This is a genomic window from Roseibium algae (genome assembly GCF_037783265.1).
GTDB classification, from domain to species: domain Bacteria; phylum Pseudomonadota; class Alphaproteobacteria; order Rhizobiales; family Stappiaceae; genus Roseibium; species Roseibium algae.
Window position 1 is genome coordinate 515497 of the sequence record NZ_JBAKIA010000004.1, and the last position, 43497, is coordinate 558993.

At 54.0% G+C, this 43497-nt stretch carries 42 protein-coding genes (1 of these 42 only partly in view); 27 read left to right on the forward strand and 15 right to left on the reverse strand.

What is annotated here, in order from left to right:
- Window positions 1-1683, reverse strand: the 5' portion of a protein-coding gene (locus V6575_RS08750; RefSeq protein WP_340273886.1) for a RelA/SpoT family protein. Its footprint begins 564 nt before the window's first position; the window shows 1683 of its 2247 coding nt (coding positions 1-1683); its start codon is at window positions 1681-1683; its stop codon lies off the left edge, out of view.
- 105 nt (window positions 1684-1788) lie between these two features.
- Window positions 1789-2187, reverse strand: a complete 399-nt coding sequence (gene rpoZ / locus V6575_RS08755) for a DNA-directed RNA polymerase subunit omega (protein ID WP_340273887.1) — start codon at window positions 2185-2187, stop codon at window positions 1789-1791.
- A gap of 378 nt (window positions 2188-2565) precedes the next feature.
- On the opposite strand from rpoZ, the gene V6575_RS08760 reads away from it, so the two are divergent.
- Complete coding sequence (locus V6575_RS08760; RefSeq protein ID WP_340273889.1) at window positions 2566-3156, forward strand: LabA-like NYN domain-containing protein; 591 nt, start codon at window positions 2566-2568, stop codon at window positions 3154-3156.
- Window positions 3157-3165: 9 nt separating this feature from the next.
- Entirely contained in the window at window positions 3166-3819 is a 654-nt protein-coding gene (locus V6575_RS08765) for a uracil-DNA glycosylase (RefSeq protein WP_340273890.1), read from the forward strand.
- Window positions 3820-3871: 52 nt separating this feature from the next.
- Here V6575_RS08765 and V6575_RS08770 read toward each other — a convergent pair whose 3' ends face one another.
- The 6 genes from V6575_RS08770 to V6575_RS08795 all read right to left on the reverse strand — a co-directional run bounded on the left by V6575_RS08770 (window position 3872) and on the right by V6575_RS08795 (window position 11869).
- Window positions 3872-4618 carry an arginyltransferase gene (locus V6575_RS08770; RefSeq protein ID WP_340273891.1) on the reverse strand — a complete coding sequence of 249 codons (747 nt, stop codon included), beginning with the start codon at window positions 4616-4618 and terminating at the stop codon, window positions 3872-3874.
- A 23-nt stretch (window positions 4619-4641) separates the two neighbouring features.
- A complete protein-coding gene (locus tag V6575_RS08775) occupies window positions 4642-6474 on the reverse strand; it encodes a sodium:proton antiporter (protein ID WP_340273892.1) in 1833 nt (610 codons plus the stop codon).
- Between the two features lie 125 nt (window positions 6475-6599).
- The gene (locus V6575_RS08780; protein WP_340273893.1) at window positions 6600-7088 is read right to left on the reverse strand and encodes an RDD family protein; all 489 of its coding nucleotides are present in this window, start codon (window positions 7086-7088) and stop codon (window positions 6600-6602) included.
- A 76-nt stretch (window positions 7089-7164) separates the two neighbouring features.
- A complete protein-coding gene (locus V6575_RS08785; protein WP_340273894.1) occupies window positions 7165-8418 on the reverse strand; it encodes a threonine ammonia-lyase in 1254 nt (417 codons plus the stop codon).
- The gene (gene hemB, locus V6575_RS08790) at window positions 8418-9410 is read right to left on the reverse strand and encodes a porphobilinogen synthase (protein WP_340273957.1); all 993 of its coding nucleotides are present in this window, start codon (window positions 9408-9410) and stop codon (window positions 8418-8420) included. The genes V6575_RS08785 and hemB overlap by 1 nt, the downstream gene beginning before the upstream one ends.
- A gap of 257 nt (window positions 9411-9667) precedes the next feature.
- Window positions 9668-11869: an EAL domain-containing protein gene (locus tag V6575_RS08795; RefSeq protein ID WP_340273895.1), complete on the reverse strand. Its 2202-nt coding sequence runs from the start codon at window positions 11867-11869 to the stop codon at window positions 9668-9670.
- A 378-nt stretch (window positions 11870-12247) separates the two neighbouring features.
- On the opposite strand from V6575_RS08795, the gene V6575_RS08800 reads away from it, so the two are divergent.
- The 16 genes from V6575_RS08800 (at window position 12248) to V6575_RS08875 (ending at window position 28799) form a co-directional block, all read left to right on the forward strand.
- Window positions 12248-13387 (forward strand): acyl-CoA dehydrogenase family protein, encoded by a 1140-nt coding sequence (locus V6575_RS08800; RefSeq protein ID WP_340273897.1) that lies wholly within the window; start codon window positions 12248-12250, stop codon window positions 13385-13387.
- A gap of 76 nt (window positions 13388-13463) precedes the next feature.
- Window positions 13464-14498 carry an enoyl-CoA hydratase/isomerase family protein gene (locus tag V6575_RS08805; protein ID WP_340273898.1) on the forward strand — a complete coding sequence of 345 codons (1035 nt, stop codon included), beginning with the start codon at window positions 13464-13466 and terminating at the stop codon, window positions 14496-14498.
- A 12-nt stretch (window positions 14499-14510) separates the two neighbouring features.
- A complete protein-coding gene (locus tag V6575_RS08810; protein ID WP_340273899.1) occupies window positions 14511-14924 on the forward strand; it encodes a DUF6163 family protein in 414 nt (137 codons plus the stop codon).
- A gap of 68 nt (window positions 14925-14992) precedes the next feature.
- Window positions 14993-15901: a 3-hydroxyisobutyrate dehydrogenase gene (mmsB, locus tag V6575_RS08815; RefSeq protein WP_340273958.1), complete on the forward strand. Its 909-nt coding sequence runs from the start codon at window positions 14993-14995 to the stop codon at window positions 15899-15901.
- Window positions 15902-16057: 156 nt separating this feature from the next.
- Window positions 16058-16570 (forward strand): transcriptional regulator LdtR, encoded by a 513-nt coding sequence (ldtR, locus tag V6575_RS08820; RefSeq protein ID WP_340273900.1) that lies wholly within the window; start codon window positions 16058-16060, stop codon window positions 16568-16570.
- A 311-nt stretch (window positions 16571-16881) separates the two neighbouring features.
- Window positions 16882-18201 carry a L,D-transpeptidase family protein gene (locus tag V6575_RS08825; RefSeq protein ID WP_422785548.1) on the forward strand — a complete coding sequence of 440 codons (1320 nt, stop codon included), beginning with the start codon at window positions 16882-16884 and terminating at the stop codon, window positions 18199-18201.
- Window positions 18202-18360: 159 nt separating this feature from the next.
- Entirely contained in the window at window positions 18361-18591 is a 231-nt protein-coding gene (locus V6575_RS08830) for a DUF6898 family protein (RefSeq protein ID WP_340273902.1), read from the forward strand.
- Between the two features lie 171 nt (window positions 18592-18762).
- Complete coding sequence (glyA, locus tag V6575_RS08835) at window positions 18763-20076, forward strand: serine hydroxymethyltransferase (RefSeq protein WP_340273904.1); 1314 nt, start codon at window positions 18763-18765, stop codon at window positions 20074-20076.
- 25 nt (window positions 20077-20101) lie between these two features.
- Window positions 20102-20578: a transcriptional regulator NrdR gene (gene nrdR, locus V6575_RS08840; protein ID WP_340273905.1), complete on the forward strand. Its 477-nt coding sequence runs from the start codon at window positions 20102-20104 to the stop codon at window positions 20576-20578.
- A gap of 64 nt (window positions 20579-20642) precedes the next feature.
- A complete protein-coding gene (gene ribD / locus V6575_RS08845; RefSeq protein ID WP_340273906.1) occupies window positions 20643-21782 on the forward strand; it encodes a bifunctional diaminohydroxyphosphoribosylaminopyrimidine deaminase/5-amino-6-(5-phosphoribosylamino)uracil reductase RibD in 1140 nt (379 codons plus the stop codon).
- Window positions 21783-21826: 44 nt separating this feature from the next.
- Window positions 21827-22441 (forward strand): riboflavin synthase, encoded by a 615-nt coding sequence (locus tag V6575_RS08850; RefSeq protein ID WP_340273907.1) that lies wholly within the window; start codon window positions 21827-21829, stop codon window positions 22439-22441.
- 157 nt (window positions 22442-22598) lie between these two features.
- Window positions 22599-23048 (forward strand): 6,7-dimethyl-8-ribityllumazine synthase, encoded by a 450-nt coding sequence (gene ribH, locus V6575_RS08855; protein WP_340273908.1) that lies wholly within the window; start codon window positions 22599-22601, stop codon window positions 23046-23048.
- Window positions 23049-23052: 4 nt separating this feature from the next.
- Complete coding sequence (gene nusB / locus V6575_RS08860) at window positions 23053-23631, forward strand: transcription antitermination factor NusB (protein ID WP_340273909.1); 579 nt, start codon at window positions 23053-23055, stop codon at window positions 23629-23631.
- A gap of 2 nt (window positions 23632-23633) precedes the next feature.
- Complete coding sequence (gene thiL, locus V6575_RS08865; RefSeq protein ID WP_340273910.1) at window positions 23634-24686, forward strand: thiamine-phosphate kinase; 1053 nt, start codon at window positions 23634-23636, stop codon at window positions 24684-24686.
- A gap of 502 nt (window positions 24687-25188) precedes the next feature.
- On the forward strand, window positions 25189-26409 hold the full coding sequence (locus tag V6575_RS08870; RefSeq protein ID WP_340273912.1) for an MFS transporter: 1221 nt from the start codon (window positions 25189-25191) through the stop codon (window positions 26407-26409).
- 245 nt (window positions 26410-26654) lie between these two features.
- A complete protein-coding gene (locus tag V6575_RS08875) occupies window positions 26655-28799 on the forward strand; it encodes a sodium-translocating pyrophosphatase (protein WP_340273914.1) in 2145 nt (714 codons plus the stop codon).
- A gap of 84 nt (window positions 28800-28883) precedes the next feature.
- Here V6575_RS08875 and V6575_RS08880 read toward each other — a convergent pair whose 3' ends face one another.
- Complete coding sequence (locus V6575_RS08880; protein WP_340273915.1) at window positions 28884-29321, reverse strand: outer membrane protein assembly factor BamE; 438 nt, start codon at window positions 29319-29321, stop codon at window positions 28884-28886.
- 117 nt (window positions 29322-29438) lie between these two features.
- Between V6575_RS08880 and V6575_RS08885 the strand changes: the two genes are divergently transcribed.
- The 6 genes from V6575_RS08885 to V6575_RS08910 all read left to right on the forward strand — a co-directional run bounded on the left by V6575_RS08885 (window position 29439) and on the right by V6575_RS08910 (window position 33942).
- Window positions 29439-29999 carry a ubiquinol-cytochrome C chaperone family protein gene (locus tag V6575_RS08885; protein ID WP_340273916.1) on the forward strand — a complete coding sequence of 187 codons (561 nt, stop codon included), beginning with the start codon at window positions 29439-29441 and terminating at the stop codon, window positions 29997-29999.
- Window positions 29989-30552, forward strand: coding sequence for a YceD family protein (locus tag V6575_RS08890; RefSeq protein WP_340273917.1), 564 nt, complete (start codon window positions 29989-29991; stop codon window positions 30550-30552). The genes V6575_RS08885 and V6575_RS08890 overlap by 11 nt, the downstream gene beginning before the upstream one ends.
- Window positions 30553-30708: 156 nt before the next feature.
- A complete protein-coding gene (gene plsX, locus V6575_RS08895; protein ID WP_340273918.1) occupies window positions 30709-31773 on the forward strand; it encodes a phosphate acyltransferase PlsX in 1065 nt (354 codons plus the stop codon).
- Window positions 31770-32747 (forward strand): beta-ketoacyl-ACP synthase III, encoded by a 978-nt coding sequence (locus tag V6575_RS08900; RefSeq protein WP_340273919.1) that lies wholly within the window; start codon window positions 31770-31772, stop codon window positions 32745-32747. The genes plsX and V6575_RS08900 overlap by 4 nt, the downstream gene beginning before the upstream one ends.
- A 152-nt stretch (window positions 32748-32899) precedes the next feature.
- Window positions 32900-33211 (forward strand): integration host factor subunit alpha, encoded by a 312-nt coding sequence (locus V6575_RS08905; protein ID WP_340273920.1) that lies wholly within the window; start codon window positions 32900-32902, stop codon window positions 33209-33211.
- 113 nt (window positions 33212-33324) lie between these two features.
- Window positions 33325-33942, forward strand: coding sequence for a MerR family transcriptional regulator (locus V6575_RS08910; RefSeq protein ID WP_340273921.1), 618 nt, complete (start codon window positions 33325-33327; stop codon window positions 33940-33942).
- 78 nt (window positions 33943-34020) lie between these two features.
- Here the strand turns inward: V6575_RS08910 and V6575_RS08915 are convergent, their stop codons facing one another.
- The 4 genes from V6575_RS08915 to V6575_RS08930 all read right to left on the reverse strand — a co-directional run bounded on the left by V6575_RS08915 (window position 34021) and on the right by V6575_RS08930 (window position 37777).
- On the reverse strand, window positions 34021-35253 hold the full coding sequence (locus V6575_RS08915; RefSeq protein WP_340273922.1) for a glycerophosphodiester phosphodiesterase family protein: 1233 nt from the start codon (window positions 35251-35253) through the stop codon (window positions 34021-34023).
- A 67-nt stretch (window positions 35254-35320) separates the two neighbouring features.
- On the reverse strand, window positions 35321-36556 hold the full coding sequence (locus V6575_RS08920; protein WP_340273923.1) for a cytochrome P450: 1236 nt from the start codon (window positions 36554-36556) through the stop codon (window positions 35321-35323).
- 79 nt (window positions 36557-36635) lie between these two features.
- Window positions 36636-37019, reverse strand: a complete 384-nt coding sequence (locus tag V6575_RS08925) for a carboxymuconolactone decarboxylase family protein (protein ID WP_340273924.1) — start codon at window positions 37017-37019, stop codon at window positions 36636-36638.
- On the reverse strand, window positions 37016-37777 hold the full coding sequence (locus V6575_RS08930; protein WP_340273925.1) for an SDR family NAD(P)-dependent oxidoreductase: 762 nt from the start codon (window positions 37775-37777) through the stop codon (window positions 37016-37018). The genes V6575_RS08925 and V6575_RS08930 overlap by 4 nt, the downstream gene beginning before the upstream one ends.
- 98 nt (window positions 37778-37875) lie before the next feature.
- On the opposite strand from V6575_RS08930, the gene V6575_RS08935 reads away from it, so the two are divergent.
- Window positions 37876-38754, forward strand: a complete 879-nt coding sequence (locus V6575_RS08935; protein WP_340273926.1) for a LysR family transcriptional regulator — start codon at window positions 37876-37878, stop codon at window positions 38752-38754.
- A 110-nt stretch (window positions 38755-38864) separates the two neighbouring features.
- Here V6575_RS08935 and V6575_RS08940 read toward each other — a convergent pair whose 3' ends face one another.
- Window positions 38865-39773 carry a LysR family transcriptional regulator gene (locus V6575_RS08940; protein ID WP_340273927.1) on the reverse strand — a complete coding sequence of 303 codons (909 nt, stop codon included), beginning with the start codon at window positions 39771-39773 and terminating at the stop codon, window positions 38865-38867.
- Between the two features lie 131 nt (window positions 39774-39904).
- Between V6575_RS08940 and V6575_RS08945 the strand changes: the two genes are divergently transcribed.
- Complete coding sequence (locus V6575_RS08945) at window positions 39905-40336, forward strand: DoxX family protein (RefSeq protein ID WP_340273928.1); 432 nt, start codon at window positions 39905-39907, stop codon at window positions 40334-40336.
- Window positions 40337-40397: 61 nt separating this feature from the next.
- Window positions 40398-41297, forward strand: coding sequence for a VOC family protein (locus tag V6575_RS08950; protein ID WP_340273929.1), 900 nt, complete (start codon window positions 40398-40400; stop codon window positions 41295-41297).
- Between the two features lie 49 nt (window positions 41298-41346).
- Here V6575_RS08950 and V6575_RS08955 read toward each other — a convergent pair whose 3' ends face one another.
- On the reverse strand, window positions 41347-42978 hold the full coding sequence (locus V6575_RS08955; protein ID WP_340273930.1) for a sensor domain-containing diguanylate cyclase: 1632 nt from the start codon (window positions 42976-42978) through the stop codon (window positions 41347-41349).
- Between the last annotated feature and the right edge of the window lie 519 nt (window positions 42979-43497).

The window sequence follows — 43497 nt, forward strand, 5'->3', positions numbered from 1 at the left end:
TTCAGGAAGTGGGCTGGTTTGAACAACACGGGTATCCTGATAATCGGGGTGGGCCGAAGTCAAGACAACCTGCGCGCCTATATCGCCGCGTCCGACGGCCGCCAAAAGGTCTTCCACACTGTCCTGATTGTGGTCGGCTAGAGTGGTCTGCAACAATTCCTCTGAATAGATCTTGTCAGCGCGGTTAAAGGCGCGTTTGAGGATGTGTTCGCCCAGAGCCCCATATTGAGTGCGAACAGACTCGCGCGTTGCCCGTCGAATGGCAGCCCTGGCCTTGCCTGTCACGGCAATTGCCTCCCAGGCTGGGGGCGGTGTTTGCGCCTTGGAACGAATGATGTCGACTTCATCGCCGTTGCGCAGTTCAGTGACCAGCGGCATGATCTTGCCATTCAGCTTGCAGCCAACACAGGTGTTGCCGATGCCGGTATGAACAGCATAGGCAAAGTCAATGGGCGTTGCTCCGCGTGGCAATGCGATCAGGCGGCCTTTCGGTGTGAAACAGAATACCTGATCGTGGAATAGTTCCAGCTTGGTGTTTTCGAGAAACTCTTCCGGATTGTCGCCCTCGGCAAGCAGATCGATTGTCCGGCGGAGCCATTCATATGCATGGCAATCTTCAGTGTGACGGGCAATGTTACGGCCACCTGTCTCACCGTCTTTATAGAGCGCATGGGCAGCAATACCGAGTTCAGCCACACGATCCATGTTGATCGTTCTGATCTGCAGCTCCACACGTTGGCGGGACGGGCCAACGACAGTCGTGTGAATAGAACGATAGTCGTTTTGCTTCGGCGTTGAAATATAGTCCTTGAACCGGCCCGGAACTGTGGGCCAAGTCGTGTGAATCACCCCGAGTACCCGATAGCATGCCTCAAGCGTACCCACTGTTACGCGGAAGCCATAAATATCGGACAGTTGCTCAAAGCCGAGGGATTTCTGTTGCATCTTGCGAAAGATGGAGTAAGGGCGCTTTTCCCGGCCCTTGACAACGGCAGCCATACCGCGTTCGGCAAGGCGTTCTGTTAGGGTCTTTTCGATCTGTGTCGTCAGGCCTTCATTGTTGGCACGTTGATTTGCCAACCGCTCTGCAATCGTTTCATAGGCATCCGGATTGAGGGTTTTGAAGGCAATGTCTTCAAGTTCCTCGCGGATGTCATGCATACCCATACGCCCGGCGAGCGGCGCATAAATGTCCATTGTTTCTTCTGCAATACGGCTGCGCTTATGCTCCGGCATGTGATGCAGCGTACGCATGTTGTGCAAGCGGTCTGCGAGCTTCACCAGAAGTACGCGCACATCATCCGCGATTGCCAGAAGAAGCTTGCGGAAATTTTCGGCTTGTTTGGCTTTTCGAGATACAAGATCCAGACGGCTGATTTTTGTCAGCCCGTCGACCAGTTTGCCTATCTCCTCGCCGAAAATCGTGTCGATTTCGGCACGGGTCGCGTCGGTATCCTCGATGGTATCATGCAACAGCGCGACTGCAATTGTCGCGTCATCCAGATGCATACCCGTCAGGATCGCAGCGACTTCGAGAGGATGGGAAAAATAAGGGTCGCCAGACGCGCGGATCTGAGCCCCGTGCTTCTGCATTGCGTAAACATAGGCCTTGTTCAACAGGCCTTCGTCCGCATCCGGGTTATATCGCGTTACCCGTTCGACCAGTTCGTATTGCCGCATCATGGCCGTAACCGACTCACATGATAGCCGGGAAAGATAGAGGACTGCTGCCCTCGATGAAAACAGGCGACCCGATGGGGTCGCCTGTGATACCGCAAAATGTTGCGATTAGACGTCGTCTGTGCGCTCTGGTGGAACAAGGCCTTCGAGGCCGCGCAACAGATCTTCTTCTGTAATGTGATCAAACTCGACAGCACTGTCGTCAACACTGTTGACCTGTGGCGCCTGGGATGCATTTGAAGGAACAAGCGGAACTGTTTCAGCCTCAGGCTCGTCAACTTCGACGAACTTCTGAAGGGAATGAATCAGATCTTCCTTCATGTCTTCAGGGCTAACGGTCTGCTCAGCGATCTCACGAAGGGCAACAACCGGGTTTTTGTCGTTGTCGCGGTCCAGTGTTAGCGGCGAACCGCTTGAGATCATGCGAGCGCGATGAGCAGCAAGAAGTACCAGCTCAAAGCGATTCTCGACCTTGTCGATGCAATCCTCGACGGTCACGCGCGCCATACGACGTCTCCATAAATTAGGGAACCTAGGTGTTCAGCGTATAATGTTCAGCCAACGCGAAAGCAACCCCTGAGGTAGCTGCAATGTAGTTATTGCAAGATTTGGTCACAAAAAGGCTGTAGAATAGTCTTGGTGAGCTAGTTTTGCATTGCTTGCTCAGGTTAAATTGGTGTAGGGCCACCGTGTCGGTCGCTAAAAACAAATAAATTTGGGCCGTGCGGGTTTGGAAATAAAGCGAAGGGCCACTTTAAAAAGGCTCCGCCAATCGAAAGTCCAGCGTGATTCCGGTCACATGGCATGCATTCTTATATAGTTTGCTTGTGCCATCGTGATCGTTCTCCGGGAGGCTTTAGAAAAATAAGAAAGGTTCCCTTGAGAATGTTTGATGCACGCGAGAAAGTTGCTTTATTTATTGATGGTGCGAATCTTTATTCGACTGCAAAAGCCATCGGCTTTGACATCGATTATAAAAGATTGCTGAAAGAATTTCAGGGGCAGGCATATCTACTGCGTGCCTACTACTACACAGCATTGATTGAAGATCAGGAGTACTCCTCCATTAGGCCTTTGATCGATTGGCTTGACTACAACGGCTATAAAGTCGTGACTAAGCCAGTGAAAGAATTCGTTGACTCCTCCGGTCGCCGTAAGGTCAAGGGCAACATGGACATCGAACTGGCAGTCGATGCCATGCAGATCGTCGAGACAGTCGACCATATCGTTCTATTCTCCGGTGACGGAGATTTCCGCTCGCTGGTCGAAGCTCTGCAGCGTAAAGGCCGTAAAGTGAGCGTTGTGTCGACACTCAAGACACAGCCGCCAATGATCGCTGACGATCTTCGTCGCCAGGCTGATCACTTCATTGATCTGTCAACGCTTGCGAATAAAATTGGTCGCGACCCGTCCGAACGTCCTGTCCGCCCAGCTATGCCTGTGCATGACGATGTCGATGAAGACGACGACTACTAAGAGACCTTTATGATCGGCAATATTCCAACCGATCCGCCATCCGATTGCGATGTTTGCCCTCGGCTCGTTGACTTTCGCAACGAGCTGAACGGGCAGCATCCCGATTGGTTTAACGCGCCGGTGCCTTCTTTTACGGCGCCTGACCCTCGGCTTTTGATTGTCGGTCTTGCTCCGGGGATGAAGGGGGCAAACCGAACTGGTCGCCCCTTTACCGGCGATTATGCTGGTGATCTGCTCTACGAAACCATGATTCATTTCGGCTTTGCCACTGGCCGCTATGAAGCGCGCCCGGACGACAGTCTTGAGTTGCGCGATGCCATCATCACAAATGCGGTTCGCTGCCTGCCACCGCAGAACAAGCCAACCGGACCTGAAATCAAGTCTTGCAGACCGTTTTTGCTGTCCACTCTGGATAAGACACCGAGCGTCAAGGTCGTTCTAGCTCTTGGCCGGATCGCACATGAGACTTTCCTGTCAGCTCTGGGGCTGCGGCGCGCCCAATTCGCGTTCAAGCATTGTGCGCGTCATGAGTTGGGAGTCGGCAAACTTGTGATGTTCGACAGCTATCATTGCTCTCGCTACAACACCAATACTGGTGTTTTGACGACCGAGATGTTCAGGTCTGTTTTTGAGGCTATTCGCTGCGATATTCCAGACACTTGAGCGCTTCGCTTTAAGCAATGCCTGATGGTTTGTTACAAAAGCCCAAGTTTCCTCAATCGACTTTTGCCCAACCATCAGGGCCGAGATGTTCCTGAGGTTTGAAGCGTACCTTGTAGGTCATCTTAGGCGACCCATCGACCCAATATCCCAGATAGACATAAGGTAGTCCGAGTTTTTGCGCGCGCACGATGTGGTCCAGGATCATGTAGGTGCCAAGGCCAATTCCGTCGAAATCCGGATCATAGAAAGAATAGACCATAGACAGTCCATCGCAGAGTTGGTCTGTCAGGGCGACGCCAAGCAGCGGACCTTGCCCTATGCCGGTTATGAAGCTGTCGGGACCCTTGGAGCGATATTCGAGAACCATAGTGTCCACATGGGTGTCTTCTATCATCATGGCATAGTCGAGAACACTCATGTCTGTCATACCGCCGTTTTCGTGGCGCGTGGCAAGGTAACTCTTGAACAGATCATATTGTTCTGACGATGGAGACGTTGGCAGTCTTGCACCCAGGATGTCTTGCCCTAGCTTCCACTGGCGTTTCAAAGACTTCGTCCATTTGAACTCAGCGACGCAAACCCGAACGGAAACGCAGGCGCGGCAATCCTCGCAGGCTGGGCGATAGGCGATATTCTGGCTACGGCGGAATCCGCCATGGGTCAGCACGTCATTAAGGGTGGGCGCGTGTTTGCCGATGAGGTGTGTGAAAACCTTTCGTTCCTGCTTGCCTTCCAGATAGGGACAGGCAGCCGGCGCCGTGAGGTAGAATTGAGGATGTTCGGTCGGATGACGTGTCACGTGCGCTTATTTAGCTCCCGCTGTTACAGTCCATAATACCATGGCGCGACAAACGAGAAGGTCAACCATAAAATAATTGCAAGCGGTGTACCTGCTTTCAGAAAATCTGAAAACTTGTAATGTCCGGGGCCCATGACGATCAGGTTCGTCTGATAGCCAATAGGGGTTGCGAAGGAACAATTGGCAGCAAAAATCAGGCCGACGATGAAGGCTTCAGGAGGTTGTCCGATCTGGTTGGCAATATCGATGACGATGGGGGTGAACAAAACAGCGGCGGCGTTGTTGGACAGGAAGTTGGTCAGGACCATTACGATCAAAAACAGCGCTGATAGCATGATCGCTGGAGAGCTGCCGTCCAGGAGCGACACAAGGCTCGTTGCGATAAAGCTGGCGCCTCCAGTCGCCTCAAGCGCAACAGCACCAGCCAATGAAGCGCCAACCAGCATGAAAATTCTACTGTCGATGGCCCGCATGGCCTGGCGAATGTTGAGGCAGCCGGAAGCGATCATGGCGAAGGTGCCCGCGGTGGCTGCGGCTACGATCGGAACAATTCCAAAAGCTGCCAATCCGACGACAGCTGCAAAAATCGCAAGTGCCCTCGGAGCATAACGCCGCCGGGGCACTTCGGCTGTTGACCAGTCGAGCAAGAGAACGTCACGGTTACCGCGCAGGCGAGCGATCTGTTCGGCACTTGCGGCGACCAGAAGTACATCTCCGGCTTCCAGTCGCATGTCGTTCATGGCCATGCGTGGCATGCGGCTGCGCCGCTGGATGCCCATGACCACACAATCCGTTTCTGCATGGAAGCCGGACTGCAGCAAGGTTCTGCCCATCATACGGGAGGCCGGTGCAATCACCACTTCTGCCAGTGTCATGGTGCCCGGCGGGGTGGATGCGGTTTCTACGTTGTCCGTCTGGCCGGTTGTTTCTGTGTCCAGAAGCGGTTGTCTGCTGGCCAGTGCGTTGGCGAGGGCTGTTCGGGTGGCCGCAACAATCACCGTGTCTCCGGCAGACAGGGTCAGATTTTCAAACGGTGGCAGAATTGGCTTCTCGCCCCTTTGCACCAGCCTGACAGTCATGTCTTTGAGAGCCGGGAACATGCCGGAGACGGACTCTACACCGATCAAGGGGTGCCCGTATGTGATGTTGATCTGGGCGATGAATTGTTTGCCGGAAGATCCTTTCAACTCGTCCGCCATTGTTTTGCGGGCCTTGAGGAGCCGGGGCATGATGAACAACACATAGATTGAGCCAACGCCTGCCATCAACAATCCGATTGGGGTGAAGCTGAAGAATGTCAGCCTGATCTCGGAGGTTTGCGCAGCGAAATTCGCCACCAAAAGGTTCGTTGACGAGCCGATCAAGGTCGTCATACCGCCGAGAATGGCAATGAACGACAGGGGCATCAAGACGCGGGAAGGCGAACGGCCCATGGTTGCAGCAACAGCACTCAGGATCGGTAGAAACATGACAACGACGGGGGTGTTGTTCAAAAACGCACTAAGAATTGCGACGGCAAACAGGACCGGGATTGTTGCCCATTGAGAGCGGCCCCGGCTCCAGCGGACGATTACTTGCGCGGGTTTTTCAAGTGCATCGGTCTGAAATAGCCCCTGTCCGATGATCAGCAGGCAAATGACTGTGATCAGAGCCGAGTTTGAAAAGCCTGTCAGGAAGTTGGCGGCGGTAATGAGTTCCCCGTCGACGTATGTCGGGAAAATCATGAAAATTGCCATAAAGGCGACAACTGATCCGAGGGCTATAATCTCGATTGAATAGCGCTCGGTCGCGTAAAGGACGACCGTTGACGCCAGAACCAGAAAGGTCAGCGCCATTGGGAAATCTGTTAATAGCATTCACCAGCCTCTTGCCACTTAGCCGAAGCCAACAGCGCACACCATAGAACAACCGCCGCACCAAGGGAAAGAATCAAGTCCGGCGTTACAAGAGAATGTGGAAATAGTTTGCTTTGTCTTCGTTGTTAATCGCGCAATGGTTCCGCATTCATGACGATGGTGCCCAGAACAATATCATGCAGCAGGCGTTTGCGATCCGAGAACAAAGATAAAAGCAGCACAAGCGGTGTCAGCAGGCTGATCGAGAACCAGAACAGCAGCACATGCACGGCTGCCAACAGCGGATAGGGCTTGGCGCCATACCAAAGCCGCATCTCAAGCCCCATGGCGCGCATGCCGGGTGTTGCTGCAGTTGGACCGCCAAGGGTGAGTGCGGTATAGACCAGGGGCACTGCAGGCCCCAAAATGGCAAAGAACAACCAACCAAGACCCAATGTGAATATACCGACAAAAAACACTAACACCGCTGCTGCCGCGGTCAGAAGTCCGACAGCAATCACATCAATCAGAAACGCAAAAATTCTGCGCGTCCGGATGCTCTCGAACAGCTCCGGACGATCCAGTGCATCGAAAGCATCGCGGCGATCTTGGGGGGGGACAACGTCAGCGGACATATATGCAATCTCCAATTGGTGCCCACCTCATGTGGGGACGGAGGGGCGATTTGGCAAATATTGGTTGGAGAGTACATCAGTCCATGCGTTCACCAATTTCCAGATGGCGGACTGTGAAGCCCTTGTTCCTGAGGGCGGCGACAATTTCTGCACCATGGGGACGATCGAAGGCCTCGAATGACACATCCAGCGTTGCGCCCTTGGCCGGAACATTCAAAAACAGCCGGTGATGGGCCACATCGACCACATTTCCTTGCATATCACCAATCACGGTGGCGATTTCGCCCAGGATCCCGGGGCGGTCCGGAGTGTCAATGCGCATGGAAACGAGTTTGCCATCACGTGCCAGCTCCCTGACCACAATCTTGGACAGGAGGCGTGGATCAATGTTGCCTCCGCATAAAACCAGCCCGACACGCTTGCCCGCAAATCGATCCGGATCTGTCAGCATTCCTGCCAGGCCTGCGGCCCCCGCGCCCTCTGCAATGGTGCGCAGCAGCGTCAGATAAGCGTTGATGGCTTGTTCAATCGTGCTTTCCTTGGCCAGGATAATGTCATCGACAGATTGCCTGACCACTTCCTGTGTCAACAGACCGATGTCCTGAACGGCAATGCCTTCGGCAATCGTTGCTCCCTCACAGCGGACGGTCTTGTCTTTCAGTGCGCCCCACATGCCCGGATAAAGCACTGTTTCAACGCCGATGACTTCAATGTCTGGCTTGATCGCCTTGGCGGCAACTGCCATTCCCGAAATCAGCCCGCCACCGCCAATAGGGACCACAAGCATGTCGAGATCAGGCTGTGCTTCGAGCATTTCCAGCGCGATGGTGCCCTGGCCATGAATGACGTGAACATCATCATATGGATGCACCCAGACGAGATTTTTCTCGTCAGCCAGTCTGTCTGCCTCTGCCTTGGCTTCCGCCAGCGTGTTGCCGATCAGCACGACTTCAGCGCCATAGTCACGCGTTGCTGAAATTTTCACAAACGGTGTCAGTGCTGGCATCACGATAGTGGCCGGAATGCCAAGCCTGCCTGCGTGATAGGCAACGCCTTGTGCGTGATTACCCGCAGACACTGCAATGACACCTCGCCGACGTTCGTCGTCCGTCAGGCTGGAGAGTTTCGTCAGGGCGCCGCGTTCCTTGAACGCGCCTGTGACCTGCATGTTCTCGTATTTGACGAACACATCTGCTCCGGTCAGGCGGGACAGACGCGGTGCTGGCAGGCATGGTGTCTGCAGGACAGAGCCGTGAATGAGGTCAGCTGCTGCGCGTATCCCCTCAAGAGTGATCTGCGCGGGGTTAGAATGCTTGGCTTCCTGGCGCATTAGCCGCGTGCCAGAAGTTGTGCAACACGCGGGGCGAAATAGGTCAGAATTCCGTCTGCACCTGCGCGCTTGAAAGCCATCAGGCTTTCCAGCATGGCGCGGTCGCCGTCGATCCAGCCGTTGGTGCTTGCAGCTTCAATCATCGCGTACTCGCCTGAGACCTGATAGGCGTAGGTCGGCACTTTGAGTGTGTGCTTCAGGCGATAGACGATGTCGAGATAGGGCAGGCCCGGCTTGACCATGATCATGTCCGCCCCCTCATCTATGTCCAGTTCAGCTTCCCGAAGGGCTTCGTCGGTGTTGCCGCAGTCCATTTGATAGGCCCGCTTGTCGCCGACCAAGGTTGCGTTTGTGCCAATTGCATCTCGGAATGGTCCATAAAAAGCAGACGCATATTTAGCCGTATAGGCCATGATCTGGGTGTCCCGTAAATCATGGCGGTCCAGGGTGGCGCGTATCGCGGCGATCCGTCCGTCCATCATATCCGAAGGACCAATTATATCTGCTCCCGCCTCAACCTGTATCAGAGATTGCCTGCACAGTTGGTTGACTGTTTCGTCATTGAGGATTTTCTCGCCTTCCAGCAAGCCGTCGTGGCCGTGGCTTGTGTAAGGGTCAAGTGCCACATCTGTCATAAGGCCGATGTTCAGGCCGAGTTTTTTGATTTCCCGGCAGGTCCGGCACACAAGGTTGTTCGGGTTCAGCGCCTCGCTGCCTGCGGCATCTCGCAGGGCGTCATGCGTGTAGGGAAACAGCGCGAGCACTGGAATACTAAGGCCCTCAGCCTTGACGGCATCTTTGAGGGCTTCATCAATCGACAGGCGCTCAACGCCCGGCATGGCCGCAACAGGTTGGCGAACGCCTGTGCCTTCTGTGATGAAAATGGGCCAAATCAGGTCATCTACGGTTAAAACAGTTTCCCGTACCATTCGGCGAGACCAGTCTGACTGTCGGTTTCTGCGCATGCGGCGACCGCCCAGAATCTCATCCATTGTCTCCGAGGTGATCAACGGGGTGCGGGCAGACGAGGACATGTTGCTCTTCCTGACACTTCATGAAAATGGCGCGGCGATATAATGCGCTCGCAACCTTCACGACCTGAATGGCGCGAGCAGCGGGCTTGAGTCAAGGGAGACTGCTATGACCAGGGAATTGCGCGAGTGAATTACGCGTGGTGATGGGAGGTCTATGGTCGCGGAGACGCGAGATTCCAGATCGCAATTGTCCGTTATATATACTGCCCGATTATTTATGCTGGTTCGCTTTGTTTGGCGCCAGTCTGATTTTCGGAAGGCCTAGCTGCTAGTGATTTGGCAAAGGAAGGGAAGACGCTCGCTGGAAGGGGCTTGCTGAAGAGATAGCCTTGAAAAACCACGCAACCGAGCGACATGAATTTTTCCAACTGCTTTTCATCCTCAATACCCTCAACGACAATAGAGATCCCAAGAGAATTGCCCAGTTCAAGGATGCTCTTCACGATGACTTCATTGGCATTGGTCTTTGCTGCCAAGGTCAGGGAGCGATCGATCTTGATCGTGTTGAGCGGTAATTCTTGAATGTAATGCAGGGACGTATGCCCCATGCCAAAATCATCGAGAGCGATTTTGACACCTGAGCGGCGCAAGTCTTTCAACGCTTCGACTGACCGTTTTTCAGGTAAAAGCGCGTTGGACTCAGTGATTTCCAGTTCGAGGTTGCGGGGCTCTAATCCGTGTTTATGTAAAATACTGTGAACACTGGCTCCGAAATCAGGATTTCGCAGCTGATGAGGAGAGACATTGACTGAAAGCTTGAAGTCTTCTGTCAGGTCACCGTCCCATTCCGCGCGCTGTCGGCATGCTTCGTTCAAGACGAAGAGACCAAGGTTATCCAATTCCCCCAATTCTTCCGACAAAGCAACAATCAATGGCGGTGCAACCCGTCCGTAAGTGGGGTGCTCCCAGCGCAAGAGAGCTTCGACGCCGCAAACGGCCCATTTGCTGGCATCAACCTGTGGCTGGTATTCCAGAAACAGACCTGTGTTGTTTTTCAGGGCGGTCTCCAGGTCATCTGCCAGCGCCGCTAACAGCCTTCGTTCTTGTCGGCTTAATCTCTGGTAGCGGCTGAAATGAGCTGGAGGGGAGGGCGCCTCGGTAAAATTCTGCAGGTCGCTGAGGAGCTTCTTGCTATGTTGCTTTGCTACGCGCTCTGACAGAAACACAAATGGAGCATAAAAAGCAGTGCCGAATGCGAGGCTTAATGCCTGTACCACGGCCCCTGAGTATGAGCCTGTAGAGAGATATCCGCTGAAAAAGACCGGAGTGGTCCAGCTGATAAATCCGGTTATCTTCGGCATATAGTCAAGAGCGATCGCAGCATAAGCGAACAGTGTCTGTAAGATGGGAGTAAAAATAAACGGAATGGCATAAAGCGGGTTTAGGATCAGCGGAATGCCGATCAGCAGCGGTTCATTGATGTTGAAAATACCTGGGATTAGCGCCAGAATCGCAAATTTCTTGACACTCAGGGAACGCCCGAAAATCAACAGAGCAAAGATCAGGCATAACGTGCTTCCTGCACCACCTATGCGGGCAAAAAAATCGAAGAATTGTGACGTGAAAATCAATCGCGGTTCAGTACCGTTCATTACGGATTCAAAGTTTATCTGCATCGCCGGAAAGAAAACAGCATCGTGAAACGTCGTTAGCGTGTTCGTACCGTGAATGCCGAAAAACCAAAAAACTTGAACCAGAAGTGTGTAGAAAAGCGGAAGTTCCAATCCGTCATCATATCCAGCGAAGGCAGAGATCACGACAGCTTCAATTGGTGCGAAAACATAAGGGTTGAAAAGAAAAACAAAGCTTGCTTTGACCAGAACAAACAGAATGATGGTCAATATGGCAGCCGGCAGGACCTTTAAAACATCTCCTATCAGGGGATCTGTATCGAGCTCTCCAAGCTGTAGCCTCAACTTTTTCGATGCCGAGAGTTTCAAGAACAAGGATGCGCTCACCGAAGCTGTGATGATCGCGGCGAGAAAGCCGTTGTTCATAGACAGATATGTTTGCATAAGGTTGCTGTCGGTGGGTGCGTGGATAACAAAAAAGCACGATAAGACCACAGAGGTTGTCACCGCCGGGTTAGCGTGGCGCTGGCCATACTTCTCAATATAAAGATTTGTCAGTGTGAATGAGAAACCTATGAGTGTGACAAGTGTTGCAACACCGAATGTTGCGCTTATCACCATGTCGCAGGCTTCTAAAAACACTTTGCCGTAGAAGAAATCCGGAGCGTTAAACGGAGGGTGTCTTAGTAGAAATGCAATTGCACCAAGCATGAGCAACGGAAACGCCAGAGCCAGGCTGCGTTGTATTGCAACGAGAAAGCTGATTTGGCTTATGCGTTCAGAGGCATTCAATACTCGCATGCCGATGTGCGAATTATTCAAGGCGTCTTGTTTTTGGAAGAACATTGTCGCCCTACTGATGCGATTACATGAGTTGTAAGTATAAATGGCATTGTAATTTTTACTAGTTATTTATGAAGATGGAGATGCTTTTGGGTGTTCAATTATTTAAAGGTGGTTGTTTTTTTTAGTGCATTCATCGAATTGATGGCCTTTTTGTGCTGCATTATTCTGTTTCTGGATTTTAATACTTACTCTGAGGTTAATCGGAGGGTGTCTGTTGCAGACAAGTTTGTTTTTGGGCTGAGATTTTTTCACAACACACTGAAAATAATAGGCATTCAATCTCGTTTGACGTTAACGTCAAAAGGGCGTAATTGCTGGGCTAGGTGGAGTGGTGAGCATATTTTATTTGCAAGCTCGTCTATGGGAGGACAGCAAGCTATGGATTTTTCTCTAAGTGAAGATCAGCGTGCGTTTCAGGACATGGCGTCAGCCTTTGCCCGCGACGAGATGGAACCTCATGCCAGAGAATGGGATGAGAACAGCTTTTTTCCCATCGAGACATTAAGGAAGGCCGCAGCCCTTGGGTTTGGGGGTATCTATGTTCATGAGAGTGTTGGCGGCTCAGCCCTGACGCGAACTGACGCTGCGATTGTTTTCGAAGAGCTTGCCAAGGGGTGCACGTCTACTGCGGCCTATATTTCAATCCACAACATGGTCGCCTGGATGATCGACACATATGGGTCGGATCAGCTGCGCCATGCCTATCTGCCTGAGCTTTGTTCAATGGCGCGGTTTGGCAGCTATTGTCTGACCGAGCCGGGATCAGGGTCAGATGCGGCCAGCTTGAGCACCTCGGCCAGGGATGATGGCGATCATTATGTATTAAATGGCTCCAAGGCTTTCATCTCTGGCGCTGGAACCAGCGATGTTTATGTCACCATGGTGCGGACGGGTGGCGAAGGGCCGAAGGGCATCAGCTGCCTCGTTGTCGACAAGGATACGCCCGGCCTGTCGTTTGGCGCACAGGAGGTCAAGCTAGGCTGGAAAAGCCAGCCAACGGCCCAAGTCAATTTCACCGAGTGCCGTGTGCCAAAGTCAAACCGGCTTGGTGCGGAAGGCGAAGGCTTCAAGATCGCCATGGCTGGTCTTGATGGTGGCCGGCTGAACATTGGAGCCTGTTCTCTGGGTGCAGCCCAGATCTGCCTGGATAGATCCATTGACTATTTGAAAGAGCGCAAACAGTTCGGCAAGGCTCTGGCGGAGTTTCAGGCGCTGCAGTTTCGTCTTGCTGATATGGCGACAGAGGTGGAAGCAGCTCGGCTTTTGCTGCATAAGGCAGCAGGCCTCGTGGATGCCAAGGCTCCGGGTGCAACGAAGATGGCGGCAATGGCCAAGCGGCTGGCGACAGATACCGGCTTCAAGGTGGTCAATGAGGCCTTGCAGCTTCATGGAGGCTACGGTTACTTGCGCGACTATCCGATTGAACGCTACTTGCGCGATGTTCGTGTGCACCAGATCCTGGAAGGCACCAATGAAATCATGCGTCTGATTATCGCCCGTCAGCTTCTTGCTGACTAAGGCATAAATCCAGCTTCTTGCTGACTGAGATCTCAGGCATAAACGTTTTATAATCGGATCCTAGGGAGGGCCGGACTTGACTGAAGACATTCTTTTTGAACAGCGGGGCGTCGCGGGCATTGTCACGCTGAACCGGCCGAAGGCCCTGAATGCACTGAACCATCCGATGGTGAGCGCATTGGTCGCTCAGTTGAATGCATGGGCAACGGATGACAGTATTCATCATGTGGTTGTGACGGGGGCAGGAGAAAAAGCCTTCTGTGCGGGTGGCGACATTCGGCGCATCTATGAAATGAAGCAGGCTGGTGAGGCTGGGCTTGCCGAGTTTTTTCGTGACGAATATCTGCTCAATGCTCAGATCAAGGCTTACACAAAGCCTTATGTGTGCCTGATCGACGGAATCATCATGGGCGGCGGCGTTGGTTTGGCCATGCCAGGCAGCCACCGGGTCGGGACCGAGTTCACGATGTTCGCCATGCCAGAAACCGGCATTGGCTTCTTTCCAGATGTTGGCGGGACGCACTTCCTGCCGCGCATGCCGCGCTTTACCGGAACTTATTGTGCCATGAGCGCTGGGCGGATGAAGCAGGCCGACACTTTAGTCACGGGTGTGTTGACCCATGCCATCCAACGAGAAAGCGTTGAGGCTCTGTTGAAGGACCTGGAGACGGCCTCTGACGTTGACGCTGCTATTGCACAATATGTGTTTGAGGTTGGACCATCTGATCTAATGAGCCATGCTGATCTTATAGAGACAGCTTTTTCAGCAGGATCCGTTGCTGACATCATGGCGCAGCTTGATTCTGCTGACGATGAATTTGCTGCAAAAACAGCAGCTGCGATCCGCGCTAAATCCCCAACGAGCGTTCACTTGGCCTTTGAGCAGATGCAGCGTGGGCGTGAGCTTGATTTCAACGCCTGCATGGTGCTGGAATACCGAATTGTCAGCCAGGTTCTGGAAGGGCATGACTTCTTTGAAGGTGTCAGAGCTGTCCTTGTTGACAAGGATCATGCCCCGAAATGGAAGCCAGATAGCATCGATCTGGTAGACAGCGCTGATTTGCAAGCGTATTTCGAGGAACCTGCAACAGGCGACCTTCCCCTTATCTGATCGGACCCGGCCATGATCACCAGTTTTGAGGACCTTTTCAAAACGCGCCCACCGTGGAGCACTGTTTTGGTCTGGTACTTGCGTGCTATCGCACTGCTGTTGATTGGCGGCGGCGTGATCCATTGGGCGCGGATTGTCGGCTTCGTGCCTTGGCGGGGCCAATGGTTCTGGGACATGCCGGTTGAATGGCAGGCGGCAACGGTCTTTTTTGCAGTCCTTGATCTCGTGGCGGCGACGGGGCTCTGGCTTGCAGTCTCCTGGGGCACGGTCATGTGGCTGTTCCGGGCGATGAGCCAGATTGTAATGCACTCGCTGTTTTCCGACATTTATGGTCGCCGACCTTATGAGATCTCTTTCTACATTCTGACAATCGCGATCTATCTGTTGCTGATGTATCTGATGGAACGCGAAAACCGCACCAATTAGCGCGCCCAAATGGCTTTAGCTTAAGAACCGCTGACGTGAGGAAGAACCCCGCGACGCGTTCTGTTATTATATTAGGAGGGAAAATCATGGCATCCAGCGTCGGTTTCATCGGACTTGGTAATATGGGTGGCCCAATGGCTGCCAATCTGGTCAAGGCTGGTCACAAGGTTTCGGGCTTTGATCTTTCCGATGCCGCGCTCAGTGCGTTGGAAGCGGCCGGTGGTTCGCGCGCTGGCAGCGTTGCAGAGTTGGCAGCCGATGCCGATGTTATCGTCACAATGCTACCCGCTGGGGCACATGTAAGAAAAATCTATCAGGGTGAGGGCGGTATTCTCGACAATGCCAAGCCTGGAACGCTGCTGATTGACAGCTCGACCATCGACGTGGACAGCGCCCGCTCGGTTGCAAGCTCTGCGGCAGACAAGAACATGCCAATGGTCGATGCGCCGGTCTCTGGTGGTGTCGGTGGTGCGGCGGCCGGTACGCTGACCTTTATGGTCGGTGGCCCAGAAGATGCTTTTGCCGCCGCAAGTCCCTATCTGGACATCATGGGCAAGACCATTGTCCATGCTGGCGATGCGGGAACAGGGCAGGCGGCCAAGATCTGCAACAACATGCTTCTCGGCATCTCGATGATTGGCGTCAGTGAAGCTTTCGTGCTCGCAGAAAAATTGGGCCTGGACCCACAAAAACTTTTTGACATTTCTTCGACCGCATCTGGTCAGTGTTGGGCGCTGACGTCTTATTGTCCTGTTCCGGGACCATTGCCGAGCTCTCCGGCCAACCGGGACTACCAGCCAGGCTTCGCAGCAGAGATGATGCTGAAGGATCTGAAACTGTCTCAGGATGCTGCTCATTCGTCCGGAGCCGCCACACCGCTAGGCGCGCAGGCAGCTGCGCTTTATTCCATGTTCTGTAATTCGGGCGGTGAAGGTGTCGATTTCTCAGGCATAGTAAAATACCTGCGTGGAACATGATGAATAGAATCTTTCTGGTTTTGTCATTAAAGGATTGAAATATTTAACGCTTGATTCAGCGTGTCTCTTAAGCAGATTTTAGAAGCGTGCGTGTAATGTCTGTCTCAAGGCGGGAAGATATCCACCTACTGACAGGCATAAAAGAGGCGCAAGCAAATGATCACCGCAACAAGGGCAGCAAATGCAGTCATGCAAGATGAAGGTGAGGCGGAAATCAAGCCGCTCTACCTTGAGGCACTGACACTTGTCGAAAGACTGCATAGAAGACTACTTGATGTCGTCAAAGATGAATTCGATCGGATGGGTCGATCTGATGTAAATGGTGTGCAAGCATTGCTGCTCTTTAACATCGGAGACGCAGAACTGACTGCAGGTGAGCTGAGGACGCGTGGTTATTACCTTGGTTCAAATGTGTCATATAATTTGAAGAAACTTGTAGACACCGGCTACATTCATCACCAACGGTCAAAGATGGATCGCCGATCAGTTCGCGTATCATTGACTGACAACGGCAAGGAAGTCGCGAAGATTGTCAATGAGCTCTATGAGCGTCACATGCTGTCCGTAGAGCAGGTCGGCGAAATCGGACCGGAAGATTTTGTAACGCTCAACAAATCCCTGCGCCGTCTGGAGAGATTCTGGACTGATCAGATCCTATATCGTCTGTAAGATCGCGGTGGGTATGAATGCCTTGAAATGCCGTTCCGATCGTCTGGGGCGGCATTTCGCGTTTTGGACATCAAGCGTTGCGATGTGAATTTGTCACGGTTGCGTGAGCTGTTGATGGTGCGCGCATTTGTGACATCTTGTGAACACAATAGAATGGATCTGTAGGTATAAATTATGGCTGGAACCGTGCTTTTTGCGCGAATGAAAGTCAATTTGTTAAACAAGACAATAGTAAAGTGACCTTGTTTAATCATGTGGTGAGATTTTGACTGGTGATATGCACAATGACTGTTTTTAGCCGAACCCGAACTATGCATTTTCGTGACACTGCCGCTAGGTCGATAACAACTGGGCGCAGAGTAATGCAGTTGGCATTGGGGGGGGCAACCCTGTCGACGATGTTGTTGGGTTTTGCGTTCGAAGCCATGGCCGAATCTCAGTCACCGCTAGAGGCGCTACGTCAGCATAGTCAGAGGGTCGAGTGGGAAGATCGTTTCGACGCCACGATGGAATCGCTCTTGGCGATGGAAACATCCAATCCGACACTGTCGCCAAAGACTGCTGATTATATCTCCGCTGCAATTGACCAATATTCTCGCATCGTTCAAATGGGTGGGTGGGGTCAAGTCAGCGCAGGCGGGAAAAAGGCGTTACGGATTGGCGCCAAAGACAACCGCGTTGTCGAGTTGCGCAAGCGTTTGATCGGCTCAGGCGATCTTGAGCAGACTGCGGGCCTTTCCAATACTTTTGATTCCTATGTTGATGCCGGTTTGCGCCGGTTCCAGATGCGCCACGGCCTGACGCCGGACGGAGTGCTCGGAAAATCGACAATCGCGACCCTGAATGTTCCAGCTCAGGTACGATTGCAGCAGCTTGAAACCAATCTGGTGCGCTTGCGTTCCATGTCCGGCTTCCTTGGTGATCGCTACGTGATGGTCAATATTCCAGCTGCGGAGATTGAAGCTGTCGAAAATGGCCATGTTCGCTCACGCCACACTGCGGTTGTTGGCAAGATTGATCGTCAGACACCAATCCTGAACAGCAAGATTTATGAACTGAACTTCAACCCATACTGGACTGTTCCGGTGTCGATCATCCGTAAGGACTTGATCCCGAAGATGAAACAGGATCCTCAGTATCTGGCAAAAAACAAAATCCGCATCTTCGACTGGAAGGGCAATGAGCTTACCTGGCAGGAGATCGACTGGAATACGGAAGAGGCGACCAAGTACCAGTTCCGCCAGGAGCCCGGCGAGATCAATTCACTTGGCAGCGTTCGGATCAATTTCCATAACAAGCACCAGGTCTATTTGCACGATACGCCGTCCAAGAGCCTGTTTGGCAGTGACTACAGGTTCAATTCCTCTGGCTGCGTGCGTGTGCAGAACGTCAAGGAACTCGTGACTTGGCTCCTCGAATCGACCACGCCGGACTGGAACCGCTCTCGTGTCGATCAGGTGATCCGTGTTGGTGAACGCGAAGATGTGAAATTGAAGAGCAGTATTCCTTTGTATCTGACCTACATCACCGCTTGGTCAAATGAAGACGGCATCATTCAGTTCCGGGATGATATTTATAATCGTGATGGTCTTTATTCCGGAGAAGCTGTGACACAGGCCCGCCTTCAGTAATTCTGCCTTTCATCGTGTTAATTCTCAACGGGCTGCCTCTTCAAGCGGCCCATTTGAGGTTTAGAAAGGCCAGATTTCCCGCTCTGGCTTGCCAAATGGCCTTTGTCATGGCTTTGTGGCGGTTCAAGTCCATTTAAGTCGTGTTTATGAGTCGAATTGATGAGCCCCGGAAACCAGATTGAAGGTGATGTTTATCTGGAGTTTCATACAGTGGGGCGGCAGGTGAAAGTCACGGCCATTCATGCCAACACCGGTATTGAAGTTGTCATCTTTGGCCCTGCCTCGACACCACCCGATTCTCTCAAAAAACTGGCTGCCCAGAAACTTCAGCGCCGCATAGAACGCGAAGAAGGCAATCAGGCTGAGCCTGGGAGCGGGACTTTCGCCTAGCGTTACTCAGAACATGTCGCATTTGTCTGAGGCTGCGACGGCGTAGCTCTTGGATCGCTCTCAGCTCTATGGTACGTCCCATCGCAAGAGAGTGTGATCGGTCGTCGCTGGTCCGCTCGCCGGGGGGCGAATTCCCGGATGTGTATAGCTCCAGCTGAAAAGGAAGGTGCGATGTCTTTGACGGATTCCGCAGCCAGCCAGTCGTCTTTTTCCGATTTTTTCAATCGTCCGCTTTCCCAAAGCGACCCGGTGCTTTTTGGCGCGATCGAGAAGGAACTCGGCCGTCAGCAGAATGAGATCGAATTGATCGCATCGGAGAACATCGTGTCCCGCGCTGTTTTGGACGCACAGGGCTCGGTGCTGACCAACAAATATGCCGAAGGTTATCCTGGACGTCGCTATTATGGCGGCTGTGAGTTCGTCGATATTGCAGAAGAACTGGCGATTGACCGCGCCAAGCAGCTGTTTGGCTGTGACTTTGCCAATGTTCAACCGAGCTCCGGTAGCCAGGCCAACCAGTCCGTCTTTCTCGCACTGATCAAGCCGGGCGATACCATCCTTGGCATGAGCCTGGACGCTGGCGGTCACTTGACCCATGGCGCAAAGCCAAACATGTCCGGTAAATGGTTCAACGCCGTGCCTTATGGTCTGGATCTGGAAACCGGTCTTATTGACTATGATGCGATGGCCGAGCTTGCACGCGAGCATAAGCCAAAGTTGATCATTGCAGGCGGATCTGCATACTCCCGCCAGATTGATTTCGCCAAGTTTCGCGCTGTAGCTGATGAAGTCGGCGCGTTCTTCATGGTCGATATGGCTCATTTCGCAGGTCTTGTGGCGGCTGGTGAGCATCCCAGCCCGTTTCCTTATGCCGATGTCGCGACAACGACCACGCATAAGACTTTGCGCGGCCCACGTGGCGGCATGGTCGTGACCAACCGTGAAGACATTGCCAAGAAGATCAATTCGGCAGTTTTTCCTGGTCTTCAGGGTGGTCCTTTGATGCATGTCGTGGCAGCCAAGGCCGTAGCCTTTGCCGAAGCGCTTCAGCCTAGCTTCAAGTCTTATGTTAAGTCCGTGCGCGAAAACGCTCAGGTGCTTGCGGAAACGCTGCGCGAAGGTGGCGTTGAGATCGTTTCTGGCGGAACGGATACGCACTTGATGTTGGTTGACCTGCGCCCCAAGATGCTGACGGGCCGTGATGCGGAAAACAGCCTCGGTCGCGCAGCTATTACTTGCAACAAGAATGGTGTGCCGAACGATCCGCAGAAGCCGATGATCACATCCGGTATCCGTCTTGGTACTCCGGCTGCAACCACACGGGGCTTTGGCGTTGCAGAATTCCGCGAAGTCGGTTTGCTGATCACGGAAGTGCTCGACGGTCTGAAAGCTGCCAACAGCGATGAAGGCAACGCTACCGTCGAAGCTGCAGTGAAAGCCAAGGTCGCGGCCCTCACGGCGCGCTTCCCGATCTACATGGCTTAATCCAAGCCGCTTTACGGAGAACAGCATGCGGTGTCCCTATTGCGGCGGTGAAGAAACCCAGGTCAAGGACTCTCGTCCGACCGAGGACAACACCGCCATTCGTCGGCGCAGAGTGTGCAACACCTGCGCTGGCCGCTTCACCACTTTTGAGCGCGTGCAATTACGTGAGCTAATGGTGATGAAGCGTTCGGGGCGCCGTGTGCCGTTTGACCGTGAAAAATTGATGCGCTCTGTCCAGATAGCGGTGCGCAAGCGCCCGGTTGAACCGGAGCGGATTGAGCGGATGGTTAGCGGTATTGTGCGTCAGCTGGAAAGTTCCGGTGATAGCGATGTGACCGCTGAGGCCATTGGAAACCATGTCATGGAAGGCCTGAAAGGCGTTGATGACGTAGCTTATGTGCGGTTTGCATCCGTTTACAGAAATTTCCGAGAAGCCAAGGATTTCGAGGACTTGCTCGACGAACTGAGCGGTCCTGATGGTCAGCCTTTGGCTGAAAACTGAGCATTTCATAACGCCTTCGTCAGAACTCATCTCCACCTGCCAAAATCCGGGACGTCTAAACCCAATGACCTCTGGTGCAATCACCTCAAGTTCCGGGAACGACAGCCGTTTCATGCTTGCTGCCGTGTGTATTGCTGAGCGCGGACTTGGGCGCGTCTGGCCCAACCCTTCAGTCGGGGCGCTGGTTGTCAGCAAGGATGCGGATGGAAGGGATGTGCTGGTCGGGCAAGGTGTGACCTCACCACCGGGCGGAGCCCACGCCGAGATCAACGCTCTACGCCAGGCAGGAGATCTTGCAAAGGGCGCGACTTGTTATGTCACACTTGAGCCTTGCTCCCACTTCGGCCGCACGCCGCCTTGTTCAAATGCACTGATCAACGCTGGTATCGCAAAGGTGGTCATCGGGATGCGCGACCCCAATCCAAGGGTGGCGGGCCGTGGCATTCGCATGTTGGAAGACGCTGGCATTGAAGTGATTGTCGGTGTTGAGGGAAAAGCCTGCCAGAACCTCCATCATGGCTTTACGCTGCGCATTCTCGAGCAGCGTCCCCATGTGTTTTTGAAGCTTGCTGTGTCTCGTGACGGTTTTATTGGCCGCTCCGGAGCAGGACAGGTGAAAATATCCGGAGCTCTGTCCATGCGCCATGTTCATGGGTTCCGCGCCAGTCATGATGCGATACTTGTTGGCATTGGAACAGCGCTGGCGGATGATCCTCAGCTGACTTGCCGTTTACCGGGAATGGCGGACCGTTCTCCGGTTCGTGTGGTGCTGGATGCAGCGGCCAAATTGCCACTCACATCAAAGCTGGTTCAAACGGCAGCGGAATGGCCTGTGTGGCTGCTGGCTGGGAATGATGCTGATCCGGACCGGATCAAGGCTTTGGCGGGGGCGGGCGTTCTGATCATTCGAGTGCCGCTGGAAAAAGGCCGTATTGCGCCTGCTGTTACTCTGCGAGCTCTTGGATCGCGAGGCATCACCCGGCTGATGGTAGAAGGCGGTTCGCGAATTGCCAGTGCCTTTGTTGCGGCAGACTGCGTTGATGACCTGTGCGTTGTCACCGGTGCAATGGAAGTCGGGGAAGGGGGCATTCCCCCTTTGCACGGTGTCAGACTTGAAGAGGTTCTGAACAATCCCAGATATGAGCGGGTTGAGAGTGGCTATATGGGCGATGATGCCTTTGTCTATTTGCGCAAGCGCGCTTGAAACCTACCTGACCTAAAATTATTGCGGACAAAGTGAGGCCTGAGATGTTCACCGGTATTGTCACTGACCTTGGCGAAATACTCTCCGTCGATAAAATTCCTGCGGGGATCAGGACACGCATTCGCACCACTTATGAGCCGGACAGCATCGACATCGGCGCTTCGATTGCTTGTGGTGGTCCGTGCCACACAGTTACTGCGAAAGGGCGCGACGATGCTGGAAATGCGTGGTTTGAAGTGGAGTCTGCCGCCGAAACCCTAGCGCTGACAACAGCCTCTGAGTGGCGCGCCGGCCAAAAGCTCAATCTGGAGCGGTCGCTGGCCATGGGCACTGAACTGGGCGGGCATCTGGTGCTCGGCCATGTGGATGGCACAGCGAAAATCACCAAGCGGGTTGATCACGACGACAGCGTCTATTTCCAGTTTGAGGCCTCCAGAGCCAGCGCGCCATTTATCGCCAAGAAAGGCTCGGTCTGTCTCGATGGAACATCCCTAACGGTAAATGAGGCAGACGGGCTGCTTTTTTCCGTTTTTCTGATCCCGCACACCATGTCCGTCACAACTTGGGCAGATCGACAAGAGGCAGATCTTGTTAACCTCGAAGTGGACATGATGGCCAGATACGCTGCGCGACTTGCGGAATTCAGCCGCGAGGCGTAACAGATGGCCCAAGTGTTTTAGGGGCAGCCGTCGGCTGGCCGTATTTACCAGACTTTCCATTTCTCCCCACCCCAGCAGGTTGGGCTGCAGGAATAGGCTAGACAAATCCGAATGGGCGTGGTTCTAGTCGCGGCCCCCAAGAAAGATGGACCGACCCATGAGCTCAGCACCGAAAATTCTGATCATCGAAGCCCGTTTCTATGCAGATATTGCTGATGCTCTGGCGGAAGGAGCAATCCAGGCGATCGAAGGGGCAGGCGGCAGCTATGAACGCATTGAAGTTCCTGGTGTTCTTGAAATTCCAGCAGCGCTTTCAATGGTCATGACCGCGATGGAAAATGAGGGCGTGCTATATGATGGCTTTGTGCTTCTAGGCGCTGTAATCCGCGGCGAGACTTCCCATTATGATATCGTCGCCAATGAATCGGCGCGGATCATCATGGATTTGATGGTTGATGCGGATCTGGCCATCGGCAACGGCATCCTGACAGTTGAGAATTCCGATCAGGCCTGGGCACGTGCCAAGGTCAGTGAGAAAAACAAAGGCGGCTCGGCGGCGGAGGCAGCTCTTGCCATGATCGCCCTGCGCGAGCGGCTTGGAGTATAAGAATATGACCGACAAGGTCGATCAATCGAAACCGAAAGCAACTGGACCTCGCCCTGCCAACAAGCGCGGAGTGGCCAGGTTGGCCGCTGTTCAGGCGCTGTATCAGATGGATGTCGGCGGCACGCCGCTCAGCGATGTGGTGAATGAGTTTACTGCGTTTCGCCTCGGCCAGGAGCTGGATGGCGAGCAGTATCTGGATGCTGACGCTCAGTGGTTCTCGGATATCGTCAAGGGCGTTTATGCCGATCAGAAGTTTCTGGATCCGTTCATTCACACAGCTCTGACCGATGGCTGGCCGCTGAAGCGGATCGACAGCCTTTTGCGGGCCATCTTGCGCTCCGGCGGCTTTGAACTTCTGCGCCGCAAGGACGTGCCGGCCCGGGTGATCATTTCCGAATACATCGACGTGGCAAAGGCATTCTTCCAGGATGATGAGCCAGGACTCGTCAATGGTGTTCTGGACCGTCTGGCCAAGGACCTGCGCGATAGCGAGTTCGCGGCACCAGACGTTTCGAAGGATGAAGGTTCGGCGACCACTGAAGTTCAGGTGGAAGCCGACGAGGTCGGCACTGCAAAGGCATGACCATGACTGGTGAACACCCTAAGGGTGATCGCCCGCATGAATTTGAGCTGATCAAGCGCTTTTTCGCGCCGCTGGCCAGCGATCCGGGCAGTCTTGGACTGACCGATGATGCCACTGTCTATACGCCTCATGACGGACATGAGCTCGTCCTGACCAAGGATATGCTGGCAGCAGACGTGCATTTCTTTGCCGACGATCCGCCCGAGGCGATTGCGGCCAAGGCCTTGCGAGTAAATCTGTCAGACCTTGCGGCCAAAGGCGCAGTCCCGACAGCCTATCTTCTCGGGCTGGGCCTGCCGGACGACTGGAGTGAAGACTGGCTGGAGCGTTTTTGCAGTGGCCTGTCAGGCGATCAATCGGCCTTTAACGTGGTACTGGTGGGGGGCGATACCATTCGTTCCGGCCATGGCCTGCAGATTTCGGTAACGGCCGTTGGCGAAGTGCCGACCGGCAAAACTGTGCGTCGCAATGGTGCCAGGGCAGGCGATGTTCTTTATGTCACAGGAACTATTGGGGACGCCGCTGCTGGTCTGAAAGCGCGGCTGGATCATGGTTTTGCCAAGCGTATGGGCTTGTCTGACAGCCAGCACCGCCACATCCTTGATCGCTATCTGTTACCTCAACCGAAGGTGAAACTCGCCGGAACCATTCGGGACTTCGCCAGCGCGTCCATGGATATCTCCGATGGTCTGCTTGCCGATGCTGGCCATCTTGCCAAAGCCTCTGGCATTGACCTCTTGCTGGATCTGGCAGCTATCCCATTATCGTCGGCCTTGCGTGCACTGTCCAAGGCCGATGAGGCCATCTTCCACGCTTGCCTGAACGGCGGCGACGATTATGAAATCCTAGCAACTGTTCCGGCCGACAAGGCACAGGCCTTTGAGGTCGCCGCCAAGGCCATTGGCTGTCCGGTCACCCGCATCGGCACGGTGCAGGCGATCAAGGGCGAAAAGGGCGCAGACCGTCAGGCCGCCGTCCAGCTCCCCACTGTCCACCTCCAAGGCCCAACCGGTCCCATCGCCCTCAATCAATTCCCCGGCTTTCGTCACTTTTGAGGCCTTGCGGGAAGCTGTGTACCACCAAGGCACGAACGGCTTCTCCCCTATAGCCGGTCATCCCCGACTTGATCGGGGATCCAATCCACCAAACCAACCGGCAGGCAATTGCGATTAGGCCAAAGAGATGCCGCGACCGCAGTGGCCGTTCCCAAACGGTTCAGGCACCAATGGATCCCCGATCAAGTCGGGGATGACCGGCAGTGTGAGGAGAGGAAACTAAGCATGTAGAGCGGCATCAGAGTTGAGTTTCAAGCTTAAACATCTTTGATTAAACCCAACCTCCACCTCATCTTGAGGAGGGCTATGGGTTAAGCCCGAGGATCCATTCCGTGAGGTGTTGGTAGGCAATGTCGCGGGATCTGTAAACAACCCATCCCCGTCCCACAATCAATTGCTGCCTCTTGCCCAAAGCTGGTGTAGCATCCGCCCATCTTTCCTTCCGCGCCCCGATTCCGCCGCGCGGTCCTCCATTCTGCCTGATCACGCGTCCGGAAGTCCCATGTCCTTTGCAAATCCTGCCCCCGCCATTGATGACCGTCTGGCGAAACGAAATGCGCTTTTACTTGCCATGGCACAGGCCGTGGGTGCTGCCTCAGCTTCCATTGTGATCATCTCCGGGTCGCTGGTTGGCTATATGCTGCTGGACGAGAGCAAGTCGTGGGCAACCGTGCCTGTGTCGGCCATGGTGCTGGGGACGGCCATCGGAACATTGCCTGCGGGCATGATCATGCGACGCTTCGGGCGAAGGGTGGGCTTCATGGGGGCATGCCTCGTGGCAGTACTGGCCGGTTTGCTGGCCGCCTTTGCCATTTTCATCGAGGATTTTCTGCTCTTTTCCATCGGCGCGGCGCTGACCGGCTTTGCCAACGCCTTTGCACAGCAGTACCGTTTTGCCGCCGCAGACACGGCCAGCGATGCTTTTAAGCCCAAGGCAATCTCATGGGTAATGGCTGGCGGGGTTCTGGCTGGGATTGTCGGGCCGCAGACTGTGATATGGACCAAGGACGCCTTCGATCCTATCCTTTTTGCCGGGACCTATGTGGCGCAGGCTGGCCTCGCGCTGGTCGCGCTCATGTTCGTCGCATTTCTGAAAATTCCGAAGCCTGCATATGTGCGGGGTGCGCCCACTGGCGGCCGTCCCTTGCGGGAAATTCTGAGGCAGCCCCGGTTTATCGTGTCGGCAGCCTGTGCCGTGACGACCTATGCGCTGATGAGCCTTGTGATGACGGCAACGCCTCTGGCGATGATTGCCTGCGGCCTGTCGGAAACAGATGCCGCACTCGGCATTCAGTGGCACGTGCTGGCCATGTTCGGCCCAAGCTTCTTCACTGGCAGCCTGATTGCCCGCTTCGGCAAGGAACGGATTGTGGCGATTGGACTAGCGCTGCTTGCGGGCTGTTCCATCGTGGCGCTGATGGGACTTGATCTGGCTCATTTCTGGATTGCGTTGGTTCTTTTGGGGCTGGGCTGGAATTTCGGCTTCATTGGGGCAACGGCGATGTTGACCGAAACCTATCGGCCCGAGGAACGAAATATGGTGCAGGCGACCAATGACTTCTTTGTCTTTGGCGTTGTCGCCTTTGCATCTTTTTCCTCCGGCCAACTTCTGGATGTGTTCGGCTGGGCGACCATCAACTGGATGGTGTTCCCGTTCGTTGTGCTCTGCATGGTTTTGCTTGGCTGGCTTCTTACCCATGAAAGAAGAAACCTCCCGGTCTGAGTTTTGCCTTGCTGCTGCGGTGCAAGTTAAGTTTTATCTGATATTGCGGCGCAACTGAAAATGCCTTTAGGGAATTTTTAAGTTATTCGTTTGGGTGACTTGACGAGACTTGCCTGAGTGCTGCTATCGTGTGACGTGTTGACGCATCGGGCGACCGGTGTCGTCGAGGGCGAGTCAGGTCAAAAGAAAAATCAGATGTAAAAACGCTAAGACACTGCTGACTCGTAAAATTTCTGGGAGGAACTATGAGCGAGTTAGTCGTCATTATTTTTTGTGGGCTGCTGTCGTTGGCCTACGGAGGCTGGGCCATCCAGTCGGTCATGGCCGCCGATGCCGGATCGGAGCGCATGCGTGAAATTGCCGGAGCCATTCAAGAGGGGGCAACGGCCTATCTGACCCGCCAATACACAACGATCGCCATTGTCGGGGCGGTCGTTTTTGTTTTGGCTTGGGTGTTGCTGTCAGGCACTGCAGCCATCGGCTTTCTGATCGGGGCTGTCTTATCCGGTCTGGCCGGGTTCATCGGAATGATGGTCTCGGTACGGGCGAACGTTAGAACCGCTCAGGCTGCCAGCCAGAGCCTGGGTGCAGGGCTGGAAATTGCGTTCAAGTCCGGCGCAGTTACGGGGCTGTTGGTTGCAGGCCTCGCGCTGCTCGGTGTTGCTGTCTATTTCGCGATCCTGACCGGTCCGATGGGCCATGCAGTCACTGATCGTGTGGTGATTGATGCGCTCGTCTCGCTTGGGTTCGGCGCATCGCTGATCTCTATCTTCGCCCGTCTGGGCGGCGGCATTTTCACCAAGGGCGCTGATGTTGGCGGTGATCTTGTCGGTAAGGTTGAGGCCGGTATTCCGGAAGATGATCCCCGCAATCCGGCGACCATCGCGGACAATGTGGGCGACAACGTTGGTGATTGTGCCGGTATGGCAGCCGATCTGTTCGAGACCTACGCCGTCACCCTGGTGGCAACCATGGTTCTGGCGTCGATCTTCTTCACCGGCGCTGTGGCGGATCAATTGATGCTTCTTCCGATGGTAATCGGGGCTGTGTGTGTGGTGACCTCGATCATCGGCACTTTCTTCGTCAAACTTGGCAGCAACAACTCGATCATGGGCGCACTCTACAAGGGCTTCATCGCCACGGCGGTGCTGTCAGCAGTGGGTCTCTTGCTGATCACATTCGGCTGGCTTGGGGCCGGAACGGTCTACACGACGGTCAGGGGCGTGACCTTCACCGCGATGGATCTGTTCTATTGCGGCATTGTCGGCTTGATCGTCACCGGTCTGATCATCTGGGTCACGGAATACTACACCGGAACCCAGTATCGTCCGGTGCGCTCCATAGCCCAGGCGTCTGTCACCGGTCATGGCACCAATGTGATCCAGGGCCTGGCCATCTCCCTTGAGGCAACGGCACTGCCAGCGATTATTATCATCGTCGGCATTCTGGTGGCGCATTCTCTGGCTGGTCTGTTCGGCATTGCCATCGCCGTCACCACCATGCTGGCTCTCGCGGGCATGGTCGTTGCGCTGGATGCTTTTGGGCCTGTGACGGATAATGCAGGAGGTATTGCTGAAATGGCGGACCTTCCAGCAGAAGTCCGCGCAACAACGGATGCTCTGGATGCGGTTGGCAACACCACGAAGGCAGTGACCAAAGGCTATGCGATTGGTTCTGCCGGTCTCGGCGCTCTGGTGCTCTTCGGGGCCTATACAGAGGATCTGAGGTACTTCGCCTCAACGGCGCAGCCGGGGTCCATCTTTGAGGGCGTTAACGTAGACACGTTGTTCAGTCTGTCAAATCCATACGTGGTGGCGGGACTGCTGTTCGGTGGGCTCTTACCGTATCTGTTCAGCGGGATTTGTATGACGGCGGTTGGCCGGGCTGCGGGTTCTGTGGTCGAGGAAGTTCGGCGTCAGTTCAAGGAAAAGCCCGGCATCATGCAGGGCACTGAAAAGCCGGACTATGGCCGTGCGGTGGACATGCTGACCAGAGCTGCGATCAAGGAAATGATCGTTCCTTCGCTGCTGCCTGTTCTGTCTCCGATTGTGGTGTTCTTCGCGGTGCGGGCTGTTGCTACGCCTTCCGAGGCATTTGCTGCGGTTGGTGCAATGCTACTCGGCGTGATTGTTACGGGTCTCTTTGTGGCCTTGTCCATGACAGCAGGCGGCGGAGCATGGGACAACGCCAAGAAATCCTTTGAAGATGGCTTCATCGATAAGGACGGCGTGACCCATCTAAAGGGCTCAGAGGCGCATAAAGCCTCTGTGACTGGGGACACGGTCGGCGATCCTTACAAGGACACTGCCGGACCTGCTGTGAACCCAATGATCAAGATTACCAATATCGTGGCGCTTCTGCTGCTTGCGGTTCTGGCTCACGCTTCCTGAAGGCAAGTGCAGAGCTGTGCACAAAAAGAAAGCCCCGGCGGATCGCCGGGGCTTTTGCATTTCTTCCGACCTGGGACAGGCTCTCTAAAGACCGATGCTCGGGCTTGCTGCCCCGCGCAGGATTTGCGTTAGGAAGCCGTAATCCGAACCGCCAGTCAGAGTCTTGCGGGTGATGAAGTCGACGACCTTGCCATCCTCCATGCCGTAGTTCCCAATATCTTTCACATAGCCGTCAGTGTCGAAATAGACGGCCACAACCCTTTGCCCGACGATATCCGGTGCCAGGAAGGCTGTGGTTTCGGTTTCCTGCGAAATATAATAGTAGGCATCGCCGTTCAGGCTTGATGTTGTTGACGGAGAGCCCAGCACCAGTTCGACCTGCTCCTTGCTGGAGCCGACCTGAACCTGGGACAGCATGTCGTTGGTGACAACATGGCCGTGGGTATAGGTCTGCGTGAAGCATCCGCCCAGTGGCAGGGCAAGAAGAAGCGGGACGAGGACGGCATGCGCCTTGATATTCATGCGGGTCTTCCTGTAGGGCCGTCTTTATATAGGCGGCCAGTGTCAACAATCGTTCCTTGGCAAAGTCCCTATCGTGCGATAGGGCACATGGCAACACCAGTTCTCATGGAGAATACCATGCTCTTCGGCCTTTTTCGTCGCAAAACACGCGACTCAGAGCTCAAAGTATATAGTCAGATCGTGGCTCAAGCGCGGCAAACCGCCTTCTACACGGCTTTCAAAGTGCCGGACACGATCGACAGTCGTTTCGATATGATCGTGCTTCACGCTGTGTTGCTGTTTCGCCGTTTGCGCGGGGAGGGAGCCGAGATTTCAAGGTTTTCCCAGGATGTGTTCGATCTGTTTTTCCATGATATGGACGCAACCTTGCGCGAATTGGGCGTGAGCGATACGCGCGTTCCCAAGAAGATCAAAGCCATGGGCGAGGCTTTTTATGGCCGTGCCGATGCCTATATGCCCCACATCGATGGCAAGGATGTTGGAGAGTTAGCAATCGCCTTGAAGCGAAATGTTTATGCACAGACCGAAGAGCCGACCGAAGAAAAAGCCCTGGCGCGCTATATGATCGCTGCGGCAGAGGCATTGGAAGCGCAGTTGGTGGAGAAAATAATCGCCGCAGAAATGGTGTTTCCCGATCTCGTCCAGTTCGTCGGAAAGGAAGACGAAAATGGTAATTGAATCCATCCCTTATTCGTACAAGGTCGCAGGAGATCGACTCGGCAACGAGGAACGTCCTGTCGTTTTGGCACCCAATGAGGCTGAATGCCAAGATATCGCCAAGGTTTATGAGGTTGATGCTGTGGAAGAGCTGACCGCGAACCTGGTCCTTAAACCGTGGCATAAGGCTGGCATTCGCGTGACCGGTAAGGTGACCTGCAAATTGCATCGCACCTGCATTGTCACGCTGGAGCCTTTCGTACAGGATATGGTGGATGATGTTGATCGGACGTTTGAGCCGGTCTCCAGCCGTCCGCGCCGCGCCCGTGACATAAATGATGACGGAGAAATCGAAATTGATCTGGAAACGCTTGATCCACCCGACGTGATGGTGGATGGAGTTCTTGATCTCGGGGCTGTTCTGTGTGAGCAGTTGGCGCTCAATATCGATGCTTTCCCGCGCAAGCCTGGCGCAGAGTTTACAGAAGTTGTGATCGAAGAGGCGGTGGAAAGCGAACCTGCACCCTCGGCCTTTGCCGCTTTGGCAAAGCTCAAGAACGACCCTGAAGGCTAAAACCTCAGGATTATGAATTGAAAATGGTTGTTTCAACGCTGGAAACAGTTATGTTCTCCAACGTTTAGGAGCCAAGCTGATGCGGTGAGGCAAGGGTCTTCGCAGCGGTTCCCAAACGCCTCGGCTGACCAAGGAAAGCACTTCAAAAGACCGGCTATGGCGAAAACAATTGTAATCTCTCTTGATGTAATGGGCGGTGATAACGGTGCGGAAGTCGTTCTTCCAGGCGCTGAAATTTCGCTCGTCCGTCATCCCGATATCCGTTTCCTGCTTTATGGCAACGAAAAAGTTGTTCTGCCGCTTCTGGAAAAATATCCAAGCGTGCGGGATGCCTCAACGTTTCACCATTGCGATGTATCAGTCGCAATGGATGCCAAGCCAAGCCAAGCGTTGCGCCAGGGGCGCTGGCGCTCAAGCATGTGGCGGGCGATTGAAGCCGTGAAGACGGGCGATGCAGCAGTGGCTGTGTCCGCCGGGAACACCGGTGCCCTCATGGCGATGTCAAAATTCTGCCTGCGCACAATGGCGAACATCGAGCGGCCAGCCATCGCGGCGATCTGGCCCACGACCCGGGGTGAGTCTGTTGTGCTGGATGTTGGGGCAACCATTGGTGCTGACGCACAGCAGCTGATTGATTTTGCTATACTCGGCGGCGCCATGGCACGGGCCTTGTTTGGCATTGAAAAGCCGACAGTTGGTTTGCTGAACATCGGCGTTGAAGAAGTGAAAGGTCTCGAGGAAGTTCGTACGGCTGGTCGCTTGCTGCGCGAAACGCCATTCCGCTCCTTGTCTTATGCGGGCTATGTCGAGGGCACTGACATCGGCAAGGGGACTGTTGATGTGGTGGTGACCGAAGGCTTCGCTGGAAACATTGCGCTTAAGGCAGCGGAAGGAACCGCCCGGCAGATCAGTGGCTATCTTCGTGCAGCCATGAGCCGGACGTTGATGTCCAAAATCGGCTACTTTTTTGCCAAAGGTGCCTTTGACTTGCTGCGGGAAAAAATGGATCCGAACAAGGCAAACGGCGGCGTATTCCTCGGGTTGAACGGCCTTGTTATCAAGAGCCATGGCGGAACAGATGCAGAGGGTTATGCTGCTGCCATCGATCTGGCCTATGACATGGTTCGCAACTCTCTGAGCGACAAGATTTCGAACGATCTTGTCCATTATCATCGCGGTCGCTTCGACGATGCCGCGTCTACTTCGGAAGGTGACTTGTGAGCGTGATACGTTCGATCATTCTAGGAACCGGCAGCTATCTGCCAGCCAAGTGCCTCACCAATGAAGAACTTGCAGAGAAGGTTGATACCTCGGACGAATGGATCGTTCAGCGTACGGGGATTCAGCAGCGCCATATTGCAGCAGATGGTGAATACACCTCCGATCTGGCGGTTCATGCGGCCAAGGCTGCCTTGGAAAGTTCGGGCGTTGATGCGCAGGATATCGATCTGATTATTCTGGCGACAGCAACACCAGACAACACCTTTCCGGCCAGTGCCGTCACAGTGCAGAACGCCTTGGGCATTCATCATGGCTTTGCCTTTGATGTACAAGCTGTGTGCTCCGGCTTTGTTTTTGCCTTGACGACAGCAGATGCCTATTTGCGCTCGGGTATGGCCAAGCGGGCCTTGGTGATCGGTGCCGAGACATTTTCCCGCATTCTTGACTGGGAAGACCGGACCACCTGTGTCCTGTTCGGCGATGGCGCTGGCGCTGTTGTCCTGGAAGCGCACGAAGGCGAGGGGACTGTTGCTGATCGCGGCATTCTCACCTCCCATCTGCGCTCGGACGGTGTGCACAAGGAAAAGTTATTCGTCGATGGTGGTCCATCCTCTACCCAGACGACCGGCCATCTTCGGATGGAAGGACGTGAGGTGTTCAAACATGCCGTGGGTATGATCACCGATGTCATCGAGGATGCTTACAGCGCCACCGGCTTAGCGTCCGAGGATCTGGATTGGTTCATTCCTCACCAGGCAAACAAACGCATCATTGATGCCAGCGCCAAAAAGCTGAAAATAGATCCGGCCAAGGTCGTGACGACGGTTCAGCTGCACGGCAACACGTCTGCAGCCTCGATTCCACTTGCGCTGGATACAGCTGCACGTGACGGTCGTGTAAAACAAGGCGATGTTGTTTTGCTTGAAGCGATGGGCGGCGGATTTACATGGGGCTCTGCTATTTTGCGTTGGTAAAATCCCAAATACTAAGACAAAAGAACGAAGGGTTAATTTTACTGAACTGCAGTCTTGCTGTTGACCAGTATGGCTAGAGGCAATAGCCTAGCTGTGTACGGTGAGTTCTATAGTGAAATCAGCCAGATCGCTGGTTTTGTCGGGGAGTTGACATGGGCAGCAAAACTATCACGCGCGCCGATTTGTGTGAGGCGGTTTATCAAAAGGTCGGTCTGTCGAGGACAGAATCGTCTGAATTGGTCGAACGAGTCCTTTCGGAAATATCAGAGTGCCTGCTGACCGGAGAGTCGGTCAAACTATCTTCTTTCGGGTCGTTTGTGGTCCGGTCCAAGGGGGAACGTATTGGTCGTAATCCCAAGACTGGCGAAGAAGTTCCGATTTCTCCGCGCCGGGTGATGGTTTTCAAGCCCAGCAATGTGCTGAAGCAACGTATCAATGATGCATTGACCGGCCAGATGGCTTGATCGGCCAATTTATTCCATGACGCCGATGTCTTGATGGGGCGGCAGTTCCGAACAGTGATTAGGCCAGTTTGCTGGCCTTTTATGGTTTTCCAGATGAACAAGTTTTCCAGGTCATGACTCTTCAGGACAAAAGCCCGGATGCGTTCCGGACCATCAGTGAAGTCGCGGATGATCTTGATCTTCCACAGCATGTCCTGCGTTTTTGGGAAACACGCTTTACCCAAATCAAGCCGCTGAAGCGCGGTGGTGGTCGGCGTTACTATCGCCCTGATGACGTTGAACTTTTGCGCGGCATTCGTCATCTGCTGTATGGAGAGGGCTACACCATCAAGGGTGTTCAGCGTATCCTGAAGGAACAGGGCCAACGCTTTGTAATGCAGGTTTGGCGTGAGGGCGCCTTGCCCGTACCCGTGGCTCAAAAATCGGCTGCGCAAGATAAAGACGTCGACCACGGAGCTCATGATGCCAAGGCGGAGCCGAGTGGACCTGTTGGGCTTTCATCCGTCGAAGAAGAGATTGCTCCACGCGACGTACTGCCGGAAACCGATGCGCGCAAGACGGCAGAAAAATCATCTGTATCCCTGCGCTTCATGGATCGTTTCCGTTCTGACAAAGATGTTGAAGCAGGGCCAGATCAGACACTCTCCCTTTCGCGAGACGATGTACGCCGCTTGCAGTCCACGCTTTTTGAGCTGCTTGAATGCAAACGCGTTCTGGATCAGGCGCGATGACCAACGTCACGATATTTGGCAAGTCATAAAAAAGCCCGGACAATGATCCGGGTTTTTTTGGTTCTGGCTTGTAGATGCCTATTTGCCCATGCAGTTAGCGTAATAGGTCACAGTCGCAGGCCAGTCGGAGAAAACGCCTACAACACCAACATCTTCTGCAAGAACGTTGAGAACCTCATAGAGCTTGCCATCGCCTCCATCTTCCCCGGCAATCGCATCTTTGACGGACTGGAAATACCAGCCGCCGCCGGATGCCAGCGGGCCGGAGCGCTCAAGTGTCCATGTGATCATATTGAGGTTCGCAGCCTTGGCCGCAAGAGCATAGGCGGATGGCTCCATGTTTCCAGAATCATCAAGAGTCAGCAGCATCCAGAGAGGTGGAGCGATGAAGTTAAGCCCCATGTCCTTTAGCTCTTCCATGGAAGGTTTGAAGGTGGCCGGGTCGTTCGGGTCAATTCCGCCTTTGCTGTAACGACCGTCGAGGTAAACCGCCTGTTTGCCGAACTCCGGTTCATTTTTGATCCAGTAGCGAATGTCCTGCAGATCAAACGACTGTGCCCAGACGTCTTCAGGTGGAATGCCTGCTGCTTTGTAGTCGTCGATCATCGCCTGGGCATAATCTTCGCGGCTGTAACCGTCGAAAGGCATGTCCACTTTCGGCGCTTTCAGCTCAGGCGTGAACTTGCCGCCAAGCGACTTAATCAGTTCAATTGACTCAGCATGGGTCATCAACGTGCCGGTCTGGGCATAGAGATCTGTGCGCCAGCCTGAAGTGGCAGCCATATAATCTTGGATGGTTTCCGCTTTTTTGTTGCTGCCATCCATCTTGCCTTTGAGGGTCTTGAATTCGGCAAGGGTCAGGTCGCTGGTCCGACATTCTGCCCTGGCATCTGTGCCATCTGCAGCAGGAACGAAACCTTGCGTGCATTTGGCAGCAAGCTCTGTGGTCAGAATGTTGGTTGATGTATGAAGGTCGTTCTGCGCATGGCGGCAGACCAGTTCCTTGTCCTTGGTGAAGGTCACATCACATTCGATGATGCCCGCACCCATATGGGCTGCGGCCCGGTAGCCTTCGACAGAATGTTCAGGAAATTGCAGGGCTGCGCCGCGATGGCCGATGGAAAAGAGGCTCTGCTCCGCCGGGTTGGAAGCGCAGGCTTTCAATTTTTCTTTCAGCGGTCCCTCGTTCATCTGGTCGACCAGATAGAGCGGCCGGGGCCCAAGGCTTGCGTCTCCCGTAGCCAGAGCGGGCATGGGTGCCGAAAAGGCTGTGCCGATCATCAGAAGGCATGTCAGGGGCAGATGGCGCATAGAGAGTTCCTTGGTTCGAAGGTCGCTGCACTGATACTTGTAGAACATGAGAGGCCTGTATCGGTATTCATTTAGTTTGCCAGGCAATTTTCAACGCTTTTGGTCCGCGAACGGACAAGCCGGACTTGTATTCCGGCTTCTGGTCAATGAGCTCTATCGACCTGAAGCGCCTCAACAAACTTGAAAAAATGATATCCATGTCGAGTCGCGCCAGATGATTGCCTAGACAAAAATGCGCTCCGCGCCCAAAGGCAATGTGCCAATTGGGACTGCGGCTGACATCGAAACGGTCCGGCTCAGGAAATTGCGAGCCATCCCTGTTGGCAGAGCCGTAAAGCACGCCGAACTTTGTGCCTGCCGAAAAACGTTGACCGGCAACCTCTACGTCTTGTGTACAGTAGCGATGGAAAAAGGGCAGGGGGCTCTCAAACCGGAACATTTCCTGCACTGCGGTCTTCATCAGGCTGTTGTCCTCGCGCAGCTGCCGCATCTCTTCCGGAAAGCGGATCAGCGCATGGAGACCGCTGCCCAGCACGTCGATGGTGGAGCCATGTCCAGCCATCAGGATCAACATGGCAGTCGAGAAAAGCTCGTCCCCTGACATCAAACCAGATCTTTCAGCAGCGATCATGGCTGTCAGCAGGTCATCTTGTGGAGCCTTCTCGCGCTCTGCCTTGAGTTGCTGCAGGTAATGATAAAATTCGGTTGTGTTGCGTTCCGCCAATTCTTTGCGAGCATCAGAGCGGTCAATATCGAAGAACTGAACGATGTTCTCCGACCAGATGCGAAGTTGCGGACAGTCCTCGTCTGGAACGCCCAGAAGTCTACCGATGATGTGGCCCGGCACATGGGCGGCAAGATCCTCGACAAAGTCGATTTCGTTTCGCTCAGCAAGGCTGTCGATCAGACCATCCACGTAAGTTTGAATCTCGGTGCGCAGGGTGTTGACCAGCTTGGGCGTGAACAACTTGAACACCTGTTTGCGCAGCCGGTCGTGCACGGGGCCGTCGCTGTCGAGCAGGGAGAACTGAACAAAACGGGCGTGATGGGGCATGTCGTGCCAGTTTGCTGCACGTTTTTGCTCTGCGATCTCATCCGAACTGGCAATGTCGGCCATTGATCGCACCATGTTCTGATCCATGACAATCTGGGACACATCCTCAAATCGGGCCGCCAGCCAAATATCAAAGTCCTCGAAATAGGCCAGACCTGGCTTTTCGCGCAGGAACGCATAGGCCGTATAGGGATCCTGCGCGAAATCGTCGGAGAGGGGATTGAAGCCCGATTGTGTCTGTATTGTCATGGCATCATTTATCGCCCTGATTGTGGCTGGTCGCAAGACAGAGCTTGAGTGCGGCTATCGCTTTGTCGCTGAAGTCCGTTTATTTGGCGTCTTCCTCCTCAAAGACCTCCAGGGCTGCGTTCAGGGCATTGATGGCTGCTGGCATCCCGCCGTAGAGCGCCATTTGCCAAATGACCTCTGCGACCTCTATCTGACTGAGTCCGGCCTTTCGACCTGCTGCAATGTTGATCTTGAGCTGTGGACGGGTTTGGCCGCCCTGGGCTGTCAGCGCGGCAATCGTCGCAACGTAGCGGGTTTTGAGATCAAGGCCTGGTCGTCCGTAGAACTCGCCGTAGGCGACATCCGAGATCGTCTCGGCCATTCCGGGCAGAATATGGCCGTATCGCAACGTCAATGCCTCATGGACACCCGGGTTGAGGTGCTCGGCTAGTGCGCGGCCCGATTGTTTTTGCGGTCTGGTCATCGCAGTGCCCCTCCAAGAGTGAAGCCTCCATCCACGGTAATGTCCTGTCCGGTCACAAAAGCCGCATCTTCGGACAGGAGCCATGCGACTGTGCCCGATACATCATCAGGTTGACCATTGCGCCTAAGTGGCGTGTGGTCAGAAAGACGCCTGGCAATCTCGGGGTCGAGGACTTCCTCTGCCATTGGCGTCAGGATAATACCTGGGCTGATTGCATTGACCCTGACACCTCGCGGGCCTTCTTCTGTGGCCCAAATTCCCATCATGGCGATCAGACCAGCCTTGGTCGCAGCATATGCGCCGGATCCGGGCATCACGGCACTGGCTGTCCAGGATGCATTGATCACGACAGACCCTGCCTCCATGCGCTTCAGGCTTTGGGCGATCGTTTGCTGGGTGCCGATAAGGTTGATGGCAACAAGGGCTGTAAAGTCTTCAGCTGTGGTGTCGCTCAGGGGTTTGAACTCACCCAGATGACCGGCATTGGCAAATACGCCGTTGAGCTGTCCAAAATGGGTGATCAGGTCATCTAGGCACTTGGTGATTTGCAAGGGATCGGAAATATCGCAGACTTGCTGGAATGCAGATCCGCCGCGTGCTGAAATCTCATCAGATAGTTCAGCTAAAGGCTCAGTACGTCTTCCCCAAAGAGCGAGGCGAGCGCCTTTTTCGGCCAAGTGCAGGCAGACTGCGCGGCCCATGCCTGTTCCTGCACCTGTTACAAGGATGGTTTGATTGTCAAATCTGGATTTCATCATGATCGGCCTTCTTGTCTTGAGATGGCCGAACTTTATTTGTAAAGCTAGAATAGGATAATAATTGAAGTACTTTCTCCATATCCAAGGAATGCTTTTGAATGGATCTCTATGTTGCGATGAGCACGTTCGCTGAGGTTGTGCAGTCTGGCTCCATGAATGCCGCCGCGCGGCGCCTGAATGTGACAGGGGCATTGGTTGGTCAACGGATCGCTGCACTAGAAGATCGGCTGCAGACACGGCTCTTGAATCGTTCCACGCGGCATCAAAGCCTGACAACCTTCGGTGAGAGTTATTTTAAACAGTGCCTCGATATTCTGGAGCTTGTCTCGATGTCTGACGGGCTGGCTTCGGAACAGCAAGTGCATCCGCAAGGAAAGTTGCGGATCACAGCCCCCATGAGTTTCGGATCCGAGGCCTTGATGCCTGCTTTGCCGCGCTTCAGAGCGCTGGCCCCCGACGTGGAAGTTGAAGTCATCTTGTCGGACCAGAATCTTGAACTGATCCCCGAAAGCGTGGATGTCGCGTTTCGGATCGGTCCGCTGGATGACAGCACCTTGATCAAAAGGAGGTTGGCTCCTTATCAGATGATGATTTGCGCAGCGCCGTCCTATCTTGCCGAATTTGGGATCCCTCAGCATCCGCACGACCTTGATGGACACAAAGCTGTACTTTTTTCCCGCACGGCTGGTAAGCCATGGCGACTGCAGAAAGGTCCTGAAAAGCATGTCTGGTCCCCTGATGTTGCAGTGACGGTCAATGCAGGGCAGGCGGTCCGCATGGCGACGCGAGCGGGCATTGGGATTGCAATGCTTCCAAAGGTTCTCGTCGAAAAGGATGTGTCCTCGGGCGAGCTTGTTCAACTTCTGCCTGAGTGGACACTGCCTGAGCAGCCAATGTCATTGCTTTATCACCGTGACAGGCACATGCCCTCACGGCTGGTTTTCTTCCTCGATTTTGCATCAGGCGAGTTCGGCTAGGGAAAGGCTTCGGTGCAATTTTTCGGCGCCATGCATGCTTGAATTTAGCAGGCAAAATTTAATGGCACGATCAACTTTGTTTGCCCGTTGATCGCAGGTGACATTCCGTTTTATTCACTTGAATCAGAGCTTGGTTCGAGACCACTCGGTCCCGCCAGAAAGTCCAGGAAGCTTCGGACTTTGGTGGGGAGATAGCTGCGGTCAGGATAGATCGCGTAGAGAGGTACCTTTGGCCAGACTGTTTCTGGCAGTACAGGCTCTAGAAGCCCATTGGCCAAATCCTCAGTCACAAGCCAATGTGGCAGGAACGCGTACCCCATGCCTTCGCGTGCAGCCAGGTGGATCAGGGTTTCGTTGCCACTTTGAAGCACTGGTGCAAACCGGATGTCCCATGCGTCCGCGCCGTCACCGAAGCGGATGCGACCGCTCGTTCCCATCTGGGTGTAGATCAGGAAAGGCGCACCAGTCAGATCATCAATCTTGTTTGGCCGGCCAATCCGGTCCAGAAACTGAGGTGAGGCCAACAGTGGAAAGTCCACTTGTGTCAATTTCCGTGCAATCAGGCTGTCATCAAGCGTGGTTGCCACGCGCAAAGCCAGATCGATCCCTTCCTCGACCAGATTGATCTTTCGACCACTCAGGTCCAAATCCAATATCAAGTTTGGGTTTTCCGCATGATAGGCCGTAATGATGCGGGCGAAAGCAGGGTTGGCCATCCACACAGGCATGCTGACCTTCAACGTGCCGTGAGGCGTCATTGCCGTCTCTGTCAGCTGCGCCTCAGCCTCAACCAATCCCTCCAGAAGTGGCCGCACTGTCGCAAGATAGTGCGTGCCAGCTTCCGTCAGGCTGACATTGCGGCTGTTACGGTTCAGTAGTCGTGCACCGACCCGTGCCTCGACATGCTGCACATGCTTACTGGTCATGGCAGGCGAAAGGTCAAAGCGATTAGCTACGGCAGCAAAACTCTTGTGTTCGGCGACTGCTGCAAAAACTCGGAGGCTGAGAAGAGTGTCCATGATCATTCACTCTCAGGAGATGAAGTGTCAATAAAACCGAAGATGATCCGGTCAGGGGAAACTAATAGATATTGCTTCATGGATCAACCGCAGCATGTCACGCGACATGGGCACTTTGAATGGAGACGATAATGACAATGGCAACCGAAACACAGGCACCATCCGTGAGCAAAGGCTGGAACATCGGTCTTTGGGTGGCCCAAGTTGCGCTGGCAGCGCTTTATGGTATGGCCGTTTACATGCATATTCTGATGTCCCCTGCAGACCTCGCCTCTATGGGCGCTGTCTGGGCTGAAGGCGCGCCCCTCTGGCTCGTTCGCTTTATCGGATTTGCCGAACTTGCCGGCGTGATCGGTCTGATCCTGCCTGCTGCAACCCGCATCATGCCAAAGCTTACCGTCTATGCAGCTGTTGGTCTGCTCGCCATACAGGCACTGGCGATCCCTTTTCACCTGTTTCGTGGAGAGTTCGCGGCTCTGCCGTTTAATCTGATCTATGTTGCGCTAGCTGTCCTCATCATTTGGGGCCGTTCCAGCAAAGCTCCCATCGCTCCGCGCGATTAATCAGGACATGCAACACAAGCGCCCCGGGATTATGCCGGGGCGCCCGAGAGGGGACTTCAAGATGCAAACTGATGCTCTGACACTTGCTGAAAAGACCGCTGAAATGGGCCACTCTGAGCGCCTGTCCTGGGGTGTTGTTGAGTTCCAGGTTACAGACCTGCACCGCGCGGTTGCCTTCTGGACAACAGCCCTTGGACTTCAGCTGCGAGAACAAGATAGCCAGATGGCAGCACTGGGAACGCAGAGTAAGACGCTTTTTGTGTTCCGGTCCGGCGCAAAGGTTCCGGTCAGCCCCCGGCATCTGGGAATGTATCATGTCGCTATCGGTGTCCCGGATCAGGCGGAGTTTTCACGTCTTTTGGCCCGCTTGATTACGAAGCGTGTGCGTGTCTCGCCGACAGATCACCTCATGTCAAAAGCAATCTATCTTGCAGATCCAGATGGCCTTGAAATCGAGATCGCGCTTGAAACACCAGAACGGTTTGGCCGGTTTGGCGATATGTCCAAAGGTCTGGTCCTCTACGATGCAAATGGGCAACAACACAGCGGCCGCGCGCCTCTGGATGTCGATGCAGAGCTGTCCCATGCCAAGAGGGCAGACCTTGAAACGCCGCTTTCTAATGGCGCTTTTCTCGCGCATATGCATTTCAAGGTCGCTCAGCTGGAGGCTGCTGCAGCTTGGTACGAGGGGATCGGATTCGCTCGCAACCTGATGCTGCACAATTGGGGGTTTGCCGACATGGGAGCGGGGGCTGCCTACACACATCGGCTTGCCATGAATATTTGGGCAGGACCAAACCTGAAGCCTGCGCCCGCCAACATGGCGCGTTTGACTGGCTATGCCTTGCATGTTCATGATGCCGCGGTGATGGAAAACGCCCAAGGCTTGACACCATCCGAAAACGGGTTGTCTGGCACAGACCCAACCGGCGTAGCTATATCGCTGGCTCGGGCGTTTTAACAAGCACGATGGCCATTATCGCTTATAGCCCTCACCTTAGCGAAGGGCTCTAGTCGGTGGCATCCTTCTTTCTGTTCATTTCAACCAGCGCTGCGTCGCAAATCTGGTTGCGTCCGCGGTGTTTGGCGACATAAAGGCGCTCGTCACCGGTCTTCAGCAGGCTCGACAGGCGGTCTCCGTCTTGAGGGTAAGATGCAAGTCCAGCTGATATGGTGACTTCTCCCAGGGGACGACCTTCGAACATGAAGGGCAGGTTTTCAACGCTCAGACGAAGTGCTTCCGAAAACGCCATCGCCTCTTCATGGGGAATGCCAGACATCAGGATAGCGAACTCTTCTCCGCCGAGCCGGCAGGCGGTATGGGTTGCGGACGTATGTTGGTGAAACAGCTTGGCAAGCTGTGTCAGAACAAAGTCACCAGCATCATGACCGAATTGATCGTTGTATTTCTTGAAATGATCGACATCGATCATGAGCAGCCAGAAAGGCATTTCCTCTCGGTCGGCGCTGGCAATGAAACTGTCAAACCGCTCTTCGAGATAACGCCGATTGTAAAGGCGCGTGAGTGGGTCAAGTAAAGCTTGTTGTTCTAGGGTTTCTCTTAGTTTCAGGTTGGAAACGGCAATGGCAGTTTCCTTTCCTATTGATTTGGCGATGTCCAGTTCCATGTCCGTGAATGGTCTCTTGGGTGTTTCTTTGAGGTGGATGACGCCAACTACTTCGCCTTGCGCCATCAGTGGAATACAGACTGCATTGATCTTGCCTTTGTCCTTCAGGTGCTTGCAGATCAGCTCGTTCTTGCGCGAGTGGTGAACGATGTTCTTGCGTAAGGACCAGCAGCTGTCTGGAGACTTGAATTCGCCTTTCTTCCATGTCCCGCCCCATTCATGGCTGACAACCAGAAGATTGCGGGAGTTGTTCATCAGAGCCAGAGCGCCACTGACACCTGGTAGGAGCTGGGGCAAGTGGCTCTCAAGGATCTCACCAGCTTCAGGCAGATTGTTACAGATGGCCAGCAGGGATCCGAGTTCCTGCAGGGCGCTCAGCGTTGATGTGCGCTCGCGCACTTGTGAATCCAGGCGTTCTTCTCGTGACTGGATGGACTTTGCAAGCGCGCGGCCGAGCCAGAATGTAATCGCGATGATAAACAGCATTCCAAACGCAGCGCCGATGACGAGTATCTCCCTGAGGTTGTTTTGCTGTTGATAAAAATGCTTCAGGGGAAGAGCGACCCTTGCGATCATCTGGATGCCATTTCGTTCCAGGGGGACCGCAGAATAAAGAAAGTTGATATCGAGGGTCGCGCTGCGCCGCTCGGATAAACCAAACCCATGTTCCAAGGCCTGAATAACTTCAGGGCGTTTTGCGTGATTTGCTGCGTGTAACAATTGACCGTAGGACATATCCGTGTCCCCGAGCACCAGCCCATTTCTGGCGATGATGGTGATACGGGCACCGATCGTTGCGGCCATCAGTCCGATTTCTCTATGGAGCGCAGCGAAACGCTCGGATTTTACGCCGATCTGTTGCGGAGGAGGGCTGAAGTCTCCAGGCAGCAATGAGACAAAACGCGCAACGACCTTTGCTTCCTGGAGTGCCATTTCTTCTTCATGCTCGCGCATGTAATCCGACATCGTCTGATCAATGAAGAGTGAGAACATCAAAATGCAAGCAAGCATCATGATGACAGACAGAAATGCAATCGGCAGATAACGGAATTTTCTTATCCGAAGGCTGAGTGCACTGAAACACTCATTTCGCATATTTTCCTGCGATTGCTCCACGCTGTTTCCCTTGAGTTATCATCATTTAATTCGAGAAGATTGATGAATTAACCTAGGGTAAAATAGTTATTTCATTCCTATTAACAGATGAAAAATCTGGGGAATATATAAAATTTGAAAACTAATTACTTTTCTAATGAATAGGTTCTGAATGTGGGGTATTCAAAGGTGTTTTTCATTGGTAATTATTGTAATTTGAATGAGAAGTGATGTTGAGAAATAGATATTTTATTATTAGCCTGTTTTAGGATTGCCGAAAAGGCAGCGTCGGTCTGGTAATCTCCCCATTTTTAGTGGGGCTCAGTGGTAGAATTCACGCGGCCATTTTGAGTTTCATGGCGGGGGTGATGCCGCCAATGCCCATGTTGGGTCGCTCGTTGTTGTAAGTCCAGAGCCATTCAGTTGCTTGTTCCTGCG

Coding starts and splice junctions, on each gene's coding strand:
- rpoZ (WP_340273887.1), bottom strand. CDS start 2,187: ATGGCGCGCGTGACCGTCGAGGATTGCATCGACAAGGTCGAGAATCGC.
- V6575_RS08760 (WP_340273889.1), top strand. CDS start 2,566: ATGTTTGATGCACGCGAGAAAGTTGCTTTATTTATTGATGGTGCGAAT.
- V6575_RS08765 (WP_340273890.1), top strand. CDS start 3,166: ATGATCGGCAATATTCCAACCGATCCGCCATCCGATTGCGATGTTTGC.
- V6575_RS08775 (WP_340273892.1), bottom strand. CDS start 6,474: ATGCTATTAACAGATTTCCCAATGGCGCTGACCTTTCTGGTTCTGGCG.
- V6575_RS08780 (WP_340273893.1), bottom strand. CDS start 7,088: ATGTCCGCTGACGTTGTCCCCCCCCAAGATCGCCGCGATGCTTTCGAT.
- V6575_RS08785 (WP_340273894.1), bottom strand. CDS start 8,418: ATGCGCCAGGAAGCCAAGCATTCTAACCCCGCGCAGATCACTCTTGAG.
- hemB (WP_340273957.1), bottom strand. CDS start 9,410: ATGGATGAGATTCTGGGCGGTCGCCGCATGCGCAGAAACCGACAGTCA.
- V6575_RS08795 (WP_340273895.1), bottom strand. CDS start 11,869: ATGTTCTTCCAAAAACAAGACGCCTTGAATAATTCGCACATCGGCATG.
- V6575_RS08800 (WP_340273897.1), top strand. CDS start 12,248: ATGGATTTTTCTCTAAGTGAAGATCAGCGTGCGTTTCAGGACATGGCG.
- V6575_RS08810 (WP_340273899.1), top strand. CDS start 14,511: ATGATCACCAGTTTTGAGGACCTTTTCAAAACGCGCCCACCGTGGAGC.
- ldtR (WP_340273900.1), top strand. CDS start 16,058: ATGATCACCGCAACAAGGGCAGCAAATGCAGTCATGCAAGATGAAGGT.
- V6575_RS08825 (WP_422785548.1), top strand. CDS start 16,882: ATGCATTTTCGTGACACTGCCGCTAGGTCGATAACAACTGGGCGCAGA.
- V6575_RS08830 (WP_340273902.1), top strand. CDS start 18,361: ATGAGCCCCGGAAACCAGATTGAAGGTGATGTTTATCTGGAGTTTCAT.
- glyA (WP_340273904.1), top strand. CDS start 18,763: ATGTCTTTGACGGATTCCGCAGCCAGCCAGTCGTCTTTTTCCGATTTT.
- nrdR (WP_340273905.1), top strand. CDS start 20,102: ATGCGGTGTCCCTATTGCGGCGGTGAAGAAACCCAGGTCAAGGACTCT.
- ribD (WP_340273906.1), top strand. CDS start 20,643: ATGACCTCTGGTGCAATCACCTCAAGTTCCGGGAACGACAGCCGTTTC.
- V6575_RS08850 (WP_340273907.1), top strand. CDS start 21,827: ATGTTCACCGGTATTGTCACTGACCTTGGCGAAATACTCTCCGTCGAT.
- ribH (WP_340273908.1), top strand. CDS start 22,599: ATGAGCTCAGCACCGAAAATTCTGATCATCGAAGCCCGTTTCTATGCA.
- nusB (WP_340273909.1), top strand. CDS start 23,053: ATGACCGACAAGGTCGATCAATCGAAACCGAAAGCAACTGGACCTCGC.
- thiL (WP_340273910.1), top strand. CDS start 23,634: ATGACTGGTGAACACCCTAAGGGTGATCGCCCGCATGAATTTGAGCTG.
- V6575_RS08870 (WP_340273912.1), top strand. CDS start 25,189: ATGTCCTTTGCAAATCCTGCCCCCGCCATTGATGACCGTCTGGCGAAA.
- V6575_RS08875 (WP_340273914.1), top strand. CDS start 26,655: ATGAGCGAGTTAGTCGTCATTATTTTTTGTGGGCTGCTGTCGTTGGCC.
- V6575_RS08880 (WP_340273915.1), bottom strand. CDS start 29,321: ATGAATATCAAGGCGCATGCCGTCCTCGTCCCGCTTCTTCTTGCCCTG.
- V6575_RS08885 (WP_340273916.1), top strand. CDS start 29,439: ATGCTCTTCGGCCTTTTTCGTCGCAAAACACGCGACTCAGAGCTCAAA.
- V6575_RS08890 (WP_340273917.1), top strand. CDS start 29,989: ATGGTAATTGAATCCATCCCTTATTCGTACAAGGTCGCAGGAGATCGA.
- plsX (WP_340273918.1), top strand. CDS start 30,709: ATGGCGAAAACAATTGTAATCTCTCTTGATGTAATGGGCGGTGATAAC.
- V6575_RS08905 (WP_340273920.1), top strand. CDS start 32,900: ATGGGCAGCAAAACTATCACGCGCGCCGATTTGTGTGAGGCGGTTTAT.
- V6575_RS08910 (WP_340273921.1), top strand. CDS start 33,325: ATGACTCTTCAGGACAAAAGCCCGGATGCGTTCCGGACCATCAGTGAA.
- V6575_RS08915 (WP_340273922.1), bottom strand. CDS start 35,253: ATGCGCCATCTGCCCCTGACATGCCTTCTGATGATCGGCACAGCCTTT.
- V6575_RS08920 (WP_340273923.1), bottom strand. CDS start 36,556: ATGACAATACAGACACAATCGGGCTTCAATCCCCTCTCCGACGATTTC.
- V6575_RS08925 (WP_340273924.1), bottom strand. CDS start 37,019: ATGACCAGACCGCAAAAACAATCGGGCCGCGCACTAGCCGAGCACCTC.
- V6575_RS08930 (WP_340273925.1), bottom strand. CDS start 37,777: ATGATGAAATCCAGATTTGACAATCAAACCATCCTTGTAACAGGTGCA.
- V6575_RS08935 (WP_340273926.1), top strand. CDS start 37,876: ATGGATCTCTATGTTGCGATGAGCACGTTCGCTGAGGTTGTGCAGTCT.
- V6575_RS08940 (WP_340273927.1), bottom strand. CDS start 39,773: ATGGACACTCTTCTCAGCCTCCGAGTTTTTGCAGCAGTCGCCGAACAC.
- V6575_RS08945 (WP_340273928.1), top strand. CDS start 39,905: ATGACAATGGCAACCGAAACACAGGCACCATCCGTGAGCAAAGGCTGG.
- V6575_RS08950 (WP_340273929.1), top strand. CDS start 40,398: ATGCAAACTGATGCTCTGACACTTGCTGAAAAGACCGCTGAAATGGGC.
- V6575_RS08955 (WP_340273930.1), bottom strand. CDS start 42,978: ATGATGCTTGCTTGCATTTTGATGTTCTCACTCTTCATTGATCAGACG.